At 66.3% G+C, this 57,671-nt stretch carries 51 protein-coding genes and 2 tRNA genes (1 of these 53 running past the window's edge); 32 read left to right on the top strand and 21 right to left on the bottom strand.

What is annotated here, in order from left to right; all coding sequences use genetic code 11:
• Positions 1-962 carry the 3' portion of a porin gene (locus HY699_16400; protein MBI4517385.1) on the top strand. The gene continues 259 nt to the left of window position 1, outside the view, so the window shows 962 of its 1,221 coding nt (coding positions 260-1,221); its start codon lies beyond the left edge, outside the window; the stop codon is at positions 960-962.
• A 115-nt stretch (positions 963-1,077) separates the two neighbouring features.
• On the opposite strand, the gene HY699_16395 is transcribed toward HY699_16400, so the two are convergent.
• The gene (locus HY699_16395) at positions 1,078-2,196 is read right to left on the bottom strand and encodes an ArsA family ATPase (GenBank protein MBI4517384.1); all 1,119 of its coding nucleotides are present in this window, start codon (positions 2,194-2,196) and stop codon (positions 1,078-1,080) included.
• Between the two features lie 54 nt (positions 2,197-2,250).
• Entirely contained in the window at positions 2,251-3,162 is a 912-nt protein-coding gene (locus HY699_16390; protein ID MBI4517383.1) for a hypothetical protein, read from the bottom strand.
• Positions 3,163-3,374: 212 nt separating this feature from the next.
• Here HY699_16390 and HY699_16385 point away from each other — a divergent pair, with 212 nt between their 5' ends.
• The 11 genes from HY699_16385 (at position 3,375) to HY699_16335 (ending at position 15,814) form a co-directional block, all read left to right on the top strand.
• Complete coding sequence (locus HY699_16385; GenBank protein ID MBI4517382.1) at positions 3,375-4,364, top strand: MoxR family ATPase; 990 nt, start codon at positions 3,375-3,377, stop codon at positions 4,362-4,364.
• Between the two features lie 43 nt (positions 4,365-4,407).
• The gene (locus HY699_16380) at positions 4,408-5,283 is read left to right on the top strand and encodes a DUF58 domain-containing protein (GenBank protein ID MBI4517381.1); all 876 of its coding nucleotides are present in this window, start codon (positions 4,408-4,410) and stop codon (positions 5,281-5,283) included.
• A 59-nt stretch (positions 5,284-5,342) separates the two neighbouring features.
• Positions 5,343-6,317 carry a hypothetical protein gene (locus HY699_16375; protein MBI4517380.1) on the top strand — a complete coding sequence of 325 codons (975 nt, stop codon included), beginning with the start codon at positions 5,343-5,345 and terminating at the stop codon, positions 6,315-6,317.
• Positions 6,304-7,299, top strand: coding sequence for a VWA domain-containing protein (locus tag HY699_16370; GenBank protein ID MBI4517379.1), 996 nt, complete (start codon positions 6,304-6,306; stop codon positions 7,297-7,299). Before HY699_16375 ends, HY699_16370 begins: the two co-directional genes overlap by 14 nt.
• Positions 7,296-8,345 (top strand): VWA domain-containing protein, encoded by a 1,050-nt coding sequence (locus tag HY699_16365; protein ID MBI4517378.1) that lies wholly within the window; start codon positions 7,296-7,298, stop codon positions 8,343-8,345. Before HY699_16370 ends, HY699_16365 begins: the two co-directional genes overlap by 4 nt.
• Positions 8,346-8,365: 20 nt before the next feature.
• Positions 8,366-9,190 carry a tetratricopeptide repeat protein gene (locus tag HY699_16360; protein MBI4517377.1) on the top strand — a complete coding sequence of 275 codons (825 nt, stop codon included), beginning with the start codon at positions 8,366-8,368 and terminating at the stop codon, positions 9,188-9,190.
• A gap of 2 nt (positions 9,191-9,192) precedes the next feature.
• Positions 9,193-11,772: a BatD family protein gene (locus tag HY699_16355; GenBank protein MBI4517376.1), complete on the top strand. Its 2,580-nt coding sequence runs from the start codon at positions 9,193-9,195 to the stop codon at positions 11,770-11,772.
• A 120-nt stretch (positions 11,773-11,892) separates the two neighbouring features.
• The gene (gene glpK, locus HY699_16350) at positions 11,893-13,377 is read left to right on the top strand and encodes a glycerol kinase GlpK (protein MBI4517375.1); all 1,485 of its coding nucleotides are present in this window, start codon (positions 11,893-11,895) and stop codon (positions 13,375-13,377) included.
• An 86-nt stretch (positions 13,378-13,463) separates the two neighbouring features.
• Positions 13,464-14,711: a GNAT family N-acetyltransferase gene (locus HY699_16345; protein MBI4517374.1), complete on the top strand. Its 1,248-nt coding sequence runs from the start codon at positions 13,464-13,466 to the stop codon at positions 14,709-14,711.
• Positions 14,708-15,520: a pantothenate kinase gene (locus tag HY699_16340; protein MBI4517373.1), complete on the top strand. Its 813-nt coding sequence runs from the start codon at positions 14,708-14,710 to the stop codon at positions 15,518-15,520. The genes HY699_16345 and HY699_16340 overlap by 4 nt, the downstream gene beginning before the upstream one ends.
• Positions 15,521-15,814 (top strand): hypothetical protein, encoded by a 294-nt coding sequence (locus HY699_16335; protein ID MBI4517372.1) that lies wholly within the window; start codon positions 15,521-15,523, stop codon positions 15,812-15,814.
• 118 nt (positions 15,815-15,932) lie between these two features.
• On the opposite strand, the gene HY699_16330 is transcribed toward HY699_16335, so the two are convergent.
• Positions 15,933-16,006: transfer RNA gene (locus HY699_16330), tRNA-Met, on the bottom strand.
• A 129-nt stretch (positions 16,007-16,135) separates the two neighbouring features.
• On the opposite strand from HY699_16330, the gene HY699_16325 reads away from it, so the two are divergent.
• The 14 genes from HY699_16325 to ftsZ all read left to right on the top strand — a co-directional run bounded on the left by HY699_16325 (position 16,136) and on the right by ftsZ (position 31,407).
• Positions 16,136-16,573, top strand: coding sequence for an OsmC family protein (locus tag HY699_16325; GenBank protein MBI4517371.1), 438 nt, complete (start codon positions 16,136-16,138; stop codon positions 16,571-16,573).
• A gap of 158 nt (positions 16,574-16,731) precedes the next feature.
• Positions 16,732-17,157, top strand: coding sequence for a division/cell wall cluster transcriptional repressor MraZ (gene mraZ / locus HY699_16320; GenBank protein MBI4517370.1), 426 nt, complete (start codon positions 16,732-16,734; stop codon positions 17,155-17,157).
• Positions 17,158-17,167: 10 nt separating this feature from the next.
• Positions 17,168-17,539, top strand: coding sequence for a cell division protein FtsL (locus tag HY699_16315; protein ID MBI4517369.1), 372 nt, complete (start codon positions 17,168-17,170; stop codon positions 17,537-17,539).
• Positions 17,536-19,467, top strand: coding sequence for a transpeptidase family protein (locus tag HY699_16310; protein ID MBI4517368.1), 1,932 nt, complete (start codon positions 17,536-17,538; stop codon positions 19,465-19,467). Before HY699_16315 ends, HY699_16310 begins: the two co-directional genes overlap by 4 nt.
• A gap of 3 nt (positions 19,468-19,470) precedes the next feature.
• The gene (locus HY699_16305; GenBank protein MBI4517367.1) at positions 19,471-20,940 is read left to right on the top strand and encodes a UDP-N-acetylmuramoyl-tripeptide--D-alanyl-D-alanine ligase; all 1,470 of its coding nucleotides are present in this window, start codon (positions 19,471-19,473) and stop codon (positions 20,938-20,940) included.
• Positions 20,940-22,016 carry a phospho-N-acetylmuramoyl-pentapeptide-transferase gene (locus tag HY699_16300; protein MBI4517366.1) on the top strand — a complete coding sequence of 359 codons (1,077 nt, stop codon included), beginning with the start codon at positions 20,940-20,942 and terminating at the stop codon, positions 22,014-22,016. Before HY699_16305 ends, HY699_16300 begins: the two co-directional genes overlap by 1 nt.
• Positions 22,017-22,023: 7 nt before the next feature.
• Positions 22,024-23,358 (top strand): UDP-N-acetylmuramoyl-L-alanine--D-glutamate ligase, encoded by a 1,335-nt coding sequence (murD, locus tag HY699_16295; GenBank protein MBI4517365.1) that lies wholly within the window; start codon positions 22,024-22,026, stop codon positions 23,356-23,358.
• Positions 23,355-24,500, top strand: a complete 1,146-nt coding sequence (gene ftsW / locus HY699_16290; protein ID MBI4517364.1) for a putative lipid II flippase FtsW — start codon at positions 23,355-23,357, stop codon at positions 24,498-24,500. Before murD ends, ftsW begins: the two co-directional genes overlap by 4 nt.
• Before the next feature lie 8 nt (positions 24,501-24,508).
• Positions 24,509-25,579 carry an undecaprenyldiphospho-muramoylpentapeptide beta-N-acetylglucosaminyltransferase gene (murG, locus tag HY699_16285; GenBank protein ID MBI4517363.1) on the top strand — a complete coding sequence of 357 codons (1,071 nt, stop codon included), beginning with the start codon at positions 24,509-24,511 and terminating at the stop codon, positions 25,577-25,579.
• Positions 25,572-26,978, top strand: a complete 1,407-nt coding sequence (locus HY699_16280; protein MBI4517362.1) for a UDP-N-acetylmuramate--L-alanine ligase — start codon at positions 25,572-25,574, stop codon at positions 26,976-26,978. The genes murG and HY699_16280 overlap by 8 nt, the downstream gene beginning before the upstream one ends.
• A complete protein-coding gene (gene murB, locus HY699_16275; GenBank protein MBI4517361.1) occupies positions 26,975-27,904 on the top strand; it encodes a UDP-N-acetylmuramate dehydrogenase in 930 nt (309 codons plus the stop codon). The genes HY699_16280 and murB overlap by 4 nt, the downstream gene beginning before the upstream one ends.
• Positions 27,904-28,764: an FtsQ-type POTRA domain-containing protein gene (locus HY699_16270; protein MBI4517360.1), complete on the top strand. Its 861-nt coding sequence runs from the start codon at positions 27,904-27,906 to the stop codon at positions 28,762-28,764. Before murB ends, HY699_16270 begins: the two co-directional genes overlap by 1 nt.
• A gap of 2 nt (positions 28,765-28,766) precedes the next feature.
• Positions 28,767-30,041 carry a cell division protein FtsA gene (gene ftsA, locus HY699_16265; GenBank protein MBI4517359.1) on the top strand — a complete coding sequence of 425 codons (1,275 nt, stop codon included), beginning with the start codon at positions 28,767-28,769 and terminating at the stop codon, positions 30,039-30,041.
• 67 nt (positions 30,042-30,108) lie between these two features.
• The gene (gene ftsZ, locus HY699_16260) at positions 30,109-31,407 is read left to right on the top strand and encodes a cell division protein FtsZ (protein MBI4517358.1); all 1,299 of its coding nucleotides are present in this window, start codon (positions 30,109-30,111) and stop codon (positions 31,405-31,407) included.
• A 3-nt stretch (positions 31,408-31,410) separates the two neighbouring features.
• Here ftsZ and HY699_16255 read toward each other — a convergent pair whose 3' ends face one another.
• The 11 genes from HY699_16255 to dprA all read right to left on the bottom strand — a co-directional run bounded on the left by HY699_16255 (position 31,411) and on the right by dprA (position 47,140).
• Positions 31,411-32,418 carry an NYN domain-containing protein gene (locus HY699_16255; protein ID MBI4517357.1) on the bottom strand — a complete coding sequence of 336 codons (1,008 nt, stop codon included), beginning with the start codon at positions 32,416-32,418 and terminating at the stop codon, positions 31,411-31,413.
• Positions 32,419-32,636: 218 nt separating this feature from the next.
• Positions 32,637-32,819: a hypothetical protein gene (locus tag HY699_16250; protein MBI4517356.1), complete on the bottom strand. Its 183-nt coding sequence runs from the start codon at positions 32,817-32,819 to the stop codon at positions 32,637-32,639.
• Between the two features lie 249 nt (positions 32,820-33,068).
• Entirely contained in the window at positions 33,069-34,277 is a 1,209-nt protein-coding gene (locus tag HY699_16245) for a hypothetical protein (GenBank protein MBI4517355.1), read from the bottom strand.
• Positions 34,278-34,315: 38 nt separating this feature from the next.
• Positions 34,316-35,455 carry a hypothetical protein gene (locus HY699_16240; protein ID MBI4517354.1) on the bottom strand — a complete coding sequence of 380 codons (1,140 nt, stop codon included), beginning with the start codon at positions 35,453-35,455 and terminating at the stop codon, positions 34,316-34,318.
• A gap of 136 nt (positions 35,456-35,591) precedes the next feature.
• On the bottom strand, positions 35,592-36,893 hold the full coding sequence (locus HY699_16235; GenBank protein ID MBI4517353.1) for a hypothetical protein: 1,302 nt from the start codon (positions 36,891-36,893) through the stop codon (positions 35,592-35,594).
• Positions 36,894-36,930: 37 nt separating this feature from the next.
• Positions 36,931-38,034, bottom strand: coding sequence for a hypothetical protein (locus HY699_16230; protein ID MBI4517352.1), 1,104 nt, complete (start codon positions 38,032-38,034; stop codon positions 36,931-36,933).
• 146 nt (positions 38,035-38,180) lie between these two features.
• On the bottom strand, positions 38,181-39,107 hold the full coding sequence (locus HY699_16225) for a branched-chain amino acid transaminase (GenBank protein MBI4517351.1): 927 nt from the start codon (positions 39,105-39,107) through the stop codon (positions 38,181-38,183).
• Positions 39,108-39,182: 75 nt separating this feature from the next.
• Complete coding sequence (glnE, locus tag HY699_16220) at positions 39,183-42,239, bottom strand: bifunctional [glutamate--ammonia ligase]-adenylyl-L-tyrosine phosphorylase/[glutamate--ammonia-ligase] adenylyltransferase (protein MBI4517350.1); 3,057 nt, start codon at positions 42,237-42,239, stop codon at positions 39,183-39,185.
• Complete coding sequence (gene trmFO, locus HY699_16215) at positions 42,236-43,585, bottom strand: methylenetetrahydrofolate--tRNA-(uracil(54)-C(5))-methyltransferase (FADH(2)-oxidizing) TrmFO (GenBank protein ID MBI4517349.1); 1,350 nt, start codon at positions 43,583-43,585, stop codon at positions 42,236-42,238. The genes glnE and trmFO overlap by 4 nt, the downstream gene beginning before the upstream one ends.
• 111 nt (positions 43,586-43,696) lie before the next feature.
• On the bottom strand, positions 43,697-46,012 hold the full coding sequence (gene topA / locus HY699_16210) for a type I DNA topoisomerase (GenBank protein ID MBI4517348.1): 2,316 nt from the start codon (positions 46,010-46,012) through the stop codon (positions 43,697-43,699).
• 6 nt (positions 46,013-46,018) lie between these two features.
• Positions 46,019-47,140 (bottom strand): DNA-protecting protein DprA, encoded by a 1,122-nt coding sequence (dprA, locus tag HY699_16205; protein ID MBI4517347.1) that lies wholly within the window; start codon positions 47,138-47,140, stop codon positions 46,019-46,021.
• 593 nt (positions 47,141-47,733) lie between these two features.
• On the opposite strand from dprA, the gene HY699_16200 reads away from it, so the two are divergent.
• On the top strand, positions 47,734-47,961 hold the full coding sequence (locus HY699_16200; GenBank protein ID MBI4517346.1) for a hypothetical protein: 228 nt from the start codon (positions 47,734-47,736) through the stop codon (positions 47,959-47,961).
• Between the two features lie 706 nt (positions 47,962-48,667).
• On the opposite strand, the gene HY699_16195 is transcribed toward HY699_16200, so the two are convergent.
• The gene (locus HY699_16195; protein ID MBI4517345.1) at positions 48,668-48,946 is read right to left on the bottom strand and encodes a hypothetical protein; all 279 of its coding nucleotides are present in this window, start codon (positions 48,944-48,946) and stop codon (positions 48,668-48,670) included.
• 284 nt (positions 48,947-49,230) lie between these two features.
• Here HY699_16195 and HY699_16190 point away from each other — a divergent pair, with 284 nt between their 5' ends.
• Positions 49,231-49,389, top strand: coding sequence for a hypothetical protein (locus HY699_16190; GenBank protein MBI4517344.1), 159 nt, complete (start codon positions 49,231-49,233; stop codon positions 49,387-49,389).
• Positions 49,390-49,397: 8 nt separating this feature from the next.
• On the opposite strand, the gene HY699_16185 is transcribed toward HY699_16190, so the two are convergent.
• Complete coding sequence (locus HY699_16185) at positions 49,398-50,039, bottom strand: hypothetical protein (protein ID MBI4517343.1); 642 nt, start codon at positions 50,037-50,039, stop codon at positions 49,398-49,400.
• A 71-nt stretch (positions 50,040-50,110) separates the two neighbouring features.
• Between HY699_16185 and HY699_16180 the strand changes: the two genes are divergently transcribed.
• Positions 50,111-51,199: a tyrosine-type recombinase/integrase gene (locus HY699_16180; GenBank protein ID MBI4517342.1), complete on the top strand. Its 1,089-nt coding sequence runs from the start codon at positions 50,111-50,113 to the stop codon at positions 51,197-51,199.
• Between the two features lie 84 nt (positions 51,200-51,283).
• Here the strand turns inward: HY699_16180 and HY699_16175 are convergent.
• The 4 genes from HY699_16175 to HY699_16160 form a co-directional block, all read right to left on the bottom strand.
• Positions 51,284-51,356: transfer RNA gene (locus tag HY699_16175), tRNA-Asn, on the bottom strand.
• A gap of 275 nt (positions 51,357-51,631) precedes the next feature.
• Entirely contained in the window at positions 51,632-51,958 is a 327-nt protein-coding gene (locus HY699_16170; GenBank protein ID MBI4517341.1) for a tetratricopeptide repeat protein, read from the bottom strand.
• Between the two features lie 8 nt (positions 51,959-51,966).
• Positions 51,967-52,641: a M48 family metalloprotease gene (locus HY699_16165; protein ID MBI4517340.1), complete on the bottom strand. Its 675-nt coding sequence runs from the start codon at positions 52,639-52,641 to the stop codon at positions 51,967-51,969.
• A 151-nt stretch (positions 52,642-52,792) separates the two neighbouring features.
• The gene (locus HY699_16160) at positions 52,793-53,509 is read right to left on the bottom strand and encodes a hypothetical protein (GenBank protein MBI4517339.1); all 717 of its coding nucleotides are present in this window, start codon (positions 53,507-53,509) and stop codon (positions 52,793-52,795) included.
• A gap of 97 nt (positions 53,510-53,606) precedes the next feature.
• Between HY699_16160 and HY699_16155 the strand changes: the two genes are divergently transcribed.
• A complete protein-coding gene (locus HY699_16155; protein MBI4517338.1) occupies positions 53,607-54,062 on the top strand; it encodes a hypothetical protein in 456 nt (151 codons plus the stop codon).
• 23 nt (positions 54,063-54,085) lie between these two features.
• Here HY699_16155 and HY699_16150 read toward each other — a convergent pair whose 3' ends face one another.
• Positions 54,086-55,426, bottom strand: coding sequence for an AarF/ABC1/UbiB kinase family protein (locus HY699_16150; protein MBI4517337.1), 1,341 nt, complete (start codon positions 55,424-55,426; stop codon positions 54,086-54,088).
• A gap of 149 nt (positions 55,427-55,575) precedes the next feature.
• Between HY699_16150 and HY699_16145 the strand changes: the two genes are divergently transcribed.
• Entirely contained in the window at positions 55,576-56,424 is an 849-nt protein-coding gene (locus tag HY699_16145) for an SDR family oxidoreductase (GenBank protein MBI4517336.1), read from the top strand.
• Between the two features lie 193 nt (positions 56,425-56,617).
• Entirely contained in the window at positions 56,618-57,424 is an 807-nt protein-coding gene (locus HY699_16140; protein MBI4517335.1) for an amidohydrolase family protein, read from the top strand.
• Positions 57,425-57,671 lie beyond the last annotated feature (247 nt).

Genomic DNA, 57,671 nt, shown 5'->3' with positions numbered 1-57,671 from the left:
GCAACAAACCCGAGGGGCTCGGCTTCCTGGTTGATCTCGATTTCGGCAAGACCGCCGAAGTGGTCGGCCGCTTCACCCGCTGGAGCAACGGTTCAAGCTCGGAGAGCTCGAACTCCTTCGAGCTGCGCCAGGCCTACCTGAAGTACTCGATCGCCAACACCCCCTTCAGCCTCCAAGCGGGCAAGTTCGTCACCTTCCACGGCGCCGAGATCATCAAGGCGTACAACAATCAGAACTACAACATCTCGAGTGGGATACTGTTCGGCAACTCGATCCCATTCACTCACACCGGCCTCGTCGGCACCTACACCTTACCCAACGAGTTGGGCAGCATCAGTGCCGGGGTGGTGAACGGCTGGGACAACGTCGTCGACAACAACGACGGTAAGAGCGCCCACGCGATGCTGACCCTGACGCCACATCCGATGGTCTCGTTCGCGCTGTCGGGAACCTACGGGGCCGAGCAAAGCGACAGCGGCCGGTCGAAGCGGCTGATGGTTACGCCGCTGGTCACCATCAAGCCGGTCGAGCAGCTCACGCTCATCATCGATTACAACTACGGCAACGAGAGCGACATCGCGCTCGACTCGACGCCCGCGCCCACCGGCTTCAAATCAGTCGTCCCCGCCGCCGGCAGCTCGATGTGGCAGGGCATCGCCGGCTACGTGGTGGTGGCGGCCACGGACGAGCTGCAAGTGGCCGTGCGCGGCGAGATCTTCGACGATCCTGATGGCGTGCGCACCGGCTTCCAGGAGGACGGCTTCGGCCCCGGCGCTACTTTCTGGGAAGTCACCCCGGCGGTCGCCTACAAGATCACCGACGGTTTGACCTTGCGGGCGGAGTACCGCCACGACGAATCGGACAAGCGCTTCTTCGACAAAGAGGAGCGCAACATCGCCAACGGCGACAGCGGCCTGCGCGGTCAGGATACCGTGGCGACCGAGTTGATCTACGCTTTCTGAAGCAGGCCCCCCTGCGCCGCAGCGGCGCCGAGAAGCGCAGGAACGCTCCTTCCTCCGCGCCTCTCGGCGTCGCCGCGTTTGTCTCCAGGGCACCGATCGGACCGTACGCGCTGCCCTAGTCCGCGATACCCGGGGCCAGAAAGCCGGCGAAGCGGTGCAAGGCTGCCAGTGAGTTCGGCGGCTCCGGCAGCATCGGCACGGCAGCCAGCAGCGGCAAGCCCGTGGCCGCATGCAGTTGCGCCAGCGTGCGCCGATCGCGCCGCGACAGGGTGTTAAGATCCCCGTAATTGCCCAGCAGCTTGCGCAACAGCACCGGCGGCCATTGGCTTTCCTCGAGGGCGAGGGTCTCGCGCCGGGGAAAAGCCAGTACCCGGTTGGCGACCACGCCCGCGACGCGAAAGCCGCCGGCCTGTAACTCGCGGTGGAATTCGATCGCGGTGGCGACGGCGTCGGGCTCGGGTGTCGTCACCAGTACGAAGGCGGTGCTGGCGGCACGCAGCAGCCGGCCGACCTCGGCGGCACGGTCTTGAAAGCCGCCGATCATGCTTTCAAAACCGGAGACAAAGCCGGCAAGATCGTCGAGCACGCTCAGGCCGGTCCAGCGCTCGAGCGCTTTGAGCAGGGCCGACAGCCCGACGCGGGCCGCCCCCGACCCCGCGCTGCCGAGCAACGAGGCCGGGTCCTTGATCAACGTCACTGCCCGTGAGGCGAGCAAGTCGCTGAGGCGGGCGGGCGCCGCCAGCAGATCGCGGGCATGGGCGCTCGGCGGCGTATCGACGACCAGCAGTTGATAGCGCGTGTGGTGCATCAATTCGTGCAATGTCTCCATCGCCATGTACTCCGCCGAGCCGCCGAGCTCGTCGGAGAGCTGCTGGTAGAGACGGTTGGCAAGAATGCGCGCGGCGGTCTCCGGACTCGGAGCGAAGCGACGCACCACGGCATCGAAAGTGCGCTTGGTATCCAAAGCCATCGCCTCGAGCGCGGCGGCGTGGTCGCCGAGCGGCACGGGATGGGGTTCGGTGGTCAGGCGGGGGATACCGAGTGCATCCTTCAACCGCCGCGCCGGATCGAAGGTGATCACCGCGGCCCGCCGCTGGCTGCGTGCGCCAGCCACCCCGAGGGCCGCCGCCACCGTGGTCTTGCCGACACCGCCGCAGCCGACACAAATCAGCAGCCGCTTGCGCAGCAACGGATAACTGGGCGGCGCAGCGGGAGTCTTGTTGCTGGCGGTCATTGGTTTCATTGAGTCAGGCGGAGAATACATCGCCGAGCGTATCAACCAGCGCACCTAGTCCAGCAGCGTCCGACAAAGTCGGCGAGCGGCGCCGTCGAGCTCGGGCGCCGCCAACGCCTCGCTGAAGATTTGCGGCAGCACAATCGGCGTGACCCCGAGCGCGCGCCGCAGCCGGCCGAGATGGCGCTCGGCTTCGCGCCGCGCCGCCAGTTGAAAGCGCGCGGCGGCCAGCAGCATGCCGTCGTCGCCCGTTTGCGCCGCCAGCTGCGCCGCCTCAGCCCGCGAAAAACGTCGCGGAAATACCCGATTCAACACCGGCCGCTCCACCCGCAGCGCCAGGTCCGCCACCAGCGCGCTGTGCGCCTCGATGGTCTCGTTTATGGCCAGCTCTTCCGGAATAGCGACTAGCAGCACGCGCGTGCGACTCTGATTACCCAGCAACCCGAGCAACCGCCGGGCGGTCGAGCCGATGGGGCCGGCCGGCACCATGCTGGCGAGGTTACGCGGCGTGCGCAGCAACGCCAGCGCCTGGCCGGTCGCCGGCCCGTCGACGATCACCAGGTCGTAAGCCCGCCGCGCCAGCAACCCCGACGGCGCCACCCACTCCAGCAAGCGTTCGAGGATGAGAAATTCGCTGACGCCCGGAGCCGCCGCCGTCAAGGCGTTGAACGAGGCGCTGGCGAACAGGCGCCGCGCCAGCATCGGCACCCGCAGCAGGCGGGTGAAATAGGCTTCGACTAGTTGGCGCGGATCGAGGCGAACGCCGCTCACCCGCGCCGCTAGCCGCTGCGGCTCGCTCGCCAGCGGGCGGCCGCCGAAGAGCTGGGCCAACCGCCCGTCGTTCGCCGTTTCCACCACCAGCGCCCGGCGTCCGCGCTCGGCCGCCCCGCGCGCCAGCGCCGCGGCAACGATGGTCTTGCCCACCCCGCCTTTTCCAATCACGAAGAGCAGCTGCGTTGCCGACATGTCGATCCGGGTGGCGATGTGCTGACCGCCAGCAACCTCCTATCAGATCGCTTCCGGCTGAGCCATGCGCGCTTGACCCACCCGCAGGTGGCCGCTACACCACAACGCTGGCCGCGGCGGCGCTGGTGCAGTGCTGAATGCGGCCCCGGGGCTCGCCGTCCAACGACGGCGGAGTCGATCACTACCGCGACAACAAGATAGGATGACTGAAGATGGACACGGGAATCGCAGCGCTCAACGACCAGGTTAAGGAAGCCTCCGCCTTCGCATACCGCCTGCGCGAGGAGATCGGTACAGTCATTGTCGGCCAGCGTTACTTGATCGATCGGCTACTGATCGGCCTGCTCGCCAACGGCCACGTGCTGCTCGAAGGCGTGCCGGGGCTGGCCAAAACCCTCTCGGTGAAAACCCTGGCCCAGGCCGTCAGTGCCAGCTTCCGGCGCATTCAATTCACCCCCGACCTGCTGCCGGCCGACCTCATCGGTACCATGATCTACAGTCCGAGCGACGGCTCGTTCACCACCAAGAAAGGCCCGCTCTTCGCCCAGATCATCCTCGCCGACGAGATCAACCGCGCCCCAGCCAAAGTGCAGAGCGCCCTGCTCGAAGCCATGCAGGAGCATCAGGTCACCCTCGGCGACGCCACCCACTCGCTACCCGAACCGTTCCTGGTGCTGGCCACACAAAATCCGATCGAGCAAGAAGGCACCTATCCGCTGCCGGAGGCCCAGGTCGATCGCTTCATGCTCAAGCTGCGCATCGGCTACCCCTCGCGCGAAGAGGAGCGCCAGATCCTCGATCGCATGGCGAGCACCGGCGATCATCAAGGCGCCGCTGCGGTGGTGTCCCCGGCCGACATCATGCACGCGCGCAAGCTGGTCGATCAGATTTACATCGACGACAAGATCAAGGAGTACGTCATCAACATCGTGTTCGCCACCCGCGAGCCGGCGGCCTACCAGCTCGATCTCGCTCCGCTGATCGAGTACGGCGCCTCGCCGCGGGCGACACTGTACCTGACGCTGGCGGCCAAAGCGCATGCCTTCCTGCAAGGGCGTGGTTACGTCACGCCGCAGGACGTCAAGTCGATCGGCCCCGACGTCATGCGCCACCGCGTCATCGTCACCTACGAGGCCGAGGCCGAGGAAATCGACTCCGACGAGATCGTCAAACGCGTCTTCGACGGCGTGCCGGTGCCGTGAGCGGGCAAAGGGACCAAGGCAGTAGGTAGCAACGAGCGAGGCCATGCTCTCACGCGAGCAGCTCAAGGCGGTGCGCAAAATCCGGATCCGCACCAGCCATCTGGTCACCGACATGTTCGCCGGCCAGTACCACAGCGTCTTCAAAGGCCGCGGCATGGAGTTCGCCGAGGTGCGGCTGTACCAGCCGGGCGACGAAGTTCGCACCATCGACTGGAACGTCACCGCGCGCAGCGGCGTCCCCTACGTCAAGCGCTACGCCGAAGAACGCGAGCTTACTGTTATGCTGCTGGTCGATGCCAGCGCCTCGCAATATTTCGGCAGCGTGCGGCAGCTGAAGAGCGCTCTGGCGGCGGAGTTGGCGGCGCTGTTCGCTTTCTCGGCCATCACCAACAACGACAAGGTCGGCTTGCTGATATTCAGCGATCGGGTGGAGTTGGCGCTGCCACCGCGTAAAGGCACCCACCACGTTCTGCGGGTGATCCGCGAGGTGCTCTCGCTCAAGCCCGCCGGCCGCGGCACCGACATCCCCGCCGCCTTGGAACATCTCGGCCGCGTTACCAAACGGCGCTGCGTCGTCTTCATCGTCTCGGACTTCCTCGATCCCAACTGCCGCCAGGCACTCAAGATTGCCGCCCGCCGGCACGACGTGATTGCCGTCGTGCTCAACGACCCGCGTGAGGCGGTGCTGCCGGATGTCGGGCTGGTGGAGTTGGAAGAAGCCGAAACCGGCGCCCGCTACGTGGTCGACACCGCCGATGCCGGTATTCGCGCGGCCTTCGCCCAGCAGGCCGCGCAGGCGCGCGCCGAACGCGATCGCCTACTGCGTGCCTGCAACGTCGACGCCATCGTGGTCGACACCGACAAGCCCTACACCGAAGCGCTGCTGCGCTTCTTTCGCATGCGCGAGCGGCGGCAATGAACGCCGTGAGGTGCCCTTCTCTCGCTCCGCCTTCGCCTCTCCGCTTGCGGCGCCAGCCGGTGAGCGGAGCCGCGCTCGTGGTTACGCTGCTGCTCGTCGCCGCCACCGCCGCGTTAGCCGACGAGACAGCGCCGCCCACCGCGGCTGCACCGGTCGAAATTCACGCCCAGGCCGAGCCCAACAGCGTCACCATTGGCACACGCTTTCGCTATACCGTTGCGGTCAGCGCCCCGGCGGAAGTGGAAATCGTCCTAGCGCAACCGACGGAGAGGATCGGCGACTTCGACATCATCGATTTCGGCGATGCCCCGCCGGTCCAGCGCGACGGCCGGACGGTGCTCACTCGTTGGTACACGCTGTCGGGCTACGAGATCGGCGAGCGCTTGGTGAAGTCACCGCCGGTGTACTATCGCCAACCCGGCGAGGAACTCAAAGAAGCTGCCGGGCAGGAGATCGTCGTCACGGTCGAGAGCCTGCTCGCCCAAGCCGGCAACCCGAACGACATCCGCGAAATCAAAGAAGTGGCTGACTTTCCCATCGACTGGCGGCCCTACTACTTCGTCGGCGGCGCGCTGGCATTGTTGTTGGTGCTCGCCGCCGTGTTGTACCGCGTGCTCAACCGCTCGCGGCGTGCGGCGGCGACGGCCCCGCCCAAGCCGCCGCACGAAGTCGCCTTCGAGGCGCTCAACCGCCTGCGCCGGCGCGGGCTGATCGAGGAGGGCAACTTCAAGGAATATTACTCCGCGCTCTCGGCGGTGGTGCGCGCCTATGTCGAGCAACGCTTCGGCATGCGCGCCCCCGAGATGACTACGGAAGAGTTCTTGCTCGGCAGCGCCCGTAACGGGCGGCTGCAGGCGACGCATCGCGGCCTGTTGGGAGAATTCCTGACCGAGTCGGACATGGTGAAGTTCGCCCGCCACGTACCGACCATCGCCGACAGCGAGCGCGCCTTCAGCGCCGCCAAACGCTTCATCGACGAGACCGCCGCCAACCTGTTGGGCGCGCCGCCGGAGGGCAAGCATGCGGCTCGCTAGCCCATGGCTGCTGCTCTTGCTCGGGCTGCTGCCGCTGCTGTGGCCGGGCCGGCGGCGGGACGCACGCGCGGGCGCCGTGCGCTATCCGACGTTGGCGGTGCTGCGGGCGGTAGCGCCGGCGGGGGCAGCACGCCGGCGCGCGCTCCTCGGGCTGTTGCGCGCGCTGGCCTTGCTCCTCATCGTGCTCGCCTTGGCCCGGCCGCAGCTCGGCACCGCCCTGACGCGCGTGCACCGCGAAGGCGTCGATATCGTGCTGGCGGTCGATGTCTCCGGCAGCATGCTCGCCGAGGACTTCACTCTCGGCAGTGCGCGCGCCAGCCGAGTCGACGTGGTTAAGTCGGTGGTCAAAGAGTTCATCGCCGCCCGCCCCGAGGATCGCATCGGCTTGGTCCTGTTCGCCGCCCGCCCCTACACCCAGTGCCCCCTCACCCTCGATCACGGCTGGCTCAACCAGAACCTCGAGCGAGCGAAAGTCGGCATGATCGAAGACGGCACCGCGATCGGCTCAGGTCTGGCGACCGCGGTCAATCGCCTGCGGGCGTCGACGGCCAAGACCAAGTTCGTGATCCTGCTCACCGACGGCCAGAGCAACGCCGGGCGGATTACGCCGCAGACCGCGGCCGAGGCCGCGGCCACACTGGGAGTGAAGGTCTACACCATCGGCGCCGGCACCCGCGGCGTGGCCCCGTATCCGGCGCAAGATCTGTTCGGCAACAAGGTCTATCGCCCCATGCAGGTCGATATCGACGAGCCGACTTTGAAGCAGATCGCGGCCACCACCTCGGCGCGCTACTTCCGTGCCACCGACACCCCGAGCCTGCGCGACATCTACGCCGAGATCGACCGCAGCGAAAAGACTCCGTTCGAAGCTCCACAGTTTCACGATTACCGTGAACTTTATGCCTGGCTGGTTTGGCCTGCGCTCGGCCTGCTGCTGCTGGAAATCGGGCTGAGCGAAACGGTGCTGCGGAAGTTGCCATGATACTCTGGCGCGACACGCTCAGTTTGATCGCGCTGGCGCTGCTGCCGGTGCTGCTGGCCTTCTGGCTGTGGGCGCGCCGCCGCCGCCAGCTGGCGCTCGAGACGTTCATTGCCGCCGGACTGCTGCCGGTGGTCGTGCCCGATATCGATCCGCGACGCCGCACGGTGCGGGCGGCGTTGCTGACGCTGGCGGTGCTCGCACTCATCCTCGCGCTCGGCGGCCCGATGTGGGGTTTTCACTGGCAGGAGGTGCACCGCGAAGGCATCGACCTCGTCGTTGCCATCGACACCTCGCGCAGCATGCTCGCCACCGACGTCAAACCTAACCGCTTGGCGCGTGCCAAGCTGGCGGTGCAGGATTTGCTCACCCAACTCAACGGCGACCGCGTCGGCCTGGTGGCCTTTGCCGGCACCGCCTTCGTGCAATGCCCGCTCACGCTGGACTACGGCGCCTTCGCCCAAAGCCTGGAGGCGGTCGAAGTCGGTTTGATCCCGAAAGGCGGTACCGCCATCGCCGAGGCCATCAACGTCGCCCTCGAAGCCTTCGAAGGCCGCCAGGGCAGCCACCAGGCGCTGGTCTTGATCACTGACGGTGAGGATCACGAAGGACAGGTCAAGGAAGCCGCGCAGCGCGCCGCCGAGCGCGGTCTGAAGATCTACTCGGTCGGCATCGGCACGGCCGAGGGCGAGTTGGTCCCGGGAGAGTCGGGCGGATTCGTCAAGGACAAGAGCGGCCAGGTGATCAAATCGCGCCTGGGCGAGGAGGCGCTCAAGCAGATCGCCGTCGACAGCGGGGGCGTCTACTTACACGCTGCCGGCGCGTCGTTCGGTCTGACCGAGTTGTATCGCGACTACATCGCGAAGATGGAGAAGCGCGAGCTGGCGAGCACGCTCGAGCGCCGCTTCGAGCATCGCTTCCAGCTGCCGCTGGCGGTCGCGCTGCTGCTGCTGTTGATCGAGCCGCTCATCGGCGACCGCCGCGCCGGCGAGGCGCAAGGCACGCGGCGCCGGCGCTGGTGGCGCCGGGCCCAGGAGACGGTACGATGACGGCCGGGGAGGAGCGGCGAATGAGGAGAGCGCATCCCCAGGCGGGTTTGCTGTTGAGCCTCCTTGCCGCCAGCTGCATCGCCTGGCTCGATCCCCACGCCCGTGCCCGTGAAGGCAACCGCCTCTACGCCGCCAGCAAGTACGAAGAGGCGGTGGCCAAATACAACGAAGCCCTGGTCGATCAACCCGACTCGGCCGCACTGCACTTCAACCTCGGGCTCGCCCAATACCGCCAGGGCAAATACGACGAGGCCATCAAAGCCTTGCAGCTGGTGCCGGCCGGCGATGACAAGCCCGCCGAGACGGCGCGCGTGGCCGTCGCCCTTGGAAATGCCAAGTACAAACTCGGCGAGGCAGCGGAGGCTAAAGATCCGAAGGCCGCATTGACCAGCTACGCCGAGGCACTCGTCGCCTATCGCCGCGCCATGGCGGTCGCACCGCAAGACAGCGATAGCAAATTCAACTACGAGTTCGTGCACAAGAAGCTCACCGAGCTCAAGCAGAAGCTCGAAGAGCAGCAACAGCAACAGCAACAGCAACAACAGCAGCCGCAAGATCAGGACCAGCAACAAGATCAAGGCGAGCCGAAGGAGCAAACGCAGCAAGAGAAGCAGCAAGGCGAGAGTCAGCCACAGCCCGAGCAGCAGCAAGCGCAGCAACCGAGTCAGCCCGAGCAACAGGCGGCCGGCGCCGGCGAGGAGTCGGGCGAGAAGCAGGAGGGGGAGATGTCCAAGCAGGAGGCCGCTGCCGTCCTCGACTCGCAACGCGACCAGGAAGTGCAGCCCGACGAAGTGCTCAAGAAGCTCCACGGCGCAGTAGTAGCTGAGCCGGCGCAGGATTGGTGAAGATGGCTGCCGGAGTTGTTCGAGCTTGCGGATGCGGCAAGCGGCGCTCACCGGCTGTGGCTAGCGCTCTGGCGCTGGTACTGCTTTGCGCCGGCGCGGCGTTGGCTGAGGTCAGTGCGCGCGCCCACCTCGATCGCTCGCAAGTGCAGGTCGGGAGCGCTGCCAATCTGTCGATTGAGGTGGCCGGCGCGCAGAACGCGCCGGCGCCCGCTCTTAGCGCGCCCGACGGGCTCAGCCTGCGCTACCTCGGACCCGCGACCCAGGTGTCGATCGTCAACGGCCAGATGTCGGCATCGGTAACCCACCGCTACGCGGTCACCGCGCTGAAGGCCGGCACCTATACGCTCGGGCCGATTATCGTCGACCTCGGCGGCCAGCAGCTTGATGCCGGCAGCGTCACACTACAGGCCGTTGCCGGCGCACCGCCGCGGGCCGGCGGTTCAGGCGCGGCCGCGCCGGCCGAGGTGCTGCGACTGGTCTTGTCCACCCCAAAGGCTGAACTGTACCTGCACGAGCGGGTGCCGCTGACGCTCAAGCTCTACATCGGCAACGTGCGCGTGGCCGATGTGCAGTACCCGACGCTGCCCGGCGAGGGTTTGGCCGTGGACAAGTTTCCCGAGCCCACGCAGCGCCAGGAACAAACCGCCGAGGGCGTCTTCCAAGTGGTCGACTTCCAGACCATGCTCACGCCGTTGCGCAGCGGTCCGCTCCCGCTTGGACCGGCGAAGATGTCGCTCAATGTATTGTCACGTCGCCGCGGCGGCGGCGATCCGTTCTTCGAGCGCTTCTTCGGCGACGACCCGTTTTCAACGCAACGGCGGCCGGTCGAGCTACAATCCGAGCCGTTGACTCTAACCGTGCTGCCGCTGCCCGAGGCGGGCAAGCCGGCGGATTTCTCCGGCGCTGTCGGCGCATTCGAGTTCGAGGCCAAAGCGGCACCGCTGGAGTTAGCGGTTGGTGATCCGGTGACTGTGACGGTGACGATCAGCGGCGCCGGCAATCTCGATAACGTCACCGCCCCGGCGATTACGGGCAGCGATACGCTGCGAGCATACCCGGTGCAGGCGCAGCCGAGCGACCAGCCGCAGGAGAAAGTTTTCGAGCAGGTGGTCATGCCACAGCAGCCGGGGGCAATGACGCTGCCGGCGCTGCGCTTCAGCTATTTCGACCCGGCGGCACGGGCGTATCGCACCATTAGCCCGCCACCGATCGCGCTGGCGGTGCGCCCGTCGGCACAGGCCCAGGCGGCGCCGCAAATCGTCGGGGCCGCGCCGCCGGCCTGGCCGCGGGTACAGGAGCCGCTCGGGCGCGACATCGTCTTCATCAAGGATGCCCCGGGCGAATTCACCCCGATCGGCGCGCGCCGCTACCATGGCGCGCTGTTCTGGCTCTACCAGCCGATTCCGTTACTGGCCTGGATCGCGGTGGTCTTGTACGACCGCCGCCGGCTGCGGTTGAGCGGCGATGAGCGTTACGCCCGCTTTACCCGTGCCGGGCGGGCGGCGCGCCAGGCGATTGCGGGGGCGCGGGCGGCGCTGCAGGCCGGCGACCAGGCCGGGTTCTACAACGCGGTGGCGCGTGCAGTGAGTGATTATCTCTCAGCAAAGCTCGACCTGCCGCCGGGCAGCGTGACTGCCGACAGCGCTAGCGCCCGGTTGCAGGCCAGAGGCTTGCCGGGCGCGCTCGCCATCGAGTTGGAGGAATTCTTCGCCACCTGCGAGCGCGTGCGTTTTTCGCCCGGTGCGGCCGGCGCTGACGGCATGGAACGTACGCTCGAACGTGCCGATGCCATTGTTCGTGCGCTCGAGCGCGAGCGGCGCTTGGCCCGCTCGGCGGCAGCACTGCTGATGCTGCTGGCGCTCGCCGGCTTGGCCGTGGCAGCAACACCCGCAGCCGAAGCACCTAACACGATCTTCTTCCACGCCAACGCCCTCTACAGCGAGGAGCGCTATGGTGAAGCCGCGGCCGAGTACGAGCGCGTTCTGACTAGCGGCTGGGCCAGTGCGAGCCTGTACTTCAACCTCGGCAACGCCTATTTCAAGGCCGGCGACGCCGGCCGTGCGGCGCTCAACTATCAACGTGCTCACCGCCTGCGGCCGCGTGATCCCGACGTGCGGGCGAATCTCGGTTACGCCCAGGAACTGAGCGGGGACACGGAGGCGTTGCCGATGTGGGCGCGCCTGCTGTTCCCGCTGGCCGAGCGCATGACCGGCGACGAGCTGCTGCTCGCCGCCACCGCCGTCTACACCGCACTGGTGCTGGTGCTCATTTGCGGCCGGCTGCTGCCCACAACTCGGCGCCTGGTCGCCCGCCTGGCGCTGGCGGCGGGGTTGGTGCTGGCGCTCGTGCTCAGTTCCGGGGTCTATCGTCTGGCGGCGATGGAGCTGCCGCCGTACGCGGTCGTGGTCGCCGCGGCCGAAGCCACCGTGCGCTTCGAGCCCTCCGCCAGTGGCACCGCCCACTACGCCGTCAAGCCCGGCAGCGTGGTGCGGATAATCACCGAGCGTGAGGGCTGGGCGCAAGTGGCTCGGCGCGACGGCCAGCGCGGCTGGCTCGAGCGCGCCGCGCTAGCGGCTTTGTAGGCTACACGCCCGTTGTGGTTGTGCCGCTTTCAACCCGCGCCGCGGAGATCTGCCTCTGGGCGCAGTCCTTGACTTTCCCGCTCCGAGTGACGACTGTCGCGCTCGCAGAGGAGATGCGGTATGGCGCGGTTCGTTTTGGCCATTGATCAAGGCACGACCGGCAGCACGACGATGGTGTTCGACGACAGCGGCCGCGTGCGTGGCCGCGGCTACTCGGAATTCCACCAGTATTATCCCAAACCCGGCTGGGTCGAGCATGACGCCGACGAGATTTGGGCCGTCACGCAGCGAGTTATCAAGCAGGCGCTGCGCCAGGCGCGGCTGACGCCCGCCGAGATCGCCGCCATCGGCATCACCAACCAACGCGAGACCACGGTGATCTGGGAGCGCAAGAGCGGCCGGCCCATCCATCGCGCCATCGTCTGGCAAGACCGCCGCACCGCACCCATCTGTGACAACCTCAAGGCGGCGGACCTCGAATACAGCGTGCGCGCAAAGACCGGCCTGGTGCTCGATCCGTACTTCTCCGGCACCAAGGTAAAGTGGCTACTCGATCACGTCAAAGGCGCCCGCGCCAAGGCCGACCGGCTCGCCTTCGGCACCATCGACAGCTGGCTGATCTGGCAGCTCACCGGCGGCCGCGTACACGCCACCGACTTCACCAACGCCTCGCGCACGTTGCTGTTCAACATTCGCGAGCACCAGTGGGACCCCGAGTTGCTGCGCGCACTGGAAGTGCCGGCCAGCATCCTGCCGCCGGTGGTGCGATCCAGCGGCGTGATCGCAACCACCGACAAGAAGGTCTTCGGTGCTGAGGTGCCGATCGCCGGCGTGGCCGGCGATCAACAGGCCGCGCTCTTCGGACAAGCCTGTTTTCGTCCCGGACTGGTCAAGAACACGTACGGCACCGGCTGCTTTTTGCTGTTGTTCACCGGCAACGAGATCATCGAGTCGCGCCGCGGCCTGCTCACCACCATGGCCTGCGCGGCCGACGGCGGCCCGGCTTATGCGCTCGAAGGCTCGATCTTCATTGCCGGGGCGGCGGTGCAGTGGCTGCGCGACGGGCTCGGCATCATCGCCAAAGCCGCCGAGAGCGAGCGGCTGGCGCGGCAGGTGGACTCGACCTTGGGCGTGTACCTGGTGCCCGCCTTCGTCGGACTCGGCGCGCCCTACTGGGACGCGCAGGCCCGCGGCGCCCTGCTCGGACTAACACGCGGGGTGACCCGAGCACACGTGGTGCGGGCAACCTTGGAATCGCTGGCCTACCAAACGCGGGACGTCGTCGACACCATGCTGACGGAGTCGGCGGAGCACCTCGGCGGCTTACGGGTGGACGGCGGCGCGGCGGCCAACGACTTCTTGATGCAGTTCCAAGCCGACCTCCTCGGCGCCGCGGTGGATCGCCCGAAGGTGATCGAGACCACCGCACTCGGGGCCGCGCTGCTGGCCGGCCTGGGCGTCGGCTTATGGAAGGATGCCAGGGCGCTGGAACGTGTGCGCCAGACCGACCGGGTTTTCAAGCCGAAGATGAAGCCCGAGGCGCGTGAGGCGCTCTACCAGGGTTGGCGCCGCGCCGTCGCCGCCGTACGCTCGCTGGCGGTGTGAGCGAGAGACCCACCGCCAGGGCGGGTGGAGTACGGGGCCGGCAACACCGAGTTACCGCCACGGTGCAATTGTGGTAAGGGGTCGGCGTGACCAGCGCAGCCCCAGCCCAAGCGGCGGCAGATCTGCTGTTCAGCGAGAAGGAATTCTACCTCGACGAGTTTCGCGGGCGCACGCTGGTGTTCGCGCTGCCGCTGGCCGAGTTCGGCAACGAGGAGCACTACGACGCCATCGGGGCAATCGCGCGCGAGTTGCTGCGCAACGATACGCGAGCGCTGTTGTTGTTCGGCGGCACCGGGCGGCTCTCGGGTGAGCAATTGCTGCGCCGGTTGCAGCGCCGGCTCGGCCCGCTGCTGTTCCGGGAAGAGACTCTGCCGCTGTTCCCGCAAGTGCGCGGGCAGCGCGGCCGCCCGGCCGCGTTTGCCCAGTTGTCCGCCGCCGAGCTGATCGACGCCGGCACCGCTGCCGAGGCGTTGGCGCGGGTGTGGAGCATCTTGCGCGGCGGCCCGCTGTTCGTCGGCGCGGTGGAAGACGATGCCGCGCTGTACCAGGTCAGCGCTACGCTGGCTCAGCGCTTCGGCGTGCACAAACTGGTGCTGGTGGAGCCGGCCGGTGGCATCGCCGGCGCCGACGGGCGGCAACTGTCATTCATGGACGAGCCGACCCTGACCACCATCCTGCACGCCGGCGAAGCCGAGTGGGCCGGTCTGGCGGACCGCCGTGCCACGCTCAGCGTGGTGCGTGCCGCGCTGCGCGGCGGGGTCGGCTCGGTCAATCTATGCGCGCTCGCCGGTCTGGCGCGCGAGCTGTTCACTTACGAGGGCTCGGGTACGCTGTTCACCTTGCAGGATTACTGTCGGGTCGAGCGGCTGCGCATCGACGACTTCGAGGAGGTCGAGCGGCTGATCGAGCGCGGCCAGCGCGAGGGTTTTCTCAAGCTGCGCCGGCCGGACGAGATCAGCGAAATCTTGCTGACGGGCTACGGTGCAACCATCAGCACGCACCATCTCGCCGGCGTGTGCGCGCTCGTCACCGCGCCCTACAGCGCCGAGCGCGCGGGCGAGATCGTCGGCCTCTACACCATCACGCGCTTCAAGGGTGAAGGGGTGGGTGCGCGCTTGGTCCAGCAAGTGCTGGCTGACGCCCGCGCCCTGCGCTTGGCGTACGTCTTTGCCTGCACCACCGAGGTTCGGGCACAGGCATTTTTCGAGCGCCAAGGATTTCGCCGCGTCGGCACCAGCGAGGTGGCGGCGGCGAAGTGGCGAGACTACGACCCCGCCCGCCGCCAGCAGGTGGCGGTGTACCGGCTAGACTTGGCCCAGGAGGTGCACGGGTGATCATCGGCATAGATATCGGCGGCTCGACCACCGACGCGGTGGTGTTGGGCGAGCAGATTCACGTCGTCTCGGTCGAGGCCAACGACCCGGTCGCCGCGGCTGCCGGCGCGCTCGGTAGACTGGTCAGTGACCTCAACGCGCGGCTCAGTGGGATTACGGCCATAGCGGCCACCGGCGGCGGGGCGCGCTTGCTGGGCGAAGAACTGCTCGGGATCCCGGTTCACAAGGTCTCCGAAATCACGGCCATCGGCGTGGGCGGGGCAACGCTGTCGGGCATGCGTGATGCGCTGGTGGTCTCGCTCGGCACCGGCACCGCCATTGTCTCGGTGAAGGGCGAGCACATCGCCCATGTCGGCGGTACCGGCGTCGGCGGCGGCACGCTGCTCGGCCTGTCGAAGCATTTGCTCAACGTGATCCGCCTCGAAACCCTCGAACAGCTCGCCGAGAAGGGCGACCTCTCGCGCATCGATCTCACCGTCGGCGATATCACCGGCGGGCCGGTCGGCTACGTGCCGGCCGACGCGACGGCGAGCAACTTCGGTAAACTCTCGTCCGACGCGACGGCGGAGGACAAGGCCAAGGCGCTGGTCAACATGATCGCCGAGGTGATCGTGGTACTCAGCGTACTGGCGGCGCGCGCCGCCGAGCACCGCGATGTGGTACTCACCGGCAAGCTCCTGCGCGTGCGCCCGTTTGTCGAGCGCATTAAAGCCACCCGCTTTCTGTTCGAGCGCAACTTCACCATCCCGCAGCACGCAGAGTACGCCACCGCGATCGGCGCGGCGCGCAGCCTGGGCGCGGAGGCGTGAATGGCCCGGTTGTGCAAGCTGCTCGGGGCGGCGGTGGTCGTGCTTGGCCTCGCCCTTGTCATCACTTGTACCCTCCAGGTGGTGCGCGACGAGGACTACCGCAAGGCAGCGCTGGTGGCGGCGCGCAATCCCGGCAACGTGCTCTACGAAGCCGAGTTCAAAGGGGCGCAGGTGCGCCGCGCCTTTCAAATCACCGGCGCCACCGCCGGCATGCTGCTCGGCCTCAATGGCCTTACCCTGGTGCTGCTGGGAATAGTGGCGGCACGGGTCACACCCGGCGCTCAGCGCCTGTAGAAGGAGCAGAAACGGGCATACCGGCCAATTTGCGCGGGTGGCTGTCAAAGCAGCGCTCGCGCAGCTTCCCGAAAACAGCGAGGCCCCGCAAACTGTTGATTTTGCAGGGCCTCGAACGTTGCGGGGGGAGGATTTGAACCTCCGACCTTCGGGTTATGAGCCCGACGAGCTACCGGACTGCTCCACCCCGCGCCAACTTCAGCCGCTAACAGATAGCGACCGCCCCAAGTGAAGTCAACGCCGCCACTCGTTTGTTCTCGGCGTTGGACTTCTGCCGCTCCTCGGAGTTAGGGTTGTCGTACGGATCTATCGGAGGGTCGGATGCACGAACTTCCCCACTACTATCGGATTGCGCTGCGAGCCGAGGCCAGCGGCCCGGCAACCGCAAGCGCTGCCGGGCTCGATCTGCTCACCCTCGCGCCACCCGCCGCCTTCGACGGCCCGGGCGATCGGTGGTCGCCGGAAGAGCTGCTTGTTGCTGCGGTAGCCAGCTGCTTTGTGTTCACCTTCAGGGCCATCGCCGCAGCTTCAAAGATAAGCTTCTCAACGATCGAGTGCGCAGCCGAGGGGATTCTTGACCGGGTCGAAGGCGGGCTCGCCTTCAGTGCGATCGCTCTCAAGGTCAAGATCACCGCGCCGCCCGAGGTCGAACATGGGCGCATCGAGCGCGTTGCCCACAAGGCCGAGCAGAGCTGCCTGGTCAGTCGCTCCCTGAAGGCGCCAGTCCAGCTGGAGGTCGAGGTTCTCGCCTCGTCCTGAATTCGCTCTGGCGGCCACCCCCGCTTTTTTGAAAATTTGTTCTTGACAGGTGGGACGGACCCGCCTATAACCTGGCACGCTGTGGGGCAAAGTGGCAGGTGGTGGGAGGATAGGCCAAGCGGCGGTGTAAAGTGTTTCGCGGAAACTATGAGCACACGGTGGACGATAAGGGGCGCGTCAGTGTGCCAGCCAAGTTCCGCGACTTCCTCCTCGCCGCCAGCGCCGGGCGGGTCGTCATCACCAACTTCTTCTCGGAATCGGCCCGCTGCTTAGACGCCTACCCCTACCCTGCCTGGGTCGAGTTTGAAAAACGCCTGCGGGAACGACCGCAGTTCGATAACAAGATGATGCGGTTCCAGAACTACTATCTGGCTGGCGCACACGAGTGCGAAATCGACAAGCAGGGGCGAATCCTGCTCCCGCCAGCGTTGCGGACTTATGCCGGACTGGCTCGCGATGTCACCTTTGTCGGCATCGGGGAGAAGTTTCGGATCTGGGACCGTGGGGTATGGACGAAGGTCTTTGCCGATTCGGAACAGGCGTTCATGGATGACCCGGGGATGTTATCCGATCTGGGGATCTAAGATGTTGCCAGTGTCGATCGATCAGCGGGCATTTGCACGGCGTGACCCAATCGAGGCCGTCTTGCGTGAGGCACACTGGCGACCGGCGAATGTTCCGTTTGCCGTCAGCGCAGAAGTGAAGGGGTTGGCAACTTGGATCGGGGTGTTGGTGCTAGCGGGCGTCTTGGTGGCGCTGGGATATGTGTGGGTGCGGTTGCGGGTGGTGGAGATCGGTTACCGGCTGTCGGCGGTGCAGCAGCTTGTGGGGCGGTTGGAGCAGGAAGCGAAGGAACTCGCGGTGGAAGCTGCGGCCGCCGACACGCCGGGCCGACTGGAAGAGGAGGCGCGCCGGCGACTCGGCCTACAACGGCCGCAGCCCGAACAGCTAGGATCGCTGCAATGACCATGGCTGCCGCTCGCGGGCGCATTCAGGCGACGGCAGCGGTGTTCTGCGTCCTCCTTGGGGCCGTGATCGCGCGGGCGGTGTATCTCACAGTAATCCAAGGCCCGAACCTCAAGCAACTGGCCGTACGCCAGCATCAGCGCCGGCTGGCGGAACCACCGTCGAGGGGTGCAATTCTGGATCGCACCGGCGAAGCGCTGGCGCTAACGGTTGATGCGGCTGCGGTCTACCTGCGGCCGCGCGAGCTTACTGGCGCCCAATCGGTGCAAGCACTGGCCAGTGCGCTCGGCCTGCCACAGTCAACTATCACCGCTAAGACCAGCAGCAAGTCGCCCTTCATCTGGCTCGACCGCCAGATGTCTATCGACCGCTGGCAGGCGCTGTCCGAACTGCACTTGGCCGGGGTTGGCAGCGAGCCCAGCCGGCGCCGTCACTATCCGCACGGCCAGCTGGCTGCGCACGTCATCGGCCTGACCAACATCGACGCTCAAGGCATCGAAGGGATCGAGCTGCGCCACAATCGCAGTCTGCTCCGCCGGGTTGAGCCGCGCGCGGTGGAACATGACGCCCACGGGCGTCCCATGATGCTGAGCGCCACCCAGCCGGAGCGGCCGCAGCCAGGGGCGCGGATTGAATTGACCATCGATGCCGCCATCCAGCACGTCGCGGAAACCGAGCTGGCGCAAGCCGTAACCGCCCATCAGGCGGAAGCCGGCGCCGCCGTGGTGCTCGACCCGCGCACGGGCGAGATCTTGGCCCTCGCCAATGTGCCGACCTTCGACCCCAACGAAGCCGGCAAGGCCACGGCGGCCGCGCGCCGCAATCGCATCGTGACTGACTCCTTCGAGCCCGGCTCGACCTTCAAGACCTTCACCGCCGCCGCCGCGTTGGAAGCGGGCCTAGTGAAACCCGACGACCGCATCTACTGCGAAAACGGCCACTACGGCGTCGGCCGCCGCGTCATCCACGACCACGAGCGCTACGGCTGGCTCTCTTTCGCTGAAGTGATCCAGCACTCGAGCAACATCGGCACCGCCAAGATCGGCGAACGCCTCGGCGCCGCCCGTCTAGCTGCCGCGATCGAGGCCTTCGGCTTCGGCAAACCCACTGGGGTGGAACTGCCGGGCGAGGTCAGCGGCCTGTTACGTCCGATCGAGCGCTGGGGCCGCATTCACCTTGTAACCACTAGTTTCGGGCAAGGTATCGCGGTGACTCCCCTGCAACTCGCGAGCGCCTACGGGGCGATTGCCAACGGCGGGCTGCTGCTCAAGCCGCAAGTCGTACAACGGGTGATTACCGAAGACGGCCGGGTCGAGCGAGCACCGCGCCCGGAAGTGGTACGCCGGGTGATCAGCTTGGAGACGGCCGCCGCGCTCACAACGATGCTGCAGCGCGTGGTCGAGAGCGGCACCGGAACCAAGGCCGCCGTCGCCGGCTTCAGCGTGGCGGGCAAGACCGGCACTGCACAGAAGGTGGACCCGCACACCGGGCGCTACTCGGCGCGCGGCCGCATGTCGTCGTTTGTCGGCTTTGTCCCGGCGGATGATCCTCGCCTGGTCATTCTGGTGGTAATCGACACGCCGAAAGGCGTGACCTATGGCGGCCTAGTGGCCGCGCCCGTATTCCGGCGCATCGCCGAGTACAGCCTTGAGCGCCTGGGATTGCGGCCGCAGTTGCCACTGGTGCCCGCTTCCGAGTTGGCGGCGCTCGTGCCCCAGCCGGTGGTGTGGCAGGTCGTTGATTCCAGCGGCGGCATGCCGAGCTTCCTGGGCTTGAGCATGCGGGAAGCGCTCGTGCGTGCGCACCGCGCCGGTTGGGAAGTGCAGCTCGAAGGCAGCGGTTTTGTTGTCGCCCAAGAACCGCCGCCGGGGGCAGCGGCCGGCAACGGGCGTACGCTCCGCCTGGTATTTGGCACCCCCGCACTTTGAGATATGAGGGACGCGGAGCTGGCGCTCGCACTCGTTCCCAGCATGACTTGGACCCTCGCTGAAGTAATCGCCGCGACCGGCGGCACGGTCGCCTACGCTGCTGACCGCTCGCTGACATTCGACTCGATAGCGACCGATTCGCGCCGTCTCACGCCTGGCGCGCTCTTCATTGCCCTCATCGGCGAGACGCACGACGGGCATCGTTTCGCGGCCGACGCCTTGGCGCAGGGTGCGCGCGCCGTCCTCGTGCAGCACGTAGCCAGCGAAGTACCACAGCCCCAAGCCATCGTCGTGCCCGACACGCTCCGGGCTCTGGGCGACCTCGCCGCGTGGACCCGCCGGCGCGAGCAGCCGCTCGTAATCGCGATCACCGGCAGTAACGGTAAGACCACGACGAAAGAGATGGCGGCGGCCATCTGTGACCACGCCAGCTTTCCGGCGCCGCGTACCGGCGTAGTCAAGTCGATCGGCACCGAAAACAATCTCATCGGCGTACCGCTCACGCTGCTACGGGTGACCGGCAGCGACGCGGTGGCGGTGGTCGAGATGGGCATGAGCGTGCCGGGCGAGATTGCGCGCCTGGTCGAGATTGCCGGTCCCGATGTCGGGGTGGTCACCAATATCGGACCCGTACACCTCGCAGGCTGCGGCAGCATCGAGGGCGTGGCGGCGGCCAAGGGCGAGTTGTTTGCGGGCATGCGCCGGGACGCCACGGTCGCCGTCAACCTTGACGATGAGCGCGTGGTCAAGATCGCCGCCGGATTTCGCGGCCGGCGTATCGAGTTCGGCAGCGGCGGCGAGGTCCACGCGGCGGCGATTACCGATTGCGGTCTCGACGGCATTGCCTTCGATCTGGGCATCGGCAAACAAGCGACCCGAGTGCGCCTGCGCCTCCCCGGCCGGCACAACGTGGAGAACGCTCTGGCGGCCGCCGCGGTTACCCACGCGATCGGAGTCGACCTGGCGACGATCCGCGCGGGCTTGGAAGCGATCGCCGCGCCGCCCAAGCGGATGCAGGTGGTGAAGCTCGCCAACGGCGCCACCTTGCTGAATGATTCGTACAACGCCAATCCCGCCAACGTCGAAGCGGCGCTGCGCGTGCTGGTGCAGCAGCCCGGCCGTGCGATCGCGGTGTTGGGTGAAATGCGCGAGCTGGGCGAGGCTAGCGCGGCCTGGCACCGTCAGGTGGGAGAATTGGCGGCGCGGCTGGGCGTGCGCTTGCTGATCGGTGTGGGAGAGCAAGCCGAGGCCCTGGCCGACGGTGCCCGCGCCGGCGGCCTGGACGCCGCCGCGGTGCACGTCTGCGCCGATCCGGCTGCGGCCGCGACCTCGGTGGCCGGGTTGTGGCGAGCGGGTGACGTCATTCTGATCAAGGGCTCGCGCGGTGCCGCCACCGAAGAGGTTGTGCGCCTGCGCGGCTCCCGCATGGCGGAGGTCGTGCGGTTACTGCAAGAGGCCGGGGGCCACGCTTGATGTTATATCACCTTCTCTACCCGTTACACACCGAATACAGCGTCTTCAACGTCTTTCGCTACATCAGCTTTCGCTCGCTGCTGGCGGCACTGCTGTCGCTGACCATTTCGTTCATGCTCGGCCCTTGGCTGATCCGGCGTCTGACCGCGTTGCAGATCGGTCAGGTCATTCGCAGCGACGGTCCCGAGCGCCATTTGGGCAAGGCCGGAACCCCGACCATGGGTGGCACTCTCATCCTGTTCTCGTTCATACTCGCCACCTTGCTGCTCGCCGACCTGAGCAATCTCTTCGTGTGGGTGGCCGTGCTGGTGACGCTGGGGTTTGCGGTCATCGGCTTCATGGACGACTATCGCAAGCTGGTGCGCCGGAGCGCGGAGGGCCTGTGGGGCCGCTATAAGCTGCTCGGCCAGTTCGGCGTCGCGCTCGCGGCGGCAACGGTGTTGTACTGCAAGCCGGGATTTTCCACGACCCTGAACTTCCCTTTCTTCAAGGACCTCCACCCCGACCTCGGGCTTTGGTACATCCCCTTCGCCGCCCTGGTGCTGGTGGGTGCCTCCAATGCCGTCAATCTCACCGACGGGCTCGACGGCTTGGCGATCGGCCCGGTGATGACCACCGCCGGAACCTACGTGGTCTTCGCCTGGGTGACCGGCAACGTCAAGTACGCCGATTACTTGCAGCTCGAATACGTGGCGGGGGCGGGTGAACTGGCCATTTTCTGCGCCGCCATTCTTGCCGCTGGGCTGGGCTTCTTGTGGTTCAATGCCTACCCGGCGATGATGTTCATGGGTGACGTCGGCGCCTTGCCGCTCGGCGCCGCGCTCGGCGTTGTGGCGCTGCTGACCAAGCACGAACTGGTGCTGCCGCTGGCGGGCAGCGTGTTCGTTGCCGAGGCACTATCGGTGATCATCCAGGTGGGCTCATACAAGTTGCGGCGCAAGCGGGTGTTCCGCATGGCGCCGATTCATCACCATTTCGAGCTGAAGGGCTGGCCGGAGCCGCAGATCATTGTACGGTTCTGGGTCGTTTCCGCGATCTGTGCGATGGCGGCCTTGAGCACGCTCAAGTTGCGCTAGGGTGACTATGGATCTCGCCGGTCGTAGCGTGGTGGTCGTCGGCGCCGGCCGGACCGGGCAGAGCACGGCGCGGTTTCTGGCCGCACGCGGCGCCGCAGTGCGCCTGCTTGAACGTCAGCCCGAACGACTGGAGCGCTTGCCGTTGCCGGCCGAGATCGAGCGCATCCTCGATGACGGCACCGAGGCGCAGCTGCGGGGCGTGGAATTAGTAGTCCCCAGCCCGGGCGTGCCGCGCACTCATCGGCTCTTGCAGTGCGCCCTGGCTGCCGGCGTGCCCGTGATCAGCGAGATCGAGCTGGCGTACCGCTTCCTGCCCTGCCCTCTGCTGGCGATCACCGGCACCAACGGCAAGAGCACCACCACCACGCTGCTGGGGGCGATGCTGAGCGCGGCCGGCGCACCGGTGTTTGTCGGAGGCAATCTCGGCACACCCTTGATCGACGCGGTGCAGGAAGACGCCCCACCCTACGAGGCCGCGGTGGCCGAGATCTCGAGTTTCCAGCTCGAGTGGGTACACAGCTTTCGCCCGCGGATTGCGGTCATGCTCAATCTGACACCCGACCACCTCGATCGTTACAGCAGCGTGGAGGAGTACGCTCTGGCCAAGGCGCAGCTGCTGATGCGGCAGCGGCCGGGGGATATCGCGGTGCTCAACCGCGACGACCGCTGGGTGTGGAACCAGCGCCGTCGCACCCGGGCTACGACCATCTCGTTCGGCCGCGAGCCGGTCGAATTCGGCGGCTTCGTGGACGGCGATGACCTGGTGTACTGGGGGCCGGAGCCGCAGGCGCGGCGTTTCCCGCTCGCGCGCGTGCGGCTCCAGGGCGCACACAACCGCGAGAACATGCTCGCGGCGCTCACCGCCGCCTCGGTCTGGGGGGTGCCGGCGTCGATCGTGCAACGCGTGCTCGAACAAACCGCGGGCCTGCCGCATCGGCTGCAGTTGGTGCGCGAGCGGGCCGGGGTAAGCTATTACGATGACTCCAAGGGCACCAACGTCGGCGCGGTGATCAAGTCGCTGCAGAGCTTTTCGGCCAACGTCATCCTGCTCGCCGGCGGGTACGACAAGGGCAGCGACTTCCACGCACTGCGCCCGCTGCTTGAGCAGCGCGTCAAACGCGCCGTGCTGTTCGGCGCCGCGCGCCACAGCATCGCCGCGCAAATCACCGGTAGCGTCGAGTTCATCGAAACGCCGGCGCTGGCCGAGGCCGTGGCCGCCGCTGCCGCCGCCGCATGCGATGGCGACACGGTGTTGCTCTCACCTGGCTGCGCCAGCTTCGATGAGTTCACCGATTACGCCGCTCGCGGGCGGCGCTTCTGCGAATTGGTGGAGGCCTTATGACGACACTAGCGCTTCCCGGCATCCGGGTATTGCACCAACGATTAGTGATGCCGCGTCTCAACCGGCCCGACTGGTGGCTCATCATCGCCACCGCCGGCCTGGTCGGTCTCGGTGTGGTCATGGTGTTCAACGCCAGCTACTTCTTCGCGCTGGAAAACCATGGCGACCCGTATCTGTACTTCCGCAAGCACCTGGTCGCCATCGCCATGGGTACGGTACTGGCGGTAGCGGCTTCCAAGATCCGCATCGAGTTACTCGAGCGCGGCGTCTATGCGCTCTTGCTGCTCGGCTTAGCGGTGATCACGCTGGTATTGATCCCGCACGTCGGCATGGTGCGCGGCGGCGCGCGCCGCTGGATTGGCGTCGGCGGCTTCTCGGTACAACCGTCGGAGTGGGTGAAGACGGTGCTGGTGGTGTACTTGGCGCATTCCATTGCCCGCCGCGGCCAGCAGATGAGCGAGTTCGTCCGTGGCGTGCTGCCGCATCTGATCGTAGTCGGGCTGTTCGCCGGGCTGATCGTGGTGGAGCCGGATTTCGGCACTGCCACGATCTTGGGTCTGCTGTTAATGGCGATGTTGTTCGCCGGCGGCGCCCGCCTCAAGCATCTGCTGGCGCTGGCACTACCCGGGGTGCTGCTAGCGACAGCGGCGGTGATGCACGCCGATTATCGCATACGGCGGATCATGGCGTTCCGCGACCCCTGGAAATACAGCCGCGACCTCGGCTTCCAACTCACCCAGTCGCTGATCGCCTTTGGCTCCGGCGGCCTCACGGGCGTAGGCCTGGGCCAGAGCAAGCAGAAGTTGTTCTTCCTGCCCGAAGCCCACACCGACTTCATCTTCTCTCTGGTCGGCGAAGAGCTGGGGTTGATCGGCGTGCTGCTGGTCTTGGGGCTGTTCGGGCTGCTCGGCATGCGCGGCTTTCGCATCGCCTACCGGCACCCGGATCGCTTCGCCAGCCTGCTGGCATTCGGCCTCACTTTAGTGCTATTGCTGCAGGCGGTTGTGAATGTGGGGGTGGTGTTGGGGCTGCTTCCGACCAAAGGCTTAGCCCTTCCTTTTTTGAGCTGCGGTGGCTCCGCCATGATGGTGGCGCTCGTCCAGATCGGCATCCTGGCGGCGCTGTCGCGGCAGACGGGTTGAGGATGAGGATGATCGTAGCCGGCGGCGGGACGGGTGGGCATCTGTTTCCCGGTTTGGCGGTAGCGCAAGCGGCCGCCGCAGAGGGCGCGGCGGTGTTGTTTGTCGGCAGCCGCTACGGCATCGAAGCGCGCGTCATTCCCCAGACGACATTTCCCTTTGAAGCACTGCCGATGCGCGGCTTGCGCGGCCGCGGCTGGCGCGGCGTGGCGGACCTGCTGCAACAGCTGCCGGTAGCGCTGGTCCGCGCCTGGCGCATCCTGGGCGATTTCCGCCCGGACATCGTCGTCGGCGTCGGCGGCTATGCCTCGGCGGCCATGGTGCTCGCCGCCTGGTTGCGGCGGGTGCCACGGGTGCTGCTCGAACAAAACGCGCATCCCGGATTGACCAACCGCCGCCTCGGACGGCTGGCGCAGCGCGTCTGCACCGCCTTTACCGAAGCCGCGCCGTTCTTCCCCGCCGGGCGCACCACGCTAACCGGCAACCCGGTGCGTACGCTGGCGGCACCAGCGGCGGCACCCGGCAGCGGTTTCACCCTGCTGGTTTTCGGCGGCAGCCAAGGCGCGCACCGCCTCAACGTCGCCGCCACCGAAGCAGCCGCGATACTGCGGCGACAAATCGCCGAGCTGAGGGTAATCCACCAAACCGGCGCTGCCGACGCCGGCTGGGTGCGGCAGCGTTACGCCCAGGCCGGCGTAACCGCCGAGGTGAGTCCGTTCATCGAAGACATGGGTAGCGCTTACGGCCAGGCCGATCTCGTCGTCTGCCGCGCGGGCGCCACCACCGTGGCGGAGATCACCGCCCTGGGCAAGCCGGCGATCTTGGTCCCCTACCCCTTCGCCGCCGATGATCATCAGCGTGCCAACGCCGAGGTCTTGGTGCACGGCAACGCCGCGCAGATGCTGCTCGACCGCGAGCTCACCGGCACGGTTCTAGCTGCGCGGGTCGCCGCGTTGGCCGCCGATCCCGACGGCTTGCAGGCCATGGCTGCGGCCGCCCGCCGCCTGGCAATTCCCGATGCCGCCGCCCGCGTACTCGCCGTCTGCCGCGAGGTTATCGCCCAGGAGAGAACCCATGCCTAGCCGCTTCAACGCCCCGCGCCGTGTTCACTTCGTCGGCATTGGCGGAGTCGGCATGAGCGGGATCGCCGAGGTCCTGCTAGCTTTGGGCCATCACGTAAGCGGCTCCGATATCACTCAGAGTGCGACCACGCGCCGGCTAACCAAACTCGGCGCCCGCATCACCATCGGCCATTCGGCCGAGGTGGTGCAGCCGGATGCCGACGTGGTCGTGATTTCGTCGGCGGTGAAATACGTCAACCCGGAGATCGTCCGCGCGCGCGAGCTGAAGATCCCGGTCGTCCCGCGCGCCGAGATGCTGGCTGAGCTGATGCGGATGAAGCAAGGCATCGCGGTGGCCGGCACCCACGGCAAGACCACCACGACCTCGCTGATCGCCGCGATCCTCAAGCGCGCCGGGCTCGATCCGACCGTCGTCATCGGCGGCCGGGTGCACAGCATGGGCACCAACGCCCGCGCCGGTCAGGGTGAGCTGATGGTGGTCGAGGCTGACGAGAGCGACGGAACCTTCTTGCTGCTCTCGCCTGCGATCGCGGTCATCACCAACATCGATCCTGAGCACCTCGATTACTACGGGGACATGGAGCGGGTGAAGTCGGCCTACCTGGAGTTCGCCAATCGCGTTCCGTTTTACGGCGCGGCGGTGGTCTGCCTCGATCACGTCACCGTCCGCAGCCTGGTGCCGCAGATGCGCAAACGGGTGGTCACCTACGGCACCACCGCAGATGCCGACTTCGTGGCGCGCAACCTGTCGGTCAACGGCATGGAAACCCGCTTCGAGGCGGTGGCGTACGGGCAGCTACTCGGCGATCTCTGCGTCCGCATGCCGGGCCGGCACCACGGGCTCAATGCCCTGGCGGCAACGGCGGTGGCGCTGCAGCTCGAGGTGCCCTTCGAGTTGATCCGCGACGCGCTGGCCGAGTTCGGCGGCATCCATCGCCGCTTCGAGGTCTGTGGCACTGCCGGCGGAGTGCTGGTGGTGAGCGATTACGGCCACCACCCCGAGGAGATCCGCGCCACCATCGCCGCTGCGCGTGAGGGCTTCGGCCGCCGCCTGGTGGTGGTCTTCCAGCCACACCGCTTCACGCGCACGCGCGATTTGTTCGGTGACTTCCTCGAGGCCTTCGACGCGGTCGATACGCTGATACTCACCGAAGTGTACGCTGCGGGTGAGGTGGCGATCGACGGCGTCACCAGCGAGGTGCTGTTCTGGGCCCTACGCCGCCGTGGCCACTTGGACGTAGCTTTTATCCCCCAACGCGAAGAGGTCGTGGCGGAAGTGCAGCGGCACGTGCGCGCCGGCGACTTGGTCTTGGTGCTGGGCGCCGGTGATATTCACGAAGTCGGCGAGCAACTAGTGCGGGTGCTCGCCGGCACACAGAACGCGTGGACGATGCAGTGACAGCAGCCGACCTGACCGCCCTGCGCGCCGCCTTCGGCGAGCGCCTGCGCACCGGCGAGCCCCTCAGCCGGCACACCTCATTTCGCATTGGCGGGCCAGCCGATGCGTTCATCGAGGCCGACAGCGTGGCGGAGGTGCACGAAGTTCTCACCCTCGCTGCGCGCGCGGGTACGCCGCTGTTCGTCCTCGGCGGCGGCACCAACATTCTGGTCAGCGATAACGGAATTCGGGGCATTGTGCTCAAGCTCGGGCGGGCCTTCGCCGCCATGGAGTGGCAAGCAAACGGCTCCGGCACCAAGGTGCGAGCGGGGGCCGCGGTGCCCTTCAAGAAGCTGGTGGTCGAAGCCGCGCAGCGCCGGCTGACCGGGCTGGAGTTTGCCGAAGGGATTCCCGGGTTGCTGGGGGGCGGGTTACTCATGAACGCCGGCGCCTTTGGCGGCGAGATCGCCAATGTGGTCGAAGCCATCGAAGGCGTGGATGCTGCTACCGGCCCGCAGCAGTTGCCCAAAGCCGACCTCAGTTTCGGCTACCGCCACTTCGATCTGCCCCGCGGATGGATCGTGACCCACCTCAGCTTGCGTCTGGCGGCGGGGGATCCGGGCTCAATCCGAGACCTGATGGCTGAGTACAAGCAGCGGCGCCAACTTCATCAGCCTCTGGGCTACCCCAACGCCGGCTCGATCTTCAAGAACCCGCCGGGCCGGCATGCCGGCGAGCTCATCGAAGCGGCCGGCTTCAAGGGCCGCCGCATCGGCGGCGCAAGGGTCTCAGAGCAACACGCCAATTTCATCGTCAATCTCGGCGGCGCCACCGCGACCGAGGTGCGAGCGCTGATGAACGAAATCGCCCGCAGCGTGTGGGAGCGGTGGGGAGTTCGCCTCGATCCGGAAGTGAGACTCGTTGGCCATTGGGAGGACCCCGCCTGATGCGCCACCTAGCTCGCGGTCGCACGGCAGGTGCGCGACGGCGGCGCTCGCGCCGCACCACCAACATCCCATGGCGTCGCATCGGGCTGATCGGGGGTCTGACGGTGTGCACCGCCGGCATGGTGGCGACGATGCGGTGGGCCGTGCCGCGGGTCTGGACTGCCACCAAGAGCCATGCCTACTTCGCGCTCACCGAAGTCACGGTACGCGGCAACAGCCGCTGGGGCCGCGAGCAACTCTTGCAGTCCGCCGGTCTACGCCCGGGCATGAGCATCTGGGACGCCAACCCCTCTGCTATTCGCCTGCGCCTGCGCCTCCATGCCGATCTGGCCGATGTGCGGGTGCGGCGCGACTTTCCACACCGCCTCGTCGTCAGCGTACGCGAGCGCGTTCCCGCAGCGATCGCAGTGCTCGATGATCTTTACTTTGTGGACCGCTCGGGACAGCTGATGAACCGGTTGCGCGAAGATGACAGCCGCGACTTGCCGCTCATAACGGGCTTGGGCATCACGCCCGCCAACCGGGAAGACGTCTTGATGCTACGCCGCGCTGCCCGGATGATTCGCTTGTGTCAGCGCGAGGGCTGCGGCGCGGGCCTTTCCGAGGTCAACATCGATCCACGCCGGGGCGTCACGCTCATCCCGCTGCGCCAGCCGGTGCCGATAGTGGTTGGCTGGGGTAATTGGCGCACCAAACTGGCGCGCACCAAGCGTGTGCTGGCAGCCTGGGAAGGGCAGGAATCGCGTGTCGCCCTGTTTGACGCCACCTTCTCTGATCAGGTGGTCGTGCGTCTACGGCCCTCGCCGATCAAAACGCGGACGACGCCGCGCAGCGGCGCGAAGTCGGGAATGCGGGCCTAGTTATGGCTAAGCGGGGAGACAAGAAGGGCGAATTGCTCGTCGGACTCGATATCGGCACCGCCAAGGTAGCGGCGGTGGTGGGCGAGGTCCACGACGGCACCGTCACAGTTGCAGGTCTCGGCAGCGCCCCTTGCGACGGGCTGCGCAAGGGCATGGTGGTCAACATCGACGCTACCGTGCAAGCGATCGAGCGCGCCGTCAAAGAGGCCGAGGTTTCCGCTAGCTGCCAGATTCACAGCGTCTTCGCCGGCATCGGCGGCACCCACGTCAAGTCGTTCAACAGCCACGGCGTGGTCGCGGTGAAGAACCGCGAGGTGGCACCAGGCGACGTCGCCCGCGTGCTGGACGCGGCGCGGGCGGTGGCATTGCCGCTCGATCGCGACATCTTGCACGTGCTGGCGCAGGAGTTCGTGGTCGATGGTCAAGACGGCGTCAAAGACCCACTCGGCATGTCGGGCGTGCGCCTGGAGACCAAGGTGCATGTCGTCACCACCGCCATCGCCGCGGCCCAGAACGTGGTTAAGTGTTGCCAGCGCAGCGGTTTGCATGTGGCCGATCTAGTGCTCGCCCCGCTGGCGGCGGCAGAGGCGGCGCTGACCGCGGAGGAACGCGAACTCGGCGTCGCGCTGGTTGAGATCGGCGCCGGCACCACCAACGTGCTGGTTTTCAGCCAGGGCGCGCTCAAGCACAGCGCCGTGCTCGGCCTCGGCGGCAACCACGTCACCAGCGACATCGCCGCGGGCTTGCGCACGCCCTTCCGGGAAGCCGAGCGCCTCAAGCAGCGGCACGGCTGCGCACTGGCACGCCTGGTACAGCCCGCCGAATCAGTGGAGGTGCCCAGCGTCGGCGGACGCACGCCGCGCGTGCTGGCGCGGCAGACGCTGGCGGAGATCATCGAGCCGCGCTTCGAGGAGATCTTCACGCTGGCCCACCGGCAAATCATTCGCAGCGGCTTCGAACAGGCGCTGACAAGCGGTGTCGTCCTGACCGGTGGCGGGGCGCTGGTTGCGGGCGCGGTCGGGCTGGCGGAGCAGGTATTTCAGATGCCGACCCGGCTGGGCAGCCCGGCGACTTCGGGCAACTCGGGCAATGGCTCCGGCAACGGCGGCGGCCCGCCGCCGTTTGACGACAGCACCGGCCCACTGTTCGCCACCGCGGTCGGCCTGGTATCATACGGCGCCAAACCGCGCGACAGTGCCGCTGCGGTGCCGGAGGAGACGCGGAGATTGGGCAAGGTTCGTAGCCGCATGGTGGAGTGGATCAAGGAATTCTTCTGACGAAGAACCAACTTATTGTGGCGGGTCGGTTGTGGTAGTGGGATCCGCGGGGAGAAGGAGGATGACGATGATTGAGCTGGCGGGCAAGGAAGCGGTGGGGGCGGCGATCAAGGTGGTGGGCATCGGCGGTGGTGGCGGCAACGCGGTCAATACCATGATCGCCTCGTCACTGCCCGGGATCGAGTTCATTGCGGCTAACACCGACATGCAAGCGCTGCGGGCGAGCTTGGCCCCGACCAAGCTCCAGCTGGGCGAGCGCCTCACCAAAGGGCTGGGTGCCGGCGCCAACCCGGACGTTGGCCGCGAAGCCGCACTGGAGGACGCCGAGCGCCTGCGCGAGACTCTGGCCGGCGCCGACATGGTGTTCATCACTGCCGGCATGGGCGGGGGCACCGGCACCGGCGGCGCCCCGGTGGTAGCGCGCGTGGCCAAGGAGTTGGGTATACTCACAGTAGGTGTTGTAACCAAACCCTTTCAGTTCGAAGGCAAGAAGCGCATGCGACAGGCGGACGACGGCATCAAGCAGCTGCGCGATGCGGTCGATACGCTCATCGCCATCCCCAACCAGCGGCTGCTCGCCGTCGCCGGCCGCAACACCTCACTGCTGGATACCTTCAAGAAGGCCGACGACATCCTGCTGCAAGCGGTCCGGGGCATCTCCGACCTCATCACCGTACACGGGCTCATCAACCTCGACTTCGCCGACGTGCGCGCGATCATGTCCGAGATGGGTATGGCGATGATGGGTTGCGGCATCGCCACCGGCGAGAACCGGGCGATCGAGGCGGCGCAGAAGGCGATTGCCAGCCCGCTACTCGAGGATATTTCGATTCACGGCGCTCGCGGCGTGCTGATCAACATCACCGGCAGCCCCAACCTGTCGCTGCACGAAGTCAACGACGCCGCCTCGCTCATCCAGGAGGAGGCGCACGCCGACGCTAACATCATCTTCGGCGCGGTGATTGACGAACGCATGGGCGATGAGATCCGCATCACCGTAATCGCCACTGGGTTTGGCGAGGCTGGCGTTGAGCTGCGCCAGCCGCCACTGAGCGCACTGCCACCCACCAACGGCAACGGCCTCCGCGAGCCGCAGCCGCAGCACGACGCCAGCCCACCGCCGCCAGCCGAACCGCGGCCGGCAACTCTCCGGCCGTCGCCGCCGCCACCAGCCACGACTGCGGCTCCGCGTCGAATCGTGCGTATGGGCACGATCATAGATGACACCGAGTCGCCGACCTGGCAGCGACCTAAGTCGCTCGACCGCATGGACCAACGGGTCGAGCAGGTGCAGGGTTTCACGATCTCCGAAGAGGACGACGCCGCCTACGACATTCCGGCGTTCCTGCGCAAGCAAGCCGAGTAGCACTCAGGGCGCAGCGTCACTCTGCGCCCCTGGCGCCGCACCGGCCAAGCGCACCATCCCGTTCGGGCTGACTTCGAGGTCCTTCATGCGGCGCAGCCTCGTCACCAGGCGTGGTGATCCCGGCGGGCGCGTGAACCCTTCGGCCTTCAAAGCGTTGGCCAGGATGTCCAAATTCACCCAACGCTCCGAGCTTCCACCAACCAGCCGCGTCAACACGGCAACAATCTGGGCATGGGGAGCTGCGTGGGCTTCTTCGTGGGCCGACTCCGGGCGCGTTGCCGCTGCCGTCGCCGCACGCGCAGGCGGATTCGGCACCGCGGCCGTAACCGTGCGGATTGGAGCCGCGCCTGCCGCCGGCGCGGCTGTGTGCTGCGTGTGGGTCTCCCCCGCACGGCGTCCGCGGCCACCACGCCGGCGGCGGCGCCGGCGGCCCTCGGCGGTCGCCGGTGACTCTGCCGCGGCCGGCGCCGCTCGATACGAAACGCGTTGAAAACGCACGCCTCGAGCCGCTGCGGCATCACCGACGGCATCAAAGGCACGGTCGTCGGAAACAACCTCGAGGCTGTCGCCGGGCAGCGCGGTACCGAGCCAGCACCCAGCAGCCACAGCGATCCAGAGGTCGCTCCAATCGCGCACGCCAGTAGCCGGGGCACTGTGAACAAGCTGCACCCCCATGGCAGCCAGATGGCGCGCCAAACGCTGCCCCACAGACTTCCAGTTGCCAACCGCGGTCAACTCGGTCGGTTCCGCCAGCCGATCCACCTTGAGAGCGTCCAACACCCCCATCAGATCGGCCTCGCTGCTGGTGTTCTCAACGTCGATGAAGATCGCGCGGCGGGGTTGGCGCGCGGCCGGCTCCCGCACCGCGGCTTTACGCAACGGTCGCTCGCGCTTGCGGCCGGCAGCCGCCGCCCGCTTGGGAGGTGCGGCCTTGCGGGCCAGCGCCTTCTTACGCACCGGGGCACTTTTGCGCGCCGGCGCCACCTTCGATTTCACTGTCTTCTTTGGCATCTTACCTTGCTTGATCTGAGATTGTGCCGGCGCCGACTACTGCACCAGTCAGCACCACCGCCTCACCGACCTGAGCCTCGCGAGCGCTCACGCAAATAGCGCAGGATCCGAAAATGCAGATACGTCAGCAGCGCGGCAATCGGGATGCCGAGGCCGAATACTACCACTAGCTGGCGCGTCCCTTCCGTCATCCTGCCTCAACTCGCCCCCACGCCCGCTCAGAGCTTGAACTCCTTGTCCTGCTCGCGCTCGTGTGATCCAGCCTCCGGCTCACTGGGCACGAGCTCGTTGAGCTTGCGAAAAACCACCTCGATCAGCTTATCGAGCCGGCGATACTCACCCGAGTGCGCAGCGGCGCGCGCCACACTGACCGCCAAGCGCAGCTTCTCATCCCTGGTCATCGTTCCTCCCGCCCATACGGCGTGCACCCCCACGCCTTATACGCGCCGCGTTGCTGAACGACAACCGCACTTCGCGCCTACCTGGCTCCCAGCTCAGCGCCCCCACGAGGTAACATCGAGAGGCCGCCGCACCTCACCGGTCCTACGCCACAACATCCAGCGTCCACACCGCGTGCAAGCTTGCTACAAAACAAAAAGGGCGAGGCCCTTTGGGCCCCGCCCTTTTTGCAAGCACTTTCGGCTTTGCAGCTACGGCAACGTGATTACATCTGCCGACGCGCGCCGGCCCTGGTAATGCACGTTGGTATCGGCCTGCTGGCCGGTGGAGAGCATCGTTGCCGGATCAACGCCGTGGGATTCAAGCTGGATTGCCAGCAGCCCAGCCCCGATCGGCGTCACGCGCGTCTGCCCGACCAACGAGCCGGCGATTCCCACGCTGAAGATCGAGTTCGCCGGCTGCGTGGTGTCAATGCTGGACAGCCCGGTGGCGCGGAAGCATGGCACAGTGTTGCTGGTTGAGAACCGCTGCTCGAACTCGTTGAACACCAGGTACTGAGCTATTGCGGTACCGGGGATCTGCTGCAGCAGATTCTGCGTGCACGGCACGAATACCGGCCAGGTCATAACCTGGAGAGCGGTGTTGGCCGGGTTGGTGGCAAAGTCGAAGAAGTGGTTGAAGATGAGCACGTTGGGGCAGCCTTCGTACTCGCCGCCTTCGGTCTGAAGAGTCAGCACATTGGCTCTGCCGTCGTCCACCGGGTCTGCCAGCGCGCGGATTCCAATGGCGTTGTACTTGCCCACATCCAGACGCGTGCCGGTGGCGTTCTCCAGCGTAGCCTCGCCCTTCAGGACGTTAGCGCCGCTCCCAGAGAGCGGCTCACCGGTGTCGGAGTCGATCGCCACGCACTTCAACTCGCCGACAAAGGGCGTTTCCGGCACCGGCAGGATTCTCGTTCCCGCATTGCTGGTCGGGCGACCCGAGGAATCCACTGCACCCAGCCGCGCTCTTCCGTCTAGCGGAATGCAGCGCTCGCCGGGTGTTTGCGTCGGCGTACAGAACGCCGACAGACCTTCGGATGCGATCCAAGCGATCGGCTGACGCGGCGTCAGAACAATGTTGAAGTCGGTTTCATTCCACGCCGGCAGGCAGAGACCACAGCCGCCGCCGCCGCAGCACTGAGCGCCGTACTGGCAGATACTGCCGTCGTTGGTGCAATGGCTGTTGGCGTTCAGGTAGAAGCAATGAGCCTCGACCGGGCTGCTGCTCGTGTTGCTGAGTTGGATCAATGTATCTTCAGCATACGGCGTAAGACTTGGGGCAGCGGGGTCGCTCACGCTCACCAGCGGCCAGACCACGATCGCCGCTGCCTGATCCGAGGTCACGTCCGCTCGCACGCCGTGCGAGGTCGCCAGCAGGGCCACCGCTATCGTCCAGCTTTCCCATCTCACCTTGCGCATATTCCTCTCCTTTCCCTATCCCCTGGACGTCGGCTCGGTCACGGTTCTGTGCGTAGGTCCGGCTGCAGGGTAATCAGATCCTGCCCAGCGCGCTCACCCTCGACGTGCGCGTTGACCGCCGCTGACGCCGTTCGCGCGACCCCCCCCGCTGGAATCGTAGCGGAGTGAAATTCCTCCGCGACGAGCAGCACGCCACCCTCTCCGACAGCGCGGATTCGCGTCTGCGCGAAGTCGGTGTTCAGAGCCGCGCGCGTGAAGGCACTCGAGTTGATGTCTTCTAGGGTGGTGTTCCCCCAGCAAGTGACGGTGGTCGAGGCAGAAAACGTCGTCTCGAACTCGTTCGTCACCAAGAATTGCAGCGTAACTGCTGTCGGTGTCCGGTTCTCGAAGTCTTCCGTGCATGGCACCACCGTGATCTCGGTGTTCACTGAGCTGCTGCCAGCAGCGCCAGCGTTCTCGGCGATCGGGTCTAGCGCCCCTTCCGAGAAGTGATTGAGCACCCAGATATTCGGGCATCCGTTGTATTCGGCGCCGTCGGGGCAATTTTCCGACTCAGCCCCGCCGAGGCACAGGAAGTTGTCGTCGTTGAGTCTGTCGGGATCGGCTAGGATTCCGATTCCGTTGTACTTGGCAACGTCACCGGTAACGGTGTCGACCAGCGTCGCCTCGCCCTTGAGGTGGTTGCCGGCGGTCGGGACCACCGAACTGTCGACCTCGATGCATTTCAGCTCACCCGTGAAGTCCACCGGAACCGGCGGTACGAAGCCGGGGTCAATACCGGCGCCGTAGCAGGCCGTGACGGTCGGATCGCAAGGTGCGTCCGTCGGGTTGGCCGGGCGGCCTGCCGAGGCGATCCAGACGGTCGGCTGCTGACGCGTGAGCCAGATATCAAAATCTAGCTCGGTCCACACCGGCACGGGCGGCAGCAGCGGGTTGGGATTGGGTCCCAGCGCGCCATTGACGTAAATGCAATGCGCGTGGACCATCGAGTTGTTGGTATTGGTTATCTGGACGATGGTGTCCCTCGTGGCGGTGCTAATCACCTTCGGAAACACCAGGATCGACGCACTGCGTTCGGTCGTCACGTCGGCTCCAGCTGTGCCAGCCAGCAGCGCCAGCGCGCCCGCCACCGCCAGCGCACGCCTCATGAACCCGATTCGCTCTTGCTGCCTACGCATTACCCTCCTCCTTTCAATCACTCAGCGCCGAAATGGGCGTGGCGCAAAACCCCCCAAATAGGTGTCGGCCTTATATCGACGGGGTCACAACTTGTCAAGTCAAAAGCGACCTTTGAAGCCCTCTCCGCCAAAGAAATCATTCCGGGGGCAGCCAAATCAGGTCGGCCTGGGGCCGCCGCCCTTGGGAATGCAGGTTAAAGGATGCCGAGCTCACCACCGCGCAATTGTCCAGCGGACTGCCGGCGGCGCAGCGGAATTCCCGGGCAACCCCCACCATGGCATGGCCGTGGTCGTCGTCGCTGTCGGCGACCCCCCGGATACGGGTTTGCCCGGTCATCGTACCATTCACCGCCGCACTGAAGATCGAGTTGGCGTTGAAATCTGTATCAATCTTGGAAATCTGGAATTCCTTGAAGCAATTCACCCGCCGGCTGGTTGAAAAACGCTGCTCGAACTCGTTGAAAACCAAGAACTGTACTGTAGTCGGCGTCGGGCTCTGGCGCAGGTAATCTTGGCTGCAGGGCACCAAAGTCAGGTCGGTCACCACCGGCAGCTCGGCGATCGGATCAACGGCACCGTCAAAAAAATGATCGAGGATCAAGATGTTGGGACAGCCGTCGTACTCTGGGCCGGTGCTGGGGCAGTTGTCGTTTCGCCCGCATTGGGTGGTGCAGGTCTCGCCGGCGGGGCATTCGGCGTCCGAGAAGCAACTCCGGCTGCGGGTCAGCCGGCACTGCCCCGGGCTGCAACCGCCCAAACAGAGCGTGTTGTCGCGATCGTTGCGGCCGGCAATGGCCTGGAAGCCGATCCCGTTGTAGCCCTCCACATCCACCTGCGTCGGCACCCCGATCTGGCCGGAATGCACGATCAGCGCTTCCCCCTTGAGATCGTTGCGGTCCACCGGGGCGCCGGTATCGTCCACTGCGATGCATTGGAGGTAACCGATGAACTCATCATGTGGCACGGGCAGAATGTTGCTCCCCTTGTTGCTCTGGCCTCCCGGTCCGACCTGGGTAATCCCGTCGAGTCGAAAACAAGGCTGGTCTGGGTCGGCGGTCGCCCTGCAATCCCGCATTCCTTGGGAGATACGCCAGCCGATCGGCTGGCGGGCGGTCAACACGATGCGAAAGTCGGTTTCATTCCAGCGATCGTCAACGCACTGCCCAGTGCAGCGATCGGGCGCGCCGATGGCAACGATGCAGTTGCCCGTTCCGTTAACGCAGCGCGGTGTCGCATCAACCCAGAAGCAGTGCAGCGTCAACGGATTTTGGGACGTATTGCTCAGCCGCACCAGGGTATCAATGCCGTTGTCGAGATCCACCGTCAGCTTCGGCAGCAGCACGATGGCGGCGGCCTGATCGGACGAAATCTCTGCCCGCACCACTCCGGCCAGCAGCAGGCTTGCCGCTGCGGCAGCCAGCACTCGCCCCACCCGCATGCTTCGGCTCCTCATCATCATCCGAGTCCTCACCTGCTCACGGCCCTTCCGGGATGGTGATCACGTCGGCCGTGGGACGCTCGCCGATCGTGTGTAGGTTGAACGCTGCTCTCCCGGTACCGACGCCCGCCACCGCGTGGAACTCCTCTACGACCGCCACGAATCCCGGGTAGTCTCGGGTAGCCGGAGCCATGCGCGTGTGGAGGAAGCGAGTTCCGACCGTGTCAACGTCGAACACCACCGAATTGACTTCGCTCTGTTCGAAGTTTCCCCAGCAGGTGACGGTCGTGCTCGCGGAGAAGCGCTCCTCGAATTCGTTGAAGACATCGAACTGCACCACCACGCTGGCGGGCGTCTGGCTCTCGTAATCCTGCGTGCACGGCACGATGGTCAGCTCCGTGGTCACCTCGGAATCGACACCCAGCTGCGGGTTATCCGCACCGGTGGCGAAGTTGTTGACCAGGGTGGTCTGCGGGCAGGCGTTGTACTCCGCACCGCTGCGGCATTTCGCCGTAACTCCGCCCCCCAAGCACAAGGTATTGTTGGCGTCGTTGGTATCGAGGCCAACCACGGCCAGAGCGCTGTACTTGCTCGCATCACCGGCGTCGGCGCCACCGGCGACGACCACTAGTGTGGCCTCGCCCTTGAGGTGGTTGCCGCTGATTGGTGCGCCCGAGGAATCCACCTCGATGCATTTCAGCTCGCCAACGAAATCCGGGGGCAACGGCGGCACACGTCCGGGATCGAGCCCGGCATCGTTGCACTCCGCATTGGTCAAGGTGCATTCATCATCGAGCGGGTACACCCGCCGGCCGGCCGAGGCAATCCAGTGGGTGGGCTGCTGTTTGGTCAGCCAAATATCGAAGTCGACCTCTTGCCAGCGTGGTATGGGCTGCCCCAGCGGGTCCGGATTCGGCCCCAGCGCCGCATTCACGTAAAAGCAATGGGCGTGCACCATCGAGTTGGAGACATTGGAAATCTGGATGATGGTATCGCGTCCGCCAGAGGCGATGATTTTGGGGAAGATCACGATCGAGCCGGGCCGCTCGGTGGTGACCTCAGCCAACGCCGGGGCGGCTGCCGTCACCGCCGCTAGCAGCGCTCCGAGCCACGCGCCCCGCACTCCCCGCTCGCGACCCATCCAGGCTCTCCTTCCCCAATTTCCCCATTGCATGAGTTGGGACACCCACCGCCCTCGCACGCAGCCCATCACAGGGTCGAGGTTTATACTGCCCGACCCCTGGTGTGTCAAGCCAAATCCCGGGAAACCCATCTGCCGACGCTATCTTAGCTCCACTGAATCGGCGTCAGCCAGCGTTCGTAACGCGGTTCCGCCCCGGCAGTCACCCGCGCAAACAGCTGCTGCAACTGGCGCGTGATCTCACCCGGGTGGCCGGGACCGACCTCGCGATCATCGACCTCGCGCACCGGTGTTACCTCCGCAGCGGTGCCGGTCATAAACACCTCGTCAGCAACGTAAAGCGCATCCCGCGTAAAGCGCTCCTCGCGTACCACCAGCCCCTGCTCCGCCAACAAGGCAATCACCGAGTCGCGGGTAATGCCGGGCAACACCGAGCCCAGCGGCGGCGTTTGCACCACGCCGTTGCGAACCGCAAAAATGTTCTCCCCGCTGCACTCCGCGACGTAGCCGTCGGTATCGAGCATGAGCGCCTCGTCGTAGCCGAGGCGGCGGGCCTCAACGGCCGCCAGGATCGAGTTGACATAATGGCCCACGGCCTTCGCTTTGGTCATCAGCGTGTTGATGTGAAAGCGCGCGAACGAGGAGGTCTTCAAGCGGATGCCTTTGCGCACGCCTTCGTCGCCGAGATACGCGCCCCAGTGCCACGCCACCACCGCCACCCGCACCGGGTTGTGCACCGCCGCCAGGCCCATCTCGCCGGCACCGAGGAACACCAGCGGCCGAATGTAACACGAGCGCAGGCGATTCAGCCGCACCGCTGCCACGCACGCCTGGGTGATGTCAGCGCGGCTGAAGGGAATCTTCAGCCCCAGAATGTGGGCGCCGCCGAACAGCCGATCGATGTGTTCCGGTAAGCGAAAAATCGCCGAGCGGCTGCCCTCGCCCTGGTAGCAGCGAATGCCCTCGAAGACCCCGAGACCATAGTGCAGCGTGTGGGTCAGCACATGCACCTGCGCCGCGTCCCACGGCAGGAACTTTCCGTCAAGCCAGATTTGCTCGCTCTTCTCCATCACTCGATTCCTTCGGCCGCCATCGCTCGGCGTCAAGGCGGCCGTCACGCCGCCCCTATCCGAACCTAGCCGGCGAAGTCAACGCGCCTCGTCGTCACCGGGAGTTACCGCCGGGCTACTGCCGAACCACTTCTCGTAGCAGGCGCGGATCCCTTCCCGGCGCTCGCCGTACTCGCGCCACAGGGCTTCGGCCGCGGCGGCGGGCGTGGCGGTTGCGCCGCCGAGGCCGAGCTGGCGTGCCAGCGGCCCCAAATCGATACCGCCGCGATCGAGCACCTCGACCGGCTGGTCGTGCGCCAGCCGCAAGCGGTTCTCTAACCGCCGCAAGAACCGATAACCCGACTGCAACAGCTCAGCGTCAGCAGCGGGCAAGACCCCAGCCGATTGCAGCGCGGCCAGCGCCGTCAAGGTAGCCCGCACACGCACCGCTGAGTGCGTGCTGCCGTGACGCAGCTGCAGCATCTGGGTGACGAACTCGATATCGACCAGGCCGCCGCGGCCGGTCTTGATGTTGACCTGCTGGGCGCTCTCGCGTGCCAGCTCCCGCTCCATGCGCCCGCGCAAGTGCACCATTTCCCGCACCTCGGCCTCCGCCAGCGGCCGGCGATAGACGAAGTCCGCAATGATCGGCGCCACCGCCGCCGCCAGCGCCGCGTCCCCGGCTACCGCCCGAGCTTTGATCAACGCTTGGCGTTCCCACAACCGCGCACTCTGCTCGTGGTAGCGCCGGAATGACTCCAGCGACGATACCAGCGGCCCCGCCCGCCCCGACGGCCGCAGCCGCGTGTCGATGCGATAGACGAGCCCCTCGGTCGTCGGTACTTGCAACACCGTCAACAGCCGCTGCGCCAGCTTGGAGAAGAACTCGTGGGCAATCGCCTCCTCGCCCGCTTCGTAAATGAAGATCAGGTCCAAGTCCGAATTGTAGTTCAACTCGCCGCTACCGAGCTTGCCCAGGGCCACGATCACGAACTGACCCGGCGGCGCGGCGCGGCCGAATTTCTCGCGCACCGCCGCCACGGCGATATCGTACGCCGCCTCCAGACAGCTTTCGGCCAGCGCCGTCAACTCGCTGCTGACGTCCTCGAGCGCCAGCAGCTGCTCCAGGTCGTTGATACCGATGCGCAAGAAGTGCTCGTTGCGAAAGCGGCGCAAGACATCGAGAGCTGCCTCGAAATCGGCACAAGGCGCCAGTTGGCGGCCCAGCTCCTCGACCAAGGCGGCCTTGGGCACGCGCACGCGCACCAGATCGGCGCGCACCAGCGAGTCGAGCATCTCCGGGCGGCGTAAGAACGCCTGGGCGAGGAACTCGCTGCCGGCGAACAAGCGCACCAGCATCTGCAACGTGGCCGGGTTCTCGCGCAGCAGCGCCAGAAAGCTGGTGCGCGCGCCGATGTTGGTAATGAAGGTGGCCAGGTTGTGCAGCGCTTGATCGGGATTGGCCGATTGTACCACCGCCTGGAGCAACACCGGCGCCAATTCACGCAGCGCCTTCTTTCGCCCCGGGCGTGCCGGGGCCGACGGCGAGCCGTCGCGCAGCAGTATCAGATCGCGATGACTGGCCTCGGGGTCGGCAAACCCTAGCCGCCCCAGCTCGCCCTGCGCCAGCGCCGCATCCTCCAAGCCGTCCACCAGCGCCACCAGCTCGGGGGCACGAGCGCGCTGAACCTCCGCTTGCGGCGCGTAGAAGAGCTGCTCGAAGGCGCGCCGCACGGGCGCTCGGTGGGCCTCGAGAGCCGCCCACAGCGCCGGGGCATTCGCGAGCCCCAGCCGGCGCGCCAACGTCTCTTGCTCGGCTTCCCCGGCGGGCACGCTATGGGTCTGCCGTTCATGAACGATCTGGATCTTGTGCTCGACCTGGCGCAGGAAGCGATAGGCTACCGCCAGCTCCTGCCCTTCCGGCGCCGGCAACACCCCGCCGGCCACCAACCGCTGCAACCCGGGCAAGGTGCCCGACCCGCGCAGGCGCTCGTCGCGCCCGCCGTGAATCAGCTGTAGCGCCTGGACGACGAACTCGATCTCCCGAATACCGCCGCGGCCGAGTTTCACGTTGCCGCGCGTTTTGTGCCCCAGTTGTTGCTCGATACGGGACTTGAGCTCCTTCATGTCGGCCACGGTGGCGAAGTCGAGATAGCGCCGATAAACGAACGGCTGCACCTCGCGCAGGAACCGCTGACCCACGGCATGATCGCCGGCGACCGGGCGCGCTTGAATCAGCGCGGTGCGCTCCCACGTCTGCCCCCAGGATTCGTAGTAGAGCAAGGCGTTGTCGACCGAATTAGTGATCGGACCGTTGATCCCTTCGGGGCGCAGCCGCAGATCGACGCGAAAAGCGAACCCGGTATCGGTACGCTCTTGCAGCGCGCGGGTAATCAGCTCGGCAACGCGGATAAAGAACGCCGCCGCCGTCAGCCGCCCGCGCGGCCCGCCCGCGCTCTCGCCCTGGTCGGATTCATACAGATAGGTGAGGTCGATATCCGAGCTGTAGTTCAACTCGCCGCCACCGAACTTGCCCATGGCCAAGACCACGAAGCCGTTGGGCCGGCCATCCGGCCGACTGAGCGCGCCGAAGTCCGCCGCCACCGCGTGGCGCGCCCAGCGGTACGCGGCCTCGCACACACCTTCGGCCAGCGCCGTGAGGTCGGCCAGCGTAGCTTCCAACTCGACACCGCCGGTGAGATCACTCAAGCCGATGCGCAAGTACTCGCGGCTGCGATAGCGCCGCAGCACGCCGGCGAATTCCTCCCACGGTGCACTCACCGCCGCCGCCAGCGCCCCGATGTGCTCGCGGGCCGCGACGGCGCCGGCCGTCAAAACGGCCGCAAACGACTCGGGCCACGCCGCCGCCGCGCTCAGCAAGGTCGCCGACAACACCTGGCTGCCACCAAGCAGCGTGAACAGCGGCGGCCAGCGCGCCGCCGGCCAACTCGCCACCACCGCCACCGCCTCCGGCCACTGCGCCGCCCGTTCCCAATTGGCCAGCGCCAACACCGGATCGGGCGCCCCGGCAACCAGGTCGGCCAGGGCGGCGCCAAATTCGCCCGGGGGGATGGCGGCTTGGGCGCGCGCCACACGCTGGGGATCGACGCCGAAGCGGGCGAGCGTTGCCGCAGCGGTACTGGTAAACGCGCTCACGCCAGCTCAACCGCCGCCGCAGCCACCGGCTCGACGGCGGCCAAACCGTGCTGCGCCAGCCATTGCTCCAGCTCCGCCGAGGCCCGCTCAGCCAGCTGGCGGCGCTTATCACGCCCGCGACTAGCCCCGGGCAACGGCGCTAACAGCCCGAAGTTGGCGTTCATCGGCTGAAACCCGCGCCGGCTGCGGTCGCTGACGTATGCCAGCAAAGCCCCCAGCGCCGTCGTGGCCGGTGGCACGATCGGCGCCTTGCCTCGCACCACGCGCGCCACATTGAGGCCCGCTAGCAAGCCCGCCGCCGCCGACTCGACGTAGCCTTCGACGCCGATCAACTGTCCCGCCAGCCAAAGACGCGGCTGGCGGCGCAACTGCAATGTCGGCAGCAACAACGCCGGCGAGTTGATGAAGGTGTTGCGGTGCAAGCTGCCCAGGCGCACGAACTCGGCGGCCGCCAGGCCCGGAATCATACGCAAAACCTGCCGCTGTGCCGGGTGGGTCATCTTGGTCTGAAAGCCGACCAAGTTGTAGAGCCGGCCGGCACGATCATCTTGGCGCAACTGCACCACCGCAAACGGCCGCCGGCCGGTGCGCGGATCGATCAGGCCGACCGGCCGCATCGGCCCGAAGGCGAGCGTGTCGCGCCCGCGGCGGGCCATCTCCTCGATCGGCATGCAGCCCTCGAAATAGACGCAGCGCTCGAACTCCTTAGCCGGCACCTTGTCGGCCAGCAGCACGGCATCGACGAAGGCGTAGTACTGCTCGCGCGTCAGCGGGCAATTGACGTAGTCATCGCCGCCCTTGCCGTAGCGCGAGGCCGAAAACACTTGCGCGCGGTCGATCGACTCAGCGGTAACGATCGGCGCGATGGCATCGTAGAAATAGAGGTGGTGCTCGCCCAGCAGCGCTTGCAGCTGGCCGGAAAGCGCCGCCGAGGTCAGCGGTCCGGTCGCCACGATCGCCAGGCCGTCGGGCAACGCGGTACACTCCTCACGCACCACCGTGATCTCCGGCGTGGCCGCAATTGCGGCGGTGACCCGTGCGGCGAACTGCTCGCGATCAACCGCCAGCGCCGAGCCGGCCGGTAACTGCACCTGATCGGCGACGCTCATGATCAAAGAGCCCAGCCGCCGCATCTCCGCCTTCAGTAAACCCACGCCGCTGTCGAGCGCGGCGCTGCGAAAGGAGTTCGAGCACACCAGCTCCGCCAGTCGATCGGTCTGGTGCGCCTCGGTCGTACGCCCCGGGCGCATCTCGTACAGCCGCACGGCCACGCCCCGCCGTGCCAATTGCCAGGCCGCTTCGCAGCCGGCCAGGCCTCCGCCGATAACCGTAACGGGCTCACTCATAAGCTGGCCGTAAGGTGGCAAGGCGGCGCGTGCTCACCTCGCAACAATGAAAACGCTGGTCTCATTGCGGTCTCGCCAAATCCGCAACCCGCAATCGCCGATCCGCAATCGTCAGACGGCTTCGGCGGCCGGCTCCTCGACGGTCTCATTGTAGCGGCAGCCTTCACTGAGGCAGCGGCGCACGGTGCCGGCGCGCTTGGTGGTCTTCTCGACGATGAAAGGCGCGTTGCACTGTGGGCAGGGGTCGGGGATCGGCCGCTCCCAGGTGGCGAAGCGGCACTTGGGGTAGCGATTGCAGCTGTAAAAGATCTTCCCGTTGCGCGAGCGCTTCTCCATGATCTCGCCCTCTTTGCAATCGGGACAATTGACGCCGGTCGGCACCGGCCGCACCAGCGAGCGCACGCCTTTGCATTCGGGATAGCCGGTGCAGCCGAGGAACTTACCGAAGCGGCCGAAGCGGACCTTCATCGGCCGGCCGCACTGATCGCAGACCTCGTCGGTGACTTCGTCCTCGACTATGGTCAGGCCGCCTTCGCCATCGCGGGTGAAGTTGCGAGTGTATCGGCACTCGGGGTAACGCGAGCAGGCGAGGAACTCGCCGCTGCGGCCCCACTTGATCACCATCTGGCCGCCGCAGGTACCGCACTTGAATTCGGTCGGCTGGCCTTCGCGCTTGACGTCGCGCATGCGTTCCTCGGCGTGCTCGAGGTCGCGCTGGAAGGGATCGTAGAAGCGCTGCAGCGCGGTGCGCCATTGCTCCTTGCCGTCTTCGATCTCGTCGAGCATGGTTTCCATGCCGGCGGTGAACTCGACGTTGAGGATGTCGGGAAAAGCGTCAACCAGCAGGTCGGTGACCAGGAAGCCGAGTTCGGACGGCCGCAGCCGGCGCGACTTGTCTTCGAAGACGTACTCCTTGCCCAGGATCGTGGCTACGATCGAGGCGTAGGTCGAGGGCCGGCCGATGCCCTTTTCTTCCAGCTCCTTGATCAGCGTGGCTTGGCTGAAACGCGGCGGCGGCTGGGTGAAGTGCTGCTCCGGCTTGAGTTCGTGCAGCCGCAACACTTCGCCTTCACGCAGCGGTGGCAGCGAGCGCTCGGCTTCGTCGTCGTCCTCATCATCCTTCTTCGGATCGTCATCACGGCCTTCGGTGTAAACGCGGATGAAGCCGTCGAACTTCATCACCTGGCCGCTGGCGCGAAAGGTGGTGTCGGCAGCGGCGATGTCGACGGCGGTCTGATCGAATACCGCCGGCACCATCTGGCTGGCAACGAAGCGGTTCCAGATCAGGGTGTAGAGCGCCAGCTCCTCCTTGGCCAGGAAGGCGGTGAGCCGCTCGGGCGGGTACGCCGTCGAGGTCGGGCGAATCGCCTCGTGCGCGTCCTGCGCGCCCTTCTTGCTGGCGTAATTGTTCGGCTGCGGCGGCAGGTAGTCCGGCCCGAAGCGCTCGCCGATGAGCGCGCGCACGGCCTGCACGGCCTCGGGTGAGACCCGGATGGAATCGGTGCGCATGTAAGTAATCAGGCCGACCGCGCCCTCGGCGCCGAGTTCGATGCCTTCGTAGAGGCGCTGGGCGATGCGCATGGTGCGGCTGGGGGCGAAGCCGAGTTTGCGCGAGGCTTCCTGCTGCAAGCGCGAGGTAATGAACGGCGGGGTGGGGAAACGCCGGCGCTCTTTGCGCTCGACCTTGCTGACGGTCCAGCTCGCGCGCCCGAGCCGGCTGACGAGGTCCTCGGCCTGCTGTTGATTCTCGACGCGGAACTTCTCCGGGTCGAGCCGCTGATCGCCGATGCGCAGCAAGCGCGCCGCAAACGGCGGCGGGGTGTCGCCTTCGAGCTGCGCGCCGATCGACCAGTACTCGACCGGAACGAAAGCCTGAATCTCGCGCTCGCGCTCGCAGATGATGCGCACCGCCACGCTCTGCACGCGGCCGGCGGAGAGGCCGCGGCGCACTTTCTTCCACAGCAGCGGGCTGATCTGGTAGCCCACCAAACGGTCCAGAATGCGCCGGGTCTGCTGGGCATCGAAGAGGTGGCGATCGAGCGGCTGCGGCTTCTTGATCGCCTCCTGCACCGCACGCTTGGTGATCTCGTTGAACAGCACGCGGTGAATCCGGCCGTGATTGGTCTTGTCCTTGATCCGCTCGGCGATATGCCAGGCGATCGCCTCACCCTCGCGGTCGGGGTCGGGCGCCAGGAAGATGTTGTCCTTGCCTTTGGCCGCCTGTTTGAGCTCGGTGACGATCTTGCCCTTGCCGTGGATGATCTGGTACTCGGGCTCGAAGCCCTTGGCGATCTCGACGCCGAGTTTGCTCTTGGGCAAGTCAACGATGTGTCCGACTGAGGCTTTCACTTGGTAGTCGCGGCCGAGGTACTTACTGAGCGTCTTCGCCTTGGCCGGCGACTCCACGATCACCAGGTTCTTTGCCATATCAGTTCACTTGTGTGGCGCACGCGCCGCGGGCAACGCACCCCGCGCGCTGTAGTACTGACCTGGAAGCTGTTGTACAAGCCCTTTGAGCTCCAACAGCAACAACGCCTCCAGCACTTGGTTAGCGGCCAGTCCGCTGCGGGTGATCAACTCATCGACGTGGCGGGTCTGCTCGCCCAGCGCTGCCGCCACTTCCGCTTCGAGGCCTTCGAGGGTCACCGTGGGAACGGGTTCGGGGCGGCGCGCCAGCAAATGCGGAGCGATTTCCTCGAGAATGTCCTCCACCCGTTCGGTCAATTTGGCGCCCTCACGGATCAACCGATGCGTGCCGCGGCTGCGGGCACTGACCGGCCCGGGCACGGCGAAGACTTCGCGATCCTGTTCCAGCGCGGCATGGGCAGTGATCAGCGAGCCGCTCTTTTCGGTCGCTTCCATGATCACCGTTCCCAGCGACAGGCCCGAGATGATGCGGTTGCGGCTGGGGAAGTTCTCCGCGTCGGGTTTGGTGCCCATGAGGAACTCGGACACCACGGCGCCGTGGTTTGCGATGGCCATGAACAGCGCATGATGCTCACTTGGATAGACTACGTCAACGCCGCAGCCCAACACCGCGATGGTGCGTCCGCCGACGCGCACCGCCGCGGCGTGGGCTTCGGCGTCGATGCCGCGCGCCAATCCGCTCACCACGGTGACCCCCGCGCGCGCCAAGCCTTCGCTCATTTCGCGCGTCTGCTGCAAGCCGTAACTCGAGGCCGCGCGCGAGCCGACCAGCGCCACCGCCAGCCGATCGCGATCCTGCAAGCGGCCGCGGACGAACAGAAACGGCGGCGGATCATGGATCTGTTTGAGGTTGGCGGGATACTCAGCGTCCGCCCAAGTGATGACGCGCGCGCCCGCGCGCTCGGCGCGCGCGAGCTGTTCGCGCACCGCCGGCCAACCATCGAAACCACGCACCGCCTGCGCCACCTCGCGCCGCACGCCGGCGCATTCGAGCGCGTGCACGCTGGCCGAGAACACCGCCCGGGGATATCCGAAGGCGCGCAGCAAGCCCTGATAGCCGACGCAGCCGACACCGCGCACCAGCTTCAGGGCGATCCAGAAGCCCAGCTCCTCCGCGTCCGTCGCCATGGCTGAGGCCCTGTACCCCGACTGCCTGCGCTTGGCAAAGGCCGACGAAGGGTGGCAGCTGTTCTGGAAGCCTATCGGTCTAAAGCGCGGCAAGCTTACGCTCCGGCCGCCAGCGCCGATAGCGCCAACTACCGGCGGCTTGGTCGTCCGCTCTACGCAAGCCGGCTGCTTCCCCCTTCGTTCCTGCTGTTCCCGACGAAAGATCACTGGAGATCGATATCCAAGCTGCCCGACATCAATGCGGGCTGCGCTACCTCGCCGAGCACTATCGCGAGTGGAAGATCACCTCGATCGCAGCCACCACTTGGATGCGGCCACGATGGGCTCGAGTGGGTCGCGGTTCGGAAGCCCGCGGACATCGGCGGTTTCAGGCGCGGCCCCGCGAGTCGCCTCGCGGGGCTGCCGTTGACCGCCCCTCCGCCACGAGCGCGTGGTGGAGAAAGAATGGCTCCCTGGGCTGGACTCGAACCAGCGACCAATCGGTTAAGAACCGAACGTGCCTTTCGAGGCGCCCAAAAGCCTTTGCCCGCGCGAGGTATTCCCACGTTGCCCGACGCTGGTCCGCATTTGGTCCGCATCGCGGGGGTAACCCCATGACCGCGCGTGACACCGGTCCAAACCGCGAGAGGCGCAAGCCGTTTGGCACGCGACCCGGTGAAGCCGAAGTGGTGACGCTGCTTCAGCGGCTACGCCGCAAACCGCGCGCTGGTGAGCGGTTGAGCTTTGCCGCCATCGCCGCCAAGCTGAGCGCCGACCGTATCCCGGCACGCACCGGCAGACCTTGGGCGGTCGAAACCGTGCGCAAGATCGCCATGAGGTGAATGGTTGCGCCACGCGACGCCCGTCGATCTTCGCCCCTTAGCGCCACCCTACCCGAACGTAGAACGCCGACACCTGGGGCATCTGTGCGCGCCACAGGGGGCGCCGCGTGCCGTTTCTCGCACCGATTCGCCGCGGTAGCGCCGCGAGGTACTTTCGCCAAAAACTAACGCATCGGTAATGTCCCCTAGGGATGTACGGGTAATTCCACCGCTCGAAGCCAAAAACCCCGTACCGCTGTTGCCTCTTGTGACGATTGTGGGACCCGTGGCACACACTTTGGTCTTCGGTTGCTATGTACGCACCGCCCAAGGGGTAACCGCATATCACCGGCGAGCGACATGTCAAGTTGCGTATTACACAACTTGACATGCAAACTCAGCGCAGTTGTTTGCCAATACGTTAGGGAGAGAATCAAGTCATCTCACTACTGCGGCGGCGGCGCGGGCGCTGTCGCTAACGTCCGCGCGTGCGCGACAGCTCGCGGACTCTAATGCGCTCCGCTGCGTGCGTACCGTGACGGGCGTGCGCCTGTACCGCCTTGCCGACGTAGAGGACTTAGCCAGACGACGGATAGAGCGCGCGTACATCGAAGCGCAAACGCGGCGCAGCACAAGTGACGCGGGCGACGCAGCATGAGAAATCGCGTAGACTTCGTGCGCATCAACGGCGCGGCGTTAGCACGACTGCCCGAGCTCGGTGTCATGCTCACAGCTCCCGCACCTCTGGCCAGCGCTGGCGATCGTGCCAGACGTGCACCAGCCGCTTGCAGTTCGAGGGACAGGCAAAGCCGGCCAGCGTTTCGCGCTCGGCCGGTGACGGTGCCCGGTTGCTCTTCACTTGCAGCAACACCACGTCCGTTGGTCCGATGCCGACAAGGTCCCAGGCACCCAACGAACCCGCGGCACGGGTCACACAGTAGCCGGCGATTTCGAGCAGCCGGCGGCTGCGATGCTCGTTCCTGGTGCCCTTGCGCTTGGCGTTCATGGGCACGTCCTGCTACTCTGCCCACATGGCACAGACGGCGCGAAAGGTTTCGGCGAAGCTCCAAGAGCAGCCCCGCAAGGAACCGCCTCTCGATAACGAGCCGCTGACGCCGGCAGACTTGAAGGCCATTGCACAAGCCCGCGCCGAGTTCGCACGCGGCGACTACTGCACCCTGGAAGAGCTTGAAGCGACTGTGGCGCGTCTACGTTCCGAAGTCCGCCCAAAAGGCCGTCGCGCGCGTTCCCCCCGCTGACGGAACCCGGATCACTGCGGCCATTCGGCAGATGGCCAGCGATCCATTCGTGGGCGACATTCGACACCTCGAAGCACGAGTCTACCGGCGTCGCGTCGGCGCGTATAGGACCATCTTCGAGGTCAACACCGACTTTCGCGCGGTCCAGATCCTGCGCGTCGAACGCCGGACGAGCACCACCTACCGTTAGCAGCCGCCTCATCGTCTTTGCTCCACCGCACCCCGCAGCGCGCGCACCCGGCACCACAAGATGTAGCTCCAGGCGCACACGTCGAGCAGCTCTTGCTCGATCTCGTCGGTCAGCTCGCCGGGCGGTTGCTGAAAGCTCCGGTCGCCGTAGGCGACGGCGCCCACATCGAGGCGCTTGGCGACGGCCGTGGGGAAGGTGTCGGTCATCGGCTCCGCTCCCATGTGCCCGGTGTACCATCGCCGTAACTGAAGCCCACGGCCACCGTGGTGCCGGCGGGTAGCTCCGGCATCGGGTCGGCCTCCGGCCGGGCTCTTGGCAGTTTTGTCAGTTCGTCTTGTCGCTCGCGCTTGTGCGCCAAACCGCCCGCGGGCTTCGAGCCACACCGCCCGCAGCTCTTCCAAGCCGGCTCGCCAGTCGGCTTCGGTCGGTCCGCCCGGTGTCTTCGCCAGCGCGTCAAGGCAATCTTCGGCCTTCCGGTGCCGTTCGGCCAAGTCGGGAAACGCCCACGGCACCGCCCCCGGTTCGTGGCCGGCGGCCAGGTCGGCATGCAGGGCAGCCAGCGAGGCGCAGCAGTCGGCCAGGGCAAGGCGGCGGTTGGGGTCGAAGGCGGGTTCGGTCGACGCCAACGGCTCCCGGCTTTCGGCCAGCACCGCCTGAATCCGTTTCGCCCGGCCGGGTCGGCGGTCAGCGCGGGATAGAGCGCGGGTACGGCGACGGCCGCGTGTTCTACCGCGCGAACCGCGGCGTGTGGTGCATCGCGTACTACAAGGACGGCAAAGAGATCCGCGAAACCGTCGGCACCGATGAGGACGCCGCCCGCAAGCTGCTCAAGCGGTGGGTGAAGGCGAAGGAGCGCGAGGACTTCGTCACGCCGCACGAGCAACGCATCACCGTAGCCGAGCTACTCGACGCGCGTGAAACTTTCCTCACCAACAGGGGCGCCAAGTCGGACTCGTGGCGCTCGCAGATCGCCGTGATTCGGCGGCACTTCGGCCTGGACCGCGCCGCAGCGGTGTCCGCCGACCGCATCGAGCGTTTCGTGGCGGAAGAGCGAACGGCCGGGAAGTCCCCAGCCACAATCAAGAACTACCTGGTGGAATTCCGCGCCGCCTACCGCCTGGCCGTCAAGCAAAAGCGCATCAAGCCGCACGTGGTGCCCTATTTCCCGATGCCGACGGTGAACAACGCGCGCAAGGGATTCTTCGAGCCGGAGGACTTCGAGGCGTTCGTGCGGTATCTGCCGGCCGATTACGCCGACACCGCGCGCTTCGCCTACGCAACCGGCTGGCGGAAGGGCGAGATTGCCTCTCTCACCTGGGAGCAAGTCGACCATACAGCCCGCGAGGTGCGGCTCTACGACTCCAAGAACGGCGAAGGTCGGACGCTGGCGCTCGACGGGGACGCCTGGGCCGTGATCGAGCGACGCTGGCAGGCACGCGCCTACGTCGACAGCCGAACGAAGCAGACGCATGTCTCGCCGCTGGTGTTCCACAAGAACGGCCGGCCGATCGGCGACATCCGCGAGCGCTGGAACACAGCGCTCGAAGCCGCGGGGCTTCCCAGCGGGAGCAAGCTGTTCCATGACCTCCGGCGCTCCGGTGTCCGAGACATGGTTCGCGCGGGGGTGCCGCAGGCGGTCGCCATGTCCATCAGCGGTCACAAGACCGTAAGCATGTTCCTGCGCTACAACATCACGGACGGCAGGGACCAACGGGACGCGCTGCAGCGTACCGCCGAATCGCGCCGCCAGCGTATCGCGTCGACACCCCAGCCGTCGAAAGTGACACCCCTTCGGACGGCTCTGGGATGACAGCCCGCCCCAAGCATACGGACCAAACACGGACCAAGCAGCAAGGGGCTGACCCCTTGCGAAGCCAACCCCTTGATTTTTCAGCTCCCCGGGCCGGACTCGAACCAGCGACCAATCGGTTAACAGCCGATCGCTCTACCGACTGAGCTACCGGGGATCAGTGTGCTCCGGCGGGTATCAACCGGAGATTGACGCTGCTACCACAGGCTCAGGACCGCTTCAAGCAGCCGGCAATCGCTTGGGTTACACGATCGACAAGCAAGATGGCGGGCGCCGGTTACGAGCGCACCACTGGGGACTGGCAGTGTTCGCTCCGGCACGAGGGCACTAGGCGGCCGCGTAGACGACCCGAACACGCGGCAGCGGCGCGGGCCCTGGCGAGCTGGACGCCTGCCGACTTCACCTTCGAGGAAGCTCCAGGTATCGTTTTGCTCACTCAGTGCTGCCGCGGCCGTCGAGATAACGTTGAATGAGGTTTCGATCGGCCGCATCCGGCACCAGACTCAGGTACTTCTGAAGCAGAACCGTGGCTCGGGCCACCTCGCCGTCTCCGTAATAGAGCAACCCAAGCTCTCGCACCGCGTCGGGGTCATCGGGCGCGAGTTCGACTGCCCGCTCATAGGCTTGCCGTGCCGTTGAGGATCGGCGTCCTTCGGGGGCAGTTAGACGAGCGTGCTCGGCCTTGAGGAAGTAACCGCGACCGCTCTCCGGTCTCAACGCCAGATAGCGTGAGATCGACGCCGTCGCCCGATCGAGCAAACCCGCCTCTACTCTACTTCGGCCGCAACGGGGAGAAGCGGCGCGATCGCTTCGTTGTAACGCTCCCTCTCAGTTCGCACGTCATCTTCTCGGGCGTGACCGATTGGCTCCTGCAGCGCCCGGATGCGTTCAGCAGTGAATGGATGACTCCGCAGCACCGTCCAGCCGCCGGCCCAGCCCGCATCATCCGGTTCCGTCAGTTGCAAGTTCAGCAGCACGATCTCGCGCGGATCGTAGCCGGCGCGTCTCATGACTTCGAGCGCGAAGCGGTCGCAGTAGGCCTCGTTGTCGCGAGAGAGCTGCATACGTTCGACCGACGACCCGCTGAGCTTCTCGAAGCGTTGTCGCATCAGGCCATGGCGAGCAATGAAGTGACCCAGTTCGTGTCCGAGCAGAGCAGCAAGCTGCGCCTCGTTCTGGATGGCCGCGAGCATGCCGGTGCTCACCAGTATCCCTCCGTCGGGCGCCGCATACGCGTTTCGCTGCGGGCTGCGAAGGACGTGCACACCCGGCACTGGCGCTTGTTCTGAGAGGGGCTCAGCCATCAGCGTAGCCAGTACGCCATTGAGGTACCTGGTGAGGGCTTCGTCGGCGACAATCATGCCGTTCTTCTCGATCTCGGCACGCCTGCGCTTGGCCTCTTCCCACAGCTTGCGTTCGTCCTCCTCGATCGAGACTGGCACTCCGGTGCGCTCGTTCCAGGCCGGCACGACAGGCACCGGGGGCATGCGTACACACGAGGTGCCGCAGAAGGGGAGGGCCCCGGCAATTAGTGCGATCGATCTCACTAGGAGTGGTCTCACCGTTCTGTCGCAGCGGTCTGCCGGCGCTTGCTCAGCGGCCCCTCGGGCGGCGGGCGGGGGCATCATAGCCCGCCGGAACGGTATCGACCCCCTGCGGGGTGCCACGCAGCCGCAGCGCATCGCCGTTCGGGCCCAGCGCGGACTGGATCGCGGCATCGAGTTTCTTGTCGTCCGTGAGCCACCGATCCTCGGGGAGAACGTCGCGATCCCGCAGAACCGCTAGACTCACCAGCGACTCGATCCCGGCACTGCGAAACGCCAGGTCATTGCCCTCAAGGTCCAAGGCGTTGAGCCACAGCGACAGGGCCGCGACCCAGCCGGATTCGACGACTCCCCCGAGAAGGTTCATCACCACCCGACCCGTCGAACTCACATCATCGGTCGTACCGTCCCAACGGGCGGTTCCGTTTACGAACGCAGCGCGAACCGACACGACTTGCGCCGACAACTGGGCATCGCAACCGAGTTCCTGGCGCAGTGCGGCCTGAAGCCGGTCGCGAAAGGCTCGGTATCGCACCTCGTCGCGCCGCCCGGTCGCAGGATCGACGAAGCCACCGAAATCTGCCCGTAGGCGTTTGAATAGGTCCGATACAGCCTGCGGCTCCGCCACCTGATACGATGCCGCCACCAGCGCTTCCACCAATTTCTTCTCCAGCTTGGCGAGGCGCGCTTCAGCTTGGCTCTCGGCAATCGGGATCACCAAGGGATGGAGGCAGAGGGTCGAGCCCTGATCGAGGGGCTCGGCCACGGCATTTCCTGCCAAGAGCCCACTTGCCAACAACCACAGCAGCCGAACAGTCGCCCGAGCCGATGGATTCGACATAGCCGCGCCTCCCCTACCACGTTTGCAAACGAAGAAAAAACCGGGCAGTTATTCACACCCGGACAAACTGGTCGGTAGCGAGAATGCAGCGGAGGCGCTGAATGATACCAGTAAAGGACTGGATGACACCGACGGTTATCCTCTTCTCGAATCGGATACGGCAACCCGGAGCCGCTGCGCCTACAGCACTCACTGTGGAGTCAGCGGTGATAAGGTTTATTGGCCTGCCGCCGGGATTTCCTGGAGCGAGCGCACCACGCTGGTGTTGGCCCTCTGTCTTGATACCGGCTTGTACGATCTGGAACGTCGCAATCTCTACGGCATCCGGCACGGACTGGAGACCGTTGAAACGTACTTCCGACAGACCCGGGCGGTTCGGCCGATCAAAGAGCGTTTACGAGATCGGGCGCGGTTGGTGCAGGCCGTCGAAGCGACGCTTGGGCCATTAGCCGGTCCCAGGCATGGTGCTCGGGAGTGATCTCACCCTTGAGCATCGCAGTCTCAGGCGTGTACCCGCTCGACGCAGGCCTTGAACTCGCGGTGCCAGTTGATCACCGTGCCGAGCTGCTTCAGATAAGCATCTAGCCCCATCAACGCGCGCGCCAGAAACACCCGGTGGCCCGGGGTCTTGAAGAGACGGGCTTCGAACCCGATGCTGGCGACTTCCATGCCCTTCTCCACCGACTTGAAATCGCGCGGGTCGTAGCGCCGGTCGGCCAGCACCGGCTCGAAGATGATGTACAGAATGCGCACGATCGCCTTGGGGTCGTCGCCGCGGTCGAGAAAGCCCAGGCGCACACAGCAGTCGGCCATGGTGGCTTCGTCGCGCGCCAAGATGGCGCGGGCCAGCCGATGATACGCGCCGCGAATCGGCTCGGGAAAGATGCGAATCGAGCCGAAATCCAATATTGCCAGCTTGGGATGAAACGTCACCAAATAGTTACCCGGGTGCGGATCGGTGTGGAGCACGCCGAACTCGAACACCTGGCGCCACACCGTGCGGAAGTACTTGATCGCCACCCAGTCCTTCAGCTCTTGATCGACGCCGGGGCCGAGGATGTCGGCCAACGGGTACCCATCGATGCGGCTCATGGTCAGCACCCGGCGCGAGGAGAAATCGGGGTAGACTTGCGGGATGATGATCTCGTCGTCGTCGCGGAAGATCTTCTGGAAGAGGGCGATGTTCTTGGCTTCGTTGACGTAGTCGATCTCTTCGTGCAGGCGCTCTTCGAGTTCCTTGTAGACCTCGGACGGGTCGACCCGCTGGCGCATGACATCGCGGCCGATGAGCGCGAAGGTGCGCAGCAAGGCCTTGATGTTCTGCAGGTCCTCGTTCACCGTCTGCTCGACGCCGGGGTACTGGACCTTGACCACCACGGTCTCGCCGCCGGGCAGCTGGGCGGCGTGCACTTGGCCGAGCGAGGCGGCGGCGAAGGCGTGCTCGGCGAAGTGCTCGAACAACGCCTCGGGGTACTTGCCGAGCTCGCGTCTGACCTGCTCGCGGATCAGCGCGTAGTCCATCGGTGGGACCTTGGATTGCACCACCGACAGCACTGCGAGCGCCTGCGGCGGCAGGATGTCGTCGCGCATCGACAACATCTGCACCAGTTTCATGAAGGCGCCCTTGAGCTCTTTGGAGCGCTCGACCAGCTTGATGGCGTTGCGGATGTGGGTGTCGAGCAGGCCCTGTTGGCGTTCACCGGCCGAGCGGAACGGCCACTTCAGCGCCTCGATGACGTAAGAGGAGCCGACCGAGGTGGCCAGCTCACCGACCTTCAGGACGCGCTTGGTGCGCCCGCGGGTAAGCGTACTACCGGTTTTCGAGTGACTACGCGCCGCCATCGCCGAGGTTCGTACTGCTCGGGGGCGAGTGTGGCGATTCGGGGGCATCGGCGCAAGCGGGCGGCGGGTTTGACCGCGGCCCCTGATACGGGCGATGCTGGGGGTGAGCGGGCGGCACGAGCGAGCAGAGGCGCAAGGAGAGCAACCGCATGGCGTGGTTCGATGAGTTTCGCGGCAAGGTGGTGGTGGTAACCGGTGCCTCAAGTGGCATCGGGCGCGAGACCGCCTTGGCCTTCGGGGCCGTGGGCGCACGCGTCGCCCTCGTTGCCCGGCGGCGCGAGGCGCTGGAAAAGGTGAAGCGGGCGATCAACCAGCGCGGCGGCGAGGCGGTGGTGGTGCCTACCGATGTGACTAAGCGTAACGCCGTGCGCGCCAACCTGCGGGCGGTCTACGCCCGCTGGGGCCGGATCGACGTGGTCGTCAACAGCGCCAGCGTGCTGATCTCCTCACCGGTACTGGATCTCAAGCCCGGCGACCTGACCGCGATGCTGAACGTGAATCTGTTCGGCGCGCTGTTTGTGATGCAGGAAGCGGTGCAGCTGATGCAGCGCCAGGGCAGCGGCTGCATCGTGAACATGGCCTCGCTGGCAGGGCGGCGCGGCATGCCGCCGCTGGGCGGCTACTGCGCCACCAAGTTCGCCCTGGTCGGCATCACCGAGGCCTTGCGCGCCGAGTTGCACGGCAGCGACATACACGTTGCCCTGGTGATGCCGAGCGTTACCGACACCCCGATGGCTCATAACCCCGGGCTGCGGCCGCTGTGGCCGGGCGCCCTCAGCTTGCCGCACTCGTGGATGGTGTGGGCGGTCTTTGCCGCCGCTCGTTTTCAGCTGATCGATATATCCGTGCCCCCGAGCGCCGCCACGCTGGAGAAGCTCGCCGCCCTGGTGCCCGGCCTAGACAGCTCGGCGGCGAATTGGGGCGAATCCGCCACTCAGTGGCTCAGCAACATCTTGCAGCAAGACACGCCCCGAACTTCGCCCGGCCGCCGGGCATAGCGAATGCGCTCTCGCGCTGCCCGAGGGAATGCCGGCGCCCTCGGTCAGGCACCCGCGGGCGAGCCACCAGCATGACGCCGGGGCGCGAGCGGATCGGCGGCTGACGACTCTCACTTACCGAGCCGACGGAGCGCCGCCGACGCGCCCGTAACATCACCGGTGGTGTTGACCGGCACTGGCGTTTGCTGCCACCATGCGGCCCGTGCTCATCGACAGCCATTGCCACGTCATGCCGGACCAGCTCGCGCTCGCCATCCGGCGGTTCTTCGATCAGCACATGGGCTGGGGCAAGCTCGCTTACGATGGCGTGCGGCTCGGCGATATCGTCCGAGCGCAGCACGATGCGGGCACGGAGCGTTTCTGGGCGCTGCCATACGCACACAAGGCCGGCGTTGCCGCGCAGCTGAACGAGTGGATCGCCGGCGCCGTCAAGCCCATCCCCGGCGTTGTTGCCGCCGCGACCTTCCATCCCGACGATGCCGATCTTGCGGCGATGGTTGAGCGTGCGTTTGGTGATTTCGGGCTCAAGCTGGCTAAGCTCCATTGCTCGGTCGGGCGCTTCGACGCCGACGATCAGCGGCTCGAGCCCCTATGGACAGCCGCCGAGGCGCGCGCCATTCCCGTAGTCGTGCATGCCGGGCGCGAGGTCAGCGGCCGCACCTACGCCCACGAACTGCAAGCGATCGCTCGCATCGCCGCCGCGCACCCGCGCCTGCGGCTGGTGATCGCCCATGCCGGTCTGCCCGACATCGATGCCGCACTCGATCTGCTCGAATGTCACGAGCAGCTCCACGCCGACCTGACCAGCGCCGCTGAGTGGTTGCCGCCACTGCCGGTCGAGCGCATCGAGAGGCTAAGCGAACGGATTCTCTTCGGCAGCGACTGCCCGAACACCACCGTCACCATCGCCGAGTCGAGGGCTTGGCTGCGCCGGCAAGGGCTCAGTGCGCCGGCTTTGCGGGCCATCCTCGGCGAAAACGCCGCCCGGCTGGTGCCCTGACCGGCTCGGCGGCTGACGACCGATGGCGGCACAAGTGAAACGCGCCCGCCCCGCCCGTGAACCCGGATGATGCAGCCCGCCTTGGTAGCGGTCGTGCACGGGGCGAGGGTGCGCGACAAATCTGTGGGTAACGTGGTTCGGTGTTATGGCCGTCATTCCCGCGAAAGCGGGAATCCAGTTTGGCGTTTGGCGCTATGGACAAGCAGTTCTGCGTTTACATCCTGGCCAGCAAACGGAACGGCACGCT

Source organism: Deltaproteobacteria bacterium (assembly GCA_016210005.1).
GTDB lineage: Bacteria > Desulfobacterota > Binatia > HRBIN30 > JACQVA1 > JACQVA1.
This window is presented reverse-complemented; position numbering and strand designations above follow the sequence as displayed.

Bases quoted from the DNA above. Each gene is read 5' to 3' on its own strand.
- HY699_16380 (MBI4517381.1), top strand. From the start codon at position 4,408: ATGCTCTCACGCGAGCAGCTCAAGGCGGTGCGCAAAATCCGGATCCGC.
- dprA (MBI4517347.1), bottom strand. From the start codon at position 47,140: ATGGCGACGGACGCGGAGGAGCTGGGCTTCTGGATCGCCCTGAAGCTG.
- HY699_16280 (MBI4517362.1), top strand. From the start codon at position 25,572: ATGCCTAGCCGCTTCAACGCCCCGCGCCGTGTTCACTTCGTCGGCATT.
- HY699_16235 (MBI4517353.1), bottom strand. From the start codon at position 36,893: ATGCGGGTGGGGCGAGTGCTGGCTGCCGCAGCGGCAAGCCTGCTGCTG.
- murG (MBI4517363.1), top strand. From the start codon at position 24,509: ATGATCGTAGCCGGCGGCGGGACGGGTGGGCATCTGTTTCCCGGTTTG.
- HY699_16250 (MBI4517356.1), bottom strand. From the start codon at position 32,819: ATGACCAGGGATGAGAAGCTGCGCTTGGCGGTCAGTGTGGCGCGCGCC.
- HY699_16310 (MBI4517368.1), top strand. From the start codon at position 17,536: ATGACCATGGCTGCCGCTCGCGGGCGCATTCAGGCGACGGCAGCGGTG.
- HY699_16305 (MBI4517367.1), top strand. From the start codon at position 19,471: ATGAGGGACGCGGAGCTGGCGCTCGCACTCGTTCCCAGCATGACTTGG.
- HY699_16240 (MBI4517354.1), bottom strand. From the start codon at position 35,455: ATGCGTAGGCAGCAAGAGCGAATCGGGTTCATGAGGCGTGCGCTGGCG.
- HY699_16325 (MBI4517371.1), top strand. From the start codon at position 16,136: ATGCACGAACTTCCCCACTACTATCGGATTGCGCTGCGAGCCGAGGCC.
- ftsW (MBI4517364.1), top strand. From the start codon at position 23,355: ATGACGACACTAGCGCTTCCCGGCATCCGGGTATTGCACCAACGATTA.
- HY699_16255 (MBI4517357.1), bottom strand. From the start codon at position 32,418: ATGCCAAAGAAGACAGTGAAATCGAAGGTGGCGCCGGCGCGCAAAAGT.
- HY699_16200 (MBI4517346.1), top strand. From the start codon at position 47,734: ATGACCGCGCGTGACACCGGTCCAAACCGCGAGAGGCGCAAGCCGTTT.
- topA (MBI4517348.1), bottom strand. From the start codon at position 46,012: ATGGCAAAGAACCTGGTGATCGTGGAGTCGCCGGCCAAGGCGAAGACG.
- HY699_16300 (MBI4517366.1), top strand. From the start codon at position 20,940: ATGTTATATCACCTTCTCTACCCGTTACACACCGAATACAGCGTCTTC.
- HY699_16360 (MBI4517377.1), top strand. From the start codon at position 8,366: ATGAGGAGAGCGCATCCCCAGGCGGGTTTGCTGTTGAGCCTCCTTGCC.
- HY699_16190 (MBI4517344.1), top strand. From the start codon at position 49,231: ATGGCCAGCGATCCATTCGTGGGCGACATTCGACACCTCGAAGCACGA.
- HY699_16245 (MBI4517355.1), bottom strand. From the start codon at position 34,277: ATGCGCAAGGTGAGATGGGAAAGCTGGACGATAGCGGTGGCCCTGCTG.
- HY699_16335 (MBI4517372.1), top strand. From the start codon at position 15,521: ATGGCCCGGTTGTGCAAGCTGCTCGGGGCGGCGGTGGTCGTGCTTGGC.
- HY699_16145 (MBI4517336.1), top strand. From the start codon at position 55,576: ATGGCGTGGTTCGATGAGTTTCGCGGCAAGGTGGTGGTGGTAACCGGT.
- glpK (MBI4517375.1), top strand. From the start codon at position 11,893: ATGGCGCGGTTCGTTTTGGCCATTGATCAAGGCACGACCGGCAGCACG.
- HY699_16370 (MBI4517379.1), top strand. From the start codon at position 6,304: ATGCGGCTCGCTAGCCCATGGCTGCTGCTCTTGCTCGGGCTGCTGCCG.
- murD (MBI4517365.1), top strand. From the start codon at position 22,024: ATGGATCTCGCCGGTCGTAGCGTGGTGGTCGTCGGCGCCGGCCGGACC.
- HY699_16150 (MBI4517337.1), bottom strand. From the start codon at position 55,426: ATGGCGGCGCGTAGTCACTCGAAAACCGGTAGTACGCTTACCCGCGGG.
- HY699_16365 (MBI4517378.1), top strand. From the start codon at position 7,296: ATGATACTCTGGCGCGACACGCTCAGTTTGATCGCGCTGGCGCTGCTG.
- ftsA (MBI4517359.1), top strand. From the start codon at position 28,767: ATGGCTAAGCGGGGAGACAAGAAGGGCGAATTGCTCGTCGGACTCGAT.
- HY699_16355 (MBI4517376.1), top strand. From the start codon at position 9,193: ATGGCTGCCGGAGTTGTTCGAGCTTGCGGATGCGGCAAGCGGCGCTCA.
- trmFO (MBI4517349.1), bottom strand. From the start codon at position 43,585: ATGAGTGAGCCCGTTACGGTTATCGGCGGAGGCCTGGCCGGCTGCGAA.
- HY699_16270 (MBI4517360.1), top strand. From the start codon at position 27,904: ATGCGCCACCTAGCTCGCGGTCGCACGGCAGGTGCGCGACGGCGGCGC.
- HY699_16230 (MBI4517352.1), bottom strand. From the start codon at position 38,034: ATGGGTCGCGAGCGGGGAGTGCGGGGCGCGTGGCTCGGAGCGCTGCTA.
- HY699_16385 (MBI4517382.1), top strand. From the start codon at position 3,375: ATGGACACGGGAATCGCAGCGCTCAACGACCAGGTTAAGGAAGCCTCC.
- HY699_16395 (MBI4517384.1), bottom strand. From the start codon at position 2,196: ATGACCGCCAGCAACAAGACTCCCGCTGCGCCGCCCAGTTATCCGTTG.
- HY699_16390 (MBI4517383.1), bottom strand. From the start codon at position 3,162: ATGTCGGCAACGCAGCTGCTCTTCGTGATTGGAAAAGGCGGGGTGGGC.
- HY699_16195 (MBI4517345.1), bottom strand. From the start codon at position 48,946: ATGAACGCCAAGCGCAAGGGCACCAGGAACGAGCATCGCAGCCGCCGG.
- ftsZ (MBI4517358.1), top strand. From the start codon at position 30,109: ATGATTGAGCTGGCGGGCAAGGAAGCGGTGGGGGCGGCGATCAAGGTG.
- HY699_16140 (MBI4517335.1), top strand. From the start codon at position 56,618: ATGCGGCCCGTGCTCATCGACAGCCATTGCCACGTCATGCCGGACCAG.